The 48,294-nt window shown below is 69.8% G+C and carries 41 protein-coding genes and 2 pseudogenes; 24 read left to right on the top strand and 19 right to left on the bottom strand.

Translation table 11 applies throughout. From position 1 onward, the window contains the following. Window positions 1-312 precede the first annotated feature (312 nt). The gene (locus ABZ717_RS21300; RefSeq protein ID WP_358513277.1) at window positions 313-756 is read left to right on the top strand and encodes a hypothetical protein; all 444 of its coding nucleotides are present in this window, start codon (window positions 313-315) and stop codon (window positions 754-756) included. A 116-nt stretch (window positions 757-872) separates the two neighbouring features. Continuing rightward, window positions 873-1,769, top strand: a complete 897-nt coding sequence (locus ABZ717_RS21305; RefSeq protein ID WP_358513210.1) for a serine/threonine kinase — start codon at window positions 873-875, stop codon at window positions 1,767-1,769. Between the two features lie 145 nt (window positions 1,770-1,914). Here ABZ717_RS21305 and ABZ717_RS21310 read toward each other — a convergent pair whose 3' ends face one another. Then, entirely contained in the window at window positions 1,915-2,877 is a 963-nt protein-coding gene (locus tag ABZ717_RS21310) for a threonine/serine dehydratase (protein ID WP_358513212.1), read from the bottom strand. Between the two features lie 50 nt (window positions 2,878-2,927). On the opposite strand from ABZ717_RS21310, the gene ABZ717_RS21315 reads away from it, so the two are divergent. Further along, window positions 2,928-3,521: a flavin reductase family protein gene (locus ABZ717_RS21315; protein ID WP_067603267.1), complete on the top strand. Its 594-nt coding sequence runs from the start codon at window positions 2,928-2,930 to the stop codon at window positions 3,519-3,521. A 114-nt stretch (window positions 3,522-3,635) separates the two neighbouring features. Here the strand turns inward: ABZ717_RS21315 and ABZ717_RS21320 are convergent, their stop codons facing one another. From ABZ717_RS21320 to ABZ717_RS21330, 3 genes are all read right to left on the bottom strand, one after another. Continuing rightward, a complete protein-coding gene (locus ABZ717_RS21320; RefSeq protein WP_358513214.1) occupies window positions 3,636-4,718 on the bottom strand; it encodes a lytic polysaccharide monooxygenase in 1,083 nt (360 codons plus the stop codon). Between the two features lie 94 nt (window positions 4,719-4,812). Further along, a complete protein-coding gene (locus ABZ717_RS21325; RefSeq protein ID WP_358513216.1) occupies window positions 4,813-5,091 on the bottom strand; it encodes a hypothetical protein in 279 nt (92 codons plus the stop codon). A 394-nt stretch (window positions 5,092-5,485) separates the two neighbouring features. Further along, entirely contained in the window at window positions 5,486-6,169 is a 684-nt protein-coding gene (locus tag ABZ717_RS21330; protein ID WP_358513218.1) for a maleylpyruvate isomerase family mycothiol-dependent enzyme, read from the bottom strand. 191 nt (window positions 6,170-6,360) lie between these two features. Here ABZ717_RS21330 and ABZ717_RS21335 point away from each other — a divergent pair, with 191 nt between their 5' ends. The 4 genes from ABZ717_RS21335 (at window position 6,361) to ABZ717_RS21350 (ending at window position 9,139) form a co-directional block, all read left to right on the top strand. Further along, window positions 6,361-6,990, top strand: a complete 630-nt coding sequence (locus ABZ717_RS21335; protein ID WP_358513220.1) for a hypothetical protein — start codon at window positions 6,361-6,363, stop codon at window positions 6,988-6,990. Between the two features lies 1 nt (window position 6,991). Further along, window positions 6,992-7,432 (top strand): phage holin family protein, encoded by a 441-nt coding sequence (locus tag ABZ717_RS21340; protein ID WP_358513222.1) that lies wholly within the window; start codon window positions 6,992-6,994, stop codon window positions 7,430-7,432. Beyond that, complete coding sequence (locus ABZ717_RS21345; protein WP_358513224.1) at window positions 7,408-7,995, top strand: DUF3618 domain-containing protein; 588 nt, start codon at window positions 7,408-7,410, stop codon at window positions 7,993-7,995. Before ABZ717_RS21340 ends, ABZ717_RS21345 begins: the two co-directional genes overlap by 25 nt. A gap of 145 nt (window positions 7,996-8,140) precedes the next feature. After that, window positions 8,141-9,139, top strand: a complete 999-nt coding sequence (locus ABZ717_RS21350) for a YihY/virulence factor BrkB family protein (RefSeq protein WP_358513226.1) — start codon at window positions 8,141-8,143, stop codon at window positions 9,137-9,139. Window positions 9,140-9,209: 70 nt separating this feature from the next. Here ABZ717_RS21350 and ABZ717_RS21355 read toward each other — a convergent pair whose 3' ends face one another. Next, window positions 9,210-9,827, bottom strand: coding sequence for an FMN reductase (locus ABZ717_RS21355; protein ID WP_358513228.1), 618 nt, complete (start codon window positions 9,825-9,827; stop codon window positions 9,210-9,212). Continuing rightward, complete coding sequence (locus ABZ717_RS21360; protein WP_358513229.1) at window positions 9,824-10,927, bottom strand: LLM class flavin-dependent oxidoreductase; 1,104 nt, start codon at window positions 10,925-10,927, stop codon at window positions 9,824-9,826. Before ABZ717_RS21360 ends, ABZ717_RS21355 begins: the two co-directional genes overlap by 4 nt. A gap of 258 nt (window positions 10,928-11,185) precedes the next feature. Between ABZ717_RS21360 and ABZ717_RS21365 the strand changes: the two genes are divergently transcribed. Further along, window positions 11,186-11,392 (top strand): hypothetical protein, encoded by a 207-nt coding sequence (locus ABZ717_RS21365; protein WP_358513231.1) that lies wholly within the window; start codon window positions 11,186-11,188, stop codon window positions 11,390-11,392. A gap of 97 nt (window positions 11,393-11,489) precedes the next feature. Here the strand turns inward: ABZ717_RS21365 and ABZ717_RS21370 are convergent. Beyond that, window positions 11,490-11,841, bottom strand: a pseudogene (locus ABZ717_RS21370) (ADP-ribosylation/crystallin J1). Between the two features lie 807 nt (window positions 11,842-12,648). On the opposite strand from ABZ717_RS21370, the gene ABZ717_RS21375 reads away from it, so the two are divergent. The 10 genes and pseudogenes from ABZ717_RS21375 to ABZ717_RS21420 all read left to right on the top strand — a co-directional run bounded on the left by ABZ717_RS21375 (window position 12,649) and on the right by ABZ717_RS21420 (window position 23,923). After that, the gene (locus ABZ717_RS21375; RefSeq protein WP_358513279.1) at window positions 12,649-13,632 is read left to right on the top strand and encodes a LacI family DNA-binding transcriptional regulator; all 984 of its coding nucleotides are present in this window, start codon (window positions 12,649-12,651) and stop codon (window positions 13,630-13,632) included. Window positions 13,633-13,845: 213 nt separating this feature from the next. Beyond that, the gene (locus tag ABZ717_RS21380) at window positions 13,846-15,033 is read left to right on the top strand and encodes an MFS transporter (protein ID WP_358513233.1); all 1,188 of its coding nucleotides are present in this window, start codon (window positions 13,846-13,848) and stop codon (window positions 15,031-15,033) included. Between the two features lie 255 nt (window positions 15,034-15,288). After that, window positions 15,289-16,959, top strand: a complete 1,671-nt coding sequence (araB, locus tag ABZ717_RS21385) for a ribulokinase (RefSeq protein WP_358513281.1) — start codon at window positions 15,289-15,291, stop codon at window positions 16,957-16,959. Further along, window positions 16,956-17,651 (top strand): L-ribulose-5-phosphate 4-epimerase, encoded by a 696-nt coding sequence (locus tag ABZ717_RS21390; protein ID WP_358513235.1) that lies wholly within the window; start codon window positions 16,956-16,958, stop codon window positions 17,649-17,651. The genes araB and ABZ717_RS21390 overlap by 4 nt, the downstream gene beginning before the upstream one ends. A 9-nt stretch (window positions 17,652-17,660) precedes the next feature. Further along, window positions 17,661-19,097, top strand: a complete 1,437-nt coding sequence (locus tag ABZ717_RS21395) for an L-fucose/L-arabinose isomerase family protein (protein ID WP_358513237.1) — start codon at window positions 17,661-17,663, stop codon at window positions 19,095-19,097. A 68-nt stretch (window positions 19,098-19,165) separates the two neighbouring features. Then, a pseudogene (locus ABZ717_RS21400) lies at window positions 19,166-19,333 on the top strand (alpha-L-arabinofuranosidase C-terminal domain-containing protein); the annotation flags it as partial. Between the two features lie 49 nt (window positions 19,334-19,382). Beyond that, window positions 19,383-20,474, top strand: coding sequence for a multiple monosaccharide ABC transporter substrate-binding protein (gene chvE, locus ABZ717_RS21405; protein ID WP_358513239.1), 1,092 nt, complete (start codon window positions 19,383-19,385; stop codon window positions 20,472-20,474). Then, window positions 20,471-22,048: a sugar ABC transporter ATP-binding protein gene (locus tag ABZ717_RS21410; protein ID WP_358513241.1), complete on the top strand. Its 1,578-nt coding sequence runs from the start codon at window positions 20,471-20,473 to the stop codon at window positions 22,046-22,048. Before chvE ends, ABZ717_RS21410 begins: the two co-directional genes overlap by 4 nt. Window positions 22,049-22,083: 35 nt before the next feature. Continuing rightward, window positions 22,084-23,280, top strand: a complete 1,197-nt coding sequence (gene mmsB / locus ABZ717_RS21415; RefSeq protein ID WP_358513283.1) for a multiple monosaccharide ABC transporter permease — start codon at window positions 22,084-22,086, stop codon at window positions 23,278-23,280. 37 nt (window positions 23,281-23,317) lie between these two features. Continuing rightward, window positions 23,318-23,923, top strand: coding sequence for a response regulator transcription factor (locus ABZ717_RS21420; RefSeq protein ID WP_358513243.1), 606 nt, complete (start codon window positions 23,318-23,320; stop codon window positions 23,921-23,923). Between the two features lie 9 nt (window positions 23,924-23,932). Here the strand turns inward: ABZ717_RS21420 and ABZ717_RS21425 are convergent, their stop codons facing one another. Then, window positions 23,933-25,672 (bottom strand): histidine kinase, encoded by a 1,740-nt coding sequence (locus ABZ717_RS21425; protein ID WP_358513245.1) that lies wholly within the window; start codon window positions 25,670-25,672, stop codon window positions 23,933-23,935. A 267-nt stretch (window positions 25,673-25,939) separates the two neighbouring features. Between ABZ717_RS21425 and ABZ717_RS21430 the strand changes: the two genes are divergently transcribed. The 4 genes from ABZ717_RS21430 (at window position 25,940) to ABZ717_RS21445 (ending at window position 32,173) form a co-directional block, all read left to right on the top strand. Further along, window positions 25,940-26,701 carry an ABC transporter ATP-binding protein gene (locus ABZ717_RS21430; RefSeq protein WP_358513285.1) on the top strand — a complete coding sequence of 254 codons (762 nt, stop codon included), beginning with the start codon at window positions 25,940-25,942 and terminating at the stop codon, window positions 26,699-26,701. Then, window positions 26,701-28,968 (top strand): ABC transporter permease, encoded by a 2,268-nt coding sequence (locus ABZ717_RS21435; protein ID WP_358513247.1) that lies wholly within the window; start codon window positions 26,701-26,703, stop codon window positions 28,966-28,968. Before ABZ717_RS21430 ends, ABZ717_RS21435 begins: the two co-directional genes overlap by 1 nt. Window positions 28,969-29,122: 154 nt before the next feature. After that, window positions 29,123-30,076: a CPBP family glutamic-type intramembrane protease gene (locus tag ABZ717_RS21440; protein WP_358513249.1), complete on the top strand. Its 954-nt coding sequence runs from the start codon at window positions 29,123-29,125 to the stop codon at window positions 30,074-30,076. 123 nt (window positions 30,077-30,199) lie between these two features. Next, window positions 30,200-32,173 carry a serine hydrolase domain-containing protein gene (locus tag ABZ717_RS21445; RefSeq protein ID WP_358513251.1) on the top strand — a complete coding sequence of 658 codons (1,974 nt, stop codon included), beginning with the start codon at window positions 30,200-30,202 and terminating at the stop codon, window positions 32,171-32,173. Between the two features lie 70 nt (window positions 32,174-32,243). Here the strand turns inward: ABZ717_RS21445 and ABZ717_RS21450 are convergent, their stop codons facing one another. The 11 genes from ABZ717_RS21450 to ABZ717_RS21500 form a co-directional block, all read right to left on the bottom strand. Further along, the gene (locus tag ABZ717_RS21450) at window positions 32,244-34,298 is read right to left on the bottom strand and encodes a beta-galactosidase (protein ID WP_358513253.1); all 2,055 of its coding nucleotides are present in this window, start codon (window positions 34,296-34,298) and stop codon (window positions 32,244-32,246) included. 71 nt (window positions 34,299-34,369) lie between these two features. Further along, on the bottom strand, window positions 34,370-35,698 hold the full coding sequence (locus ABZ717_RS21455; RefSeq protein ID WP_358513255.1) for an extracellular solute-binding protein: 1,329 nt from the start codon (window positions 35,696-35,698) through the stop codon (window positions 34,370-34,372). Window positions 35,699-35,728: 30 nt separating this feature from the next. Further along, window positions 35,729-36,655: a carbohydrate ABC transporter permease gene (locus ABZ717_RS21460; RefSeq protein WP_358513257.1), complete on the bottom strand. Its 927-nt coding sequence runs from the start codon at window positions 36,653-36,655 to the stop codon at window positions 35,729-35,731. A gap of 3 nt (window positions 36,656-36,658) precedes the next feature. Next, window positions 36,659-37,582: a sugar ABC transporter permease gene (locus ABZ717_RS21465; RefSeq protein WP_358513259.1), complete on the bottom strand. Its 924-nt coding sequence runs from the start codon at window positions 37,580-37,582 to the stop codon at window positions 36,659-36,661. A 163-nt stretch (window positions 37,583-37,745) separates the two neighbouring features. After that, window positions 37,746-38,789, bottom strand: coding sequence for a LacI family DNA-binding transcriptional regulator (locus ABZ717_RS21470; RefSeq protein ID WP_358513261.1), 1,044 nt, complete (start codon window positions 38,787-38,789; stop codon window positions 37,746-37,748). Window positions 38,790-38,883: 94 nt separating this feature from the next. Beyond that, window positions 38,884-39,918 (bottom strand): LacI family DNA-binding transcriptional regulator, encoded by a 1,035-nt coding sequence (locus tag ABZ717_RS21475; RefSeq protein WP_358513263.1) that lies wholly within the window; start codon window positions 39,916-39,918, stop codon window positions 38,884-38,886. Between the two features lie 167 nt (window positions 39,919-40,085). Further along, window positions 40,086-40,403, bottom strand: coding sequence for an L-rhamnose mutarotase (locus ABZ717_RS21480; RefSeq protein WP_358513265.1), 318 nt, complete (start codon window positions 40,401-40,403; stop codon window positions 40,086-40,088). 16 nt (window positions 40,404-40,419) lie between these two features. Further along, complete coding sequence (rhaS, locus tag ABZ717_RS21485) at window positions 40,420-41,481, bottom strand: rhamnose ABC transporter substrate-binding protein (RefSeq protein WP_358513267.1); 1,062 nt, start codon at window positions 41,479-41,481, stop codon at window positions 40,420-40,422. Next, window positions 41,478-42,512, bottom strand: coding sequence for an ABC transporter permease (locus tag ABZ717_RS21490; RefSeq protein WP_358513269.1), 1,035 nt, complete (start codon window positions 42,510-42,512; stop codon window positions 41,478-41,480). Before ABZ717_RS21490 ends, rhaS begins: the two co-directional genes overlap by 4 nt. Then, entirely contained in the window at window positions 42,502-43,500 is a 999-nt protein-coding gene (locus ABZ717_RS21495) for an ABC transporter permease (RefSeq protein WP_358513287.1), read from the bottom strand. Before ABZ717_RS21495 ends, ABZ717_RS21490 begins: the two co-directional genes overlap by 11 nt. Before the next feature lie 26 nt (window positions 43,501-43,526). Further along, on the bottom strand, window positions 43,527-45,053 hold the full coding sequence (locus tag ABZ717_RS21500; RefSeq protein WP_358513271.1) for a sugar ABC transporter ATP-binding protein: 1,527 nt from the start codon (window positions 45,051-45,053) through the stop codon (window positions 43,527-43,529). Window positions 45,054-45,308: 255 nt separating this feature from the next. On the opposite strand from ABZ717_RS21500, the gene ABZ717_RS21505 reads away from it, so the two are divergent. Then, window positions 45,309-46,397, top strand: a complete 1,089-nt coding sequence (locus tag ABZ717_RS21505; protein ID WP_358513273.1) for a LacI family DNA-binding transcriptional regulator — start codon at window positions 45,309-45,311, stop codon at window positions 46,395-46,397. Between the two features lie 778 nt (window positions 46,398-47,175). Continuing rightward, the coding region (locus ABZ717_RS21510) for a DUF222 domain-containing protein (RefSeq protein ID WP_358513275.1) at window positions 47,176-48,294 on the top strand (1,119 nt) is incomplete at its 3' end.

Below are 48,294 nucleotides of genomic sequence, written 5' to 3' on the forward strand. Positions count from 1 at the left end.
GGCGCCCCCCCCCGGCGGCGCCCGCCCCCCCCCGCGGGGGGGGGGGGGGGGCGCCCCCGGGGGGGGGGGGGCGGGCCCCCCCCCCCCCCCCGGCCCCGGTCACCGACACTTGCCGGAGCCGCTCCCCGTCCTCTGCTTCCGGAGGCAGAGCCTCGACATCGGACCCCCTGTTCGACTGAGTGACGGGGGTGAGCGGAGGACGGACCGGTCGGGGAGGTCGACACGAGGAAGGGGAGGGCGATGAGTGGACGAACGAATCGAGTGGGACGTCGACCCTGGATGAAGGGGGCGCTCAGAGGCGTCGTCGGCGCGATGGCCATGAGCGGAATGCGACAGGCCGCGGTGGGTCTGGGAATGATCGAACGCACCCCTCCCGAGGCCATGCTGCGCGAGGGGGTGCCGACGTTGCTGCGCCAGGTGCCCGAACATCGGCGCACCGCGGCCATCGAACTGACGCACTGGAGCTACGGCGCGGCCGCGGGCGCGGCGTTCGGCCTCGTGCCTGGGCGACTGCGAGGCCACAGGCTGACCGGCCCGCTCTACGGGGTCCTCTCCTGGGGCCTGTTCGAGCTGGTCTTGGCACCGACGCTCGGCCTGGCCCACGCACGAAGGGATCGGCCACAGGAGCGGCTGGCCCTGCTGGTGGATCACGTGGCCTTCGGTCTCATCGTCGGGGGGCCGCCCGAAGCCGAGATCACCGGCCCCGACGCGAAGGACCCCGAGCAGGAGACGGACCGAGACCGGCGACGAATATGACGATTCCGCCCGTCTCATGACGTTTGTTTCGCTAATGTCGGGCCACCACCACGCCTTCGTGGCGCGGTGATCGGCGCTCGCTCCGCCGTCCCCCTCACCTTTGAGACGGAGCCGACATGCCCGCGCCCCCATCCCTGCCCCCGCCATCCCCTGGTTCCAAGAAACCGCACCCGTTGGCCACGATCGGTCTGGGCTGCGCCGGTTGCTCGGGCCTGGGCGCCCTCGGGTTGATCGGCCTGGTCGTGCTCGGCTCGCTGCCGCCCCCACAGGAGGACCCCGCCACCGTGGAGGTGGCCGAGTCGCCCTCACCCGAGGAGACCGAACCCGAGCTGGTGGGGTTGTACCTGCCGGAGGCCGAAGAACTGCTCGACGGGTCCGAACTGGAACTCGGCGAACTGCTGCTCGCCGCGAGCGGTGACGACGCGGAGTGGACCCGTTCGGCGCTGGTCGTGTGCGGGCAGGACGTGGTCGAGGAGACCGCCGACCTGACGCTGGCCCCCGAGGGCGTGGACTGCGGTGATGACGAATCCACCGAGGACTGGCCCGAACTGCCGGACTTCGCCGGGGACGACGCCGATGAGTCCCGCTCCTGGGTGGAGGACACGGGCCTGACAGTGGTGGCGCGGAGCGCGTTCGGCGATGTCGACGATCCCGAGGGCACCACCGACCACGAGGTGTGCGGACAACGGCCCGAACAGGCGAGGGCCCCGTTCGACGACGATCTCCGGGTGGAGTTGTTCGTGGTCTCCAACGGCCAGGACTGTCCTGAGCGGATCGGTGATCCCCGCCCGGCGCCCGAGCCGGCCCCCGAGCCCACGCCACAGCCGGAACCCGAGCCGGAGCCGGAACCCGAGCCCGAACCCGAGCCGCAGCCGGAACCCGCCCCGGTACCGGGCGTGCACCCCGGGGCGTTCTGTTCGCAGCACTGGCAGTTCGGCCACACGAACAAGGGGACGCTGATGCAGTGCACGACCACCGCCGAGGACGAACGTTTCCGCTGGCGCGCGGCCTGACCTGAAGGGGCCGGGGGTTCGCGGGCGCGCTCCGGTCATCGAGGATCCCGCTCAGGGTCCGGCGCTCCCATCCCGCTCATGGCGGGGTGGGAGCGCTCGTGGTACCAGACCGACCCCATCGCCTGTTGGAAGGCCCGGGCGGGACTCAGCCGGTGCCGACCAGGCGGGTGAACAGGGCCGGGTCGACGTTGCCACCGGAGACCACCGCCACCGTCGCCTCCGGCCGCCCCGGGACGGTGTCGATCCTGCCCGACAGCAGCGCCGCCGCGGCCAGCGCTCCGCTGGGTTCGGCCACCAGTCGGGAACCGTGCGCCAGCGCGCCCACCGCGTGGGCGATCTCGTCCTCGCCGACGGTGACGATCTCGTCCAGGAGCGACGACAGGTGCGCGAAGGTCAACTCCGACAGGCACACGCGTACCCCGTCGGCCATGGTGCGGCCGGTGCGTTCGGGTTCCCAGGTGACCATGCGGCCCTCGCGCAGGCTCTGGGCCGCGTCGGCCGCCAGTTCGGGTTCCACACCCACCACCCGCGTCCGGCGCGGGCTCACGGCCCGGGCCACGGTGGCCACCCCCGACGCCAGCCCTCCCCCGCCCACCGGCACGACCACGGTGGTGACCTCCGGGGAGTCCTCCAGGATCTCCAGGCCGACGGTGCCCTGACCGGCGATCACACGCGCGTCGTCGAAGGGCGGCACGAACGCCAGACGTTCGCGTTCGACCAGGTCCTCGGCGGTGGAGAGGCGTTCGGCCGGGGACACGGGCACCACGCGCGCGCCCATCGCCCGGATGCGCTCCACCTTGATCCGCGGGGCGCCCTCGGGCACCACCACGGTGCAGGTCACCCCCTGCCGGGCGGCGGCGTGGGCCAGGGCCATACCGTGGTTGCCGGAGGAGTGGGTGATGACCCCGCGTTCGCGCTGGGTGTCGTCGAGTCGTGCCACGGCGTTGGTGGCCCCGCGTAGCTTGAACGCGCCGGTGGGCTGCAGACTCTCGGGTTTGAGCAGAAAGGGCCGTTCGGTGCTCGGCCCCACGGTGAGGGGTGTGCGCACCACGTGTCCGTGGATTCTGGTGGCCGCGGCACGGACGTCCTCGACGGAGACCAATCGCATGCGGCGAGTATGCCCCCGTCCGGTCGCCGCACACGGAATACTCGGATGTGATGCGTACCGAATGGACCCCTGACGACCTTCCCGGCCGGGACTTCTACAAAATGCTCACGTCGGTGGTGGTCCCCCGCCCGATCGCGTGGGTCTCCACCACGTCCCCGGACGGCGTGGACAACCTGGCCCCGCACTCCTTCTTCACCCTCTCCTGTGTGGAGCCGCCGATCGTGCAGTTCACCTCGGTGGGTCGCAAGGACTCGCTGCGCAACGTGGAGCACACCCGCGAGTTCGTGATCAACCTGGCGGCGGAACCGCTACAGGACCAGGTGAACGCGAGTGGGACCCCCTACCCGGCGAACACCAGCGAGTTCGACGCGCTGGGGATCGAGCGGGAGGCGAGCGCGCAGGTGCGCCCGCCCCGGGTGGCCGCCTCACCCGTGGCCCTGGAGTGCGGGCTGCACTCCACCGTGGGGCTGGGCGACTCCACCGTGGTGTTCGGCCGGGTGCTGCGCGTCGCCGTGGCGCCGGAAGCCCTGGTGGACGGACACCCGGAGATCACCCTGCTGCGACCCCTGGCCCGGCTCGGACGCAACGAGTGGTCCACGTTGGGCGAGGTGCGGGCACTCGACCGCCTGCCCTACCACCCTTGAGGTCCTCGGCCTCGAAAACCGTGCCCTGTGGTGGGCGTCCGACCCGTGGAGGAGTGGGTGGGCCGGACGCCCGAAGGGGCCGGGGGCGCACCCCGTGCGCGCGCCCCCGGGGCTTTAGTGGTCGTGCTCGTGGTCGACGGGTTCCTGACAGGCCACCCTGGGTTCGATGTTGACGCCCTGGTGGGCTCCGGTGAACTCGAAGACGGTGCTCTCCCCCGGTTCCAGGGCGCTGTGCTCCTCGGTCCCGGTCGCCTCGAAGTGGGCGCCGTGGTTCACCCAGGTGGCGCCGGTCATGTCCAGGATCTCCTGGCGATTGGCGAACACCCAGTCGACCATCCAGCCGTCCACGCCCTCGGCTCCGGCGGTGACCTCGACCTCCACCTCGAACCGGTCGTCGGTCTGGTCGACGACCGTGTACTCGGCGGTGCAGTACTCCTCGGCCGGCGCCTCCGTGGGTTCGGGTTCGGTGGTGGGTCCGTCCGAGGGTTCGGTGGTGGGTCCGTCGGTGGGTGCCGGTTCCTCGTCGCCGAAGACCACGTCGGAGCAGTTGTAGAAGGCCTCCGGGCTGTCGGAGCGTTCCCACACCACGTAGACGATGTGGCGCCCCTCCTTGTCGGGCAGGGCGACGTCCCAGTGGTACTCGGCTCCGGCGTCGCCGCCGCTGCGCAGCGGCGGGTCGACCACCTCGTCGATGAGTTCCAGGTCGTCCCAGGTGAGCGGGGCCTCGGGGTCGAAGCCGTCCTCGGTCACGTAGGTGAAGAAGGTGCCCGGGTGCGGGGCCCAGGCGTTGTGCCGGAACTCGACCGTCTCGTCCGCCGGCAGGTGTGTGGTGGGCCAGTCGGTGCGGGGCGTGTTGAACGCGGCGAAGTCCTCGCCGGGACCGCACAGTTCCCCATCGGCCACGTACTCGCGGTGTCGTCCGTCGGAGTCGGGGACGAGGTTGCCGTACCAGTTCCAGAACGCGTAGTCCCCGCCCTCGGCCAGGGCGTCGGCGCAGGCCTCGTTGGTGGGGTCCAGCGCGCCTCCGCCGGTGCCGCCGGTAGCGTCGTCGAAACAGGCGTAGGTGCGACTGGCCGGGTAGGTGAACGCGCCGTGGGCCTCGGCGGTGTCGGGCAGGGCGACGAGCACCCCGGCGACGGCGATGCCTCCGACGGCCGCGGCGGTCGCGATCGTCCCGACGATGGTGGGTGTGCGCATGGTGTGTCCCTTCGGGGCGGGACCCGACCGCGTGCGGGGGGTGTTCACGCGGCCGGGCGTGGGGGATGGAAAGGGTCTCGGGGCCGGTGGAACGTCAGTCCTCGGCGCCCTCCTCTTCCGTGTCGTCCTCGTCGCCGAACGGCTCGCCGTGCGACGCCGGCGCCGTGACCACGTCGACCTGCGACCAGAAGCGGTGATGGGTGAACTCGGGGGCGGGCCCGCCGTCCGAATGGGTGGGGACCGGCTCGGCCGGTGAGGTGGCGGGGGTGTTCTGGGGGACGACCGTGAGGCCGTTCGTGGGAGGCGTCGTGCCCATGGCCGCGGAGAGGGCGGGGCGCCTTCCGTGTCGGCGCCCTGCTTTCTGATTGATCACATCATTCTCCTCGGGGATGACCCTTCGATGCCCTTGGTGGTTACCGCGGGTGGGCGCCCACCTCCGAACCGTGCGAAAGATCCGGGGGCGGGGGGCCGAAAGGTGTGCGGGTCTGAGGATGCGTGGTGGATCCGGATGCGGCAGCGGCGGGGCCTGGCGCGACCGTTCGGGCACGTGGAACGTGGTGTGGGCGTCGATGTGGTCCGCCGCCCATGGGAGGGCTCCCCCCGTTCGGGAGCGCTCCCATAAGCGGTGCCGAAAAGTTAACACCATTGATGTTGCCCGGCAATGGGTGTGACCGGAGAAAAATCGGAACACTCCCACGACCGGAACCTGGAAGTGACGTGGCGGATCCGTGGCACCGCCCGGCTCCACGGATCCGCCACGACCGTCCTCAGACCCTCAGGTCACCCTCCGGGGCGGGCAGGGTCGGCAGCAGGTGCGCCACCCCGGCGGGGTCGCCGTCCCAGTCCAGGGCGCGGATCTGGGCGAGGCTGCGCCGCCCGGTGATCGCCCTGGCCAGCTCGAAGGCGCTCGCGCTCAGGCCGAGGTCGGCCCCCTTCTCGGCGTCGCCCTCCCCCAGCCGCCACTCCTGGCCGGTGTCGGCGGCCTTCACGTGTACCGAGGGGCGGTCGGCGGGCCAGCCTCGGGCCAGGCCACCCAGTACGAAGGCGGCGAGCTGGTCGGCGCCCTCGGTCTGGGGTTCCATCCCCAGCGCGCCACGGATGTCGTTCTCGTGGTGCCAGGTGTCCAGCGCCGGTAGGGAGTAACGCAGCCGGGTCCGGGTGCGCATGAGTTCGAGCAGGGCGGGCGCGCCCTCGACCCATTCCGCGGTGAGTTCGTCGATGCGTTCGTCGGCACGGTCGGCGACCTGACGGGCGGTGACCTCGTCACTGGCCGGGGGCGTCACCAGGCCCTGCACGACCTCGACGCAGAGGCCGGCCATGTGGGCGTAGGTCTGGCGAACGTCCCAGGCGGGGCAGGCCGGGACGACGGTGGCGAGAGAGGCCTCGTCAAGGCCCGCGGCCAAGGCGACGAGACGGTCTTGGGCCTGCTGGTAGATGAGCGCGGAGTCCATCGTCCAACCCTACCTAACACTGTTAGGGGCAGGTCCGGTCCACCGTCTCCGGCAAGGCTTCCTCCGGGGAAAGGAAATGACAAAAGAAGTCCAGGAATACACATCCGCGGTCTTCTCATGCGTATCGATGCGAGCGCGAGGGTAGGCGCGCTCCCAACCGCATGACCAGCCGATCCGAGGAGGTTGTGGTGATGCACTCGCAGGATGGGTCCGGTGGACCCGACAGCGGCGGCGGCCAGAAGACCGAAGCGGCTCGCGCGGCCGCGGGCGAGGTCGCGTCCACCGCGAAGGAGCAGGCACGGTCCTTCGCCGGTGAGGCCCGCTCGGAGACAGGGCACGTCATGAACGACGTCCAGGGGCGCCTCCGGGAAGAGGCCGAGGATCAGACCAGGAAGGCTTCGGGAAACCTGCGCCAGTGGTCACAGGAACTGGAGTCCATGGCCGAACACGCGGACACGGACTCGCCCGTGGGCGACGTGGTGCGCCAGGTCGCGGAAGGCGGCCGCGGGACCGCGGACTTCCTGGACGAGCGGGGCGTGAACGGTCTGTTGGACGAGGCCCGCGACTTCGCCAGACGCAAGCCGATGGCCTTCCTCGTGGGAGCCGCGGTGGCCGGGTTCGCACTCGGACGCATCCTCAAGGTGTCCCCCGAGGGCTCCGAACAGGGAGGTTCCGAGGGATCGGGGCGGGGCTCCTCCTCGGTCCAAAGCCGGGAGCCCGCTTCGCTGCCCAGGCAGGGCAGCCCGTCCGCGGGCGAGACGATCCCTCCCGGCGTGGCCTCCGAGAGGCTGGGGCGGAATCCGGAAGGAGGGGGGATCTGACATGGCGACGGTTCCCAGGCCCACACCGGGCACACAGGACCGGATCCGGCGCGAGTGGGACCAGGACGACCGGTCCCTGTCCGAACTCGTCGGGGTGGTGACGACCGACCTCCAGACGCTGTTCCGCCAGGAGATCGCCTTGGCCAAGGCCGAGCTCCGTGAGGAGGGCGCCAAGGCGGGCAAGGCCGCGGGGCTGCTCGGTGGAGCCGGGTTCGCGGGCTACATGACGGTGATCCTGCTCAGCTTCGCCGCGGTGTTCGGCCTCGCCGAACTCATCGGGCTGGGCTGGTCCGCCCTGGTGGTGGCGGTGCTGTGGGCGATCGCGGGTGCGGTCATGTTCGTCATCGGACGTAAGCGGATGCGCGAGGTCTCACCCACACCCGAGCGCACCATCGAGACTCTGAAGGAGGACGCCCAATGGGTGAAACATCCGACCGGATAAGGCAGGACATCGAGCGCACGCGCGCGGAGCTGACCCAGGACACCGACCGGCTGGTGGACCGCGCCAACCCGCGTAAGGCGATCGACCGTCGCACCCACCGGATGCGCCGCAAGGCCGGGGAAGTGAAGGATCGCGTCATGGGATCGATTCCGTCTCAGGGGTCGGGTGGGAGCTCCACCGGGAGCTCGATCCGACAGAACGCCGAGCAGATGACCGACGCGGTCAGGTCGGCTCCCCAGCAGGCCGTCCGGCAGACCCGGGGCAACCCGCTCGCCGCAGGACTGATCGCCTTCGGCGCCGGTCTGCTGGCCGCCTCGCTCATCTCCGAGAGCAGGGCGGAGCGGCAGGCCGCCCGCCAGATCCAGGACCGTGCGGGCTCGATGATCGAGCCGGTCGAACAGGCGGTCTCCCAGTCCGTGAACCGGGTGAAGGAACAGGCCACCGATTCGGCCCGCGACGCCGGAGAGCACCTGAAGGAGAGCGCCTCGGAGAGGGCGCGCTCCACCGGTGAGCAGGCCCAACACCAGGCGAAGGGCGCGTCGGAGGAAATGCGCGGTTCCTGATCCGCGCGGAAGGCTCCGACCGCCGGTCGTGCCCGCGTCGTCTCCCCGCCCGGTTCGGCCGCGGTGGGCGAGGCGGCGGAGCGCGACCACGCCCTTCGTCGACGGCACCGGCGAGATGGCGAGGAGCGGAGAAGGGAAGTGACCGATGGTCCGGCAGAGCGATCAGACACGGGGCGGCGAGCGCGCTCCGAGGGGAGAGGCCACGGCTCCGACCCGCATGGCGAAGTCCTCGTGGTGGGGCGCCCTGCGTAGGACGTTCCGGGAATTCAGCGCGGACAACGTGAGCGACCTGGCCGCCGCGCTGACCTACTACGCGATCCTCTCGCTCTTTCCGGCACTGTTGGTACTGGTGTCACTGCTCGGTCTGGCCGGGCCGGACGCCACCCGGACACTGACCGAGAACGCCTCCGCGCTCCTGCCCCCGGATGTGGCCGGGCTGGTGAACACCGCCATCGAGAACCTCCAGGGCAGTCAGGGCGTCGCCGGCCTCGTCGGTATCGTCAGCCTGGCCGTGGCCCTGTGGTCGGCCTCGGGGTACATCGCCGCCTTCATGCGGGCGTCCAACGTCGTCTACGACGTACCGGAGGGGCGTCCCATATGGAAGACGCTGCCCATCCGCGTCGGCGTCACCCTGATGCTGGTCGTCCTGATCACCGTCACCGTGCTCGCTGTCGCGGTCTCGGGCGGGGTCGCCGAGCGCGTCGGACAGTTGGTCGGTCTGGGGCCCACCGCGGTGACGGTGTGGAACATCGCGAAGTGGCCGGTGCTGCTGCTCCTCATGGCCTTCATGATCGCTCTCCTGTACTGGGCCTCGCCCAACGCCAAGCGCGGCTTTCGCTGGGTCAGCCCGGGCAGTCTGCTCGCGGTGCTGATCTGGCTGGTCGCCTCGCTGGCGTTCGCCTTCTACGTCGCCAACTTCGCCTCCTACAGCAAGACCTACGGGAGCATGGCGACCGTGGTGATCTTCCTCGTGTGGCTCTGGATCAGCAACATCGCGATCCTGCTCGGTGAGGAGTTCAACGCCGAGATCGAGCGCGGGCGCGCGGAGGAGGCGGGGCAGCCCCCCGAGGAGGAGCCCTACGTGGAGATGCGCGACCGCCCGAAGGGGAAGAAGGGCGGGAAGCCTCGGCGAGAACACGGCTGAGGCGGACGGAGGGCACGTGTGGGCTCCTTGAGGAGCCCACACGTGTCGTGTTCTCGGGGACCGGCCCCGCTCAGGCGCCCAGACCGGACATCAGGTCCGCGAACGACGTGGGCTCCTCGTAGGGATCGGCCTTGTCCGAGGTGTGCTCGGTGGCCAGGATCGCCAGCTGTCGGGCGGCCCGCTCGACGCGCTCGGACAGCTCGCGTCCACCGCTGTCCCCCGCTCCCCAGTCCTCGGAGGCGGCGTAGACGCCCGTGGGCACCACCACCGAGCGGGTGTAGGAGAACATCGGCCGCAGCGCGTGCTCCAGCACCAGCGAGTGACGCGGGCTGCCGCCGGTGGCGGCGACCAACACCGGGGTGCCGTCCAGCGTGCCGGGTTCGATCACGTCGAAGAACGACTTGAACAGGCCGCTGTAGGAAGCGTTGAAGACCGGGGTCACCGCGATGATCCCGTCCGCGTCGGCGATGTCGGCCAGGACCCCGGGCAGCTCACCGGTGGGCACACGGGTGGTCATGGCGTTCATGATGTCGTGGGCCACCTCGCGCAGCTCCACGACGCGCACCTCGACCTTCTCGCCACGTTCGACCAGGGCCTCCTCGGCCGCGGCGGTCAGACGATCGGCCAGCAGACGGGTCGAGGAGGGGTTGCTCATCCCCGCCGTGACGGTCACCAGCTTCCGGGTCATCGGGTCTCCTCCGTCTTCGTGGCGGTCTGCTCCTTGGCGGCCAGGAGCGAGGCGTGGTCGGGCGCGTCGGGCACGTGGGCGGGCTTCATCGCGGCGAACTCCTTGCGCAGCACCGGGACGACCTCCTCGCCCAGGAGGTCCAGCTGCTCCAGGACCGTCTTGAGCGGCAGTCCGGCGTGGTCCATCAGGAAGAGCTGGCGCTGGTAGTCGCCGAACATCTCCCGGAAGCCCAGAGTACGGTCGATGACCTCCTGCGGGCTGCCCACGGTCAGCGGGGTCTCACGGGTGAAGTCCTCCAGGGAGGGGCCACCGCCGTAGACCGGCGCGTTGTCGAAGTAGGGACGGAACTCCTTGACCGCGTCCTGGGAGTTCTTGCGCATGAACACCTGACCGCCGAGTCCGACGATCGCCTGGTCCGCGCTCCCGTGGCCGTAGTGCTCGAAGCGGCGCCGGTAGAGCGAGATGAGCTTACGGGTGTGGGTGGCGGGCCAGAAGATGTTGTTGTGGAAGAAGCCGTCACCGTAGTAGGCGGCCTGCTCCGCGATCTCCGGGCTGCGGATGGAGCCGTGCCACACGAACGGCGGCACGTCGTCCAGCGGTCGCGGCGTGGAGGTGAAGCCCTGCAGCGGGGTGCGGAACTTGCCCTCCCAGTCGACGACGTCCTCGCGCCACAGGCGGTGCAGGAGGTTGTAGTTCTCCAGCGCCAGCGGGATGCCCTGTCTGATGTCCTTGCCGAACCAGGGGTAGACCGGGCCGGTGTTACCGCGACCCATCATCACGTCCACCCGACCGTCGGCCAGGTGCTGGAGCATGGAGAAGTCCTCGGCGATCTTCACCGGGTCGTTGGTGGTGATCAGCGTGGTGGAGGTGGACAGGATGAGCTTCTCGGTCCGCGCCGCCACGTAGCCGAGCATGGTCGTGGGCGAGGAGGCCACGAAGGGGCGATTGTGGTGCTCGCCGCTGGCGAAGACGTCCAAGCCCACCTCCTCGGCCTTGAGCGCGATGGCCACCATCGCCTTGATCCGCTCGTGCTCGGTCGGAGTGCGTCCCGTGGTGGGGTCGGTGGTGACGTCACTGACCGAGAAGATTCCGAACTGCATGGCGTTCCCCGATCCATCTAGCTTCCAAGGAAATTACTTACTATGAAACTATCATGTCGAACCAGCTCGTGGGGCCGGGTATTCCATCGATCTTCGAGGGCCCGCGTTCATCCACAGGCACGCTCCGTATCCACCAAATGTCACTATCGCGTGATACCCCTGGTGAGACAGGTGAAGACACCGTCACAGCGGGCCACAGACCGGCCCGACGAGTGCGGGAAAGGAGAAGGGCGCCTCCCCGAAGCGCCCGACACCCCCATGGCCACCACCCTCGACCCCCGACGGAAGCCCCATCACCCCACCACCTCACCGACCCCACACCGTGCCGTGCCCCGGCAGCGTCGCCCACTCCACCCCGGCGAGGAGACGACCGAGCGCACTCGCGAGCCGGTGGTGCTCGCCGACGCCCTGGGCGAGGTCCTGATCACCCTCAAGGAACGCGAGTCGACCGCCGAGCCACGCTGAGTTCCGCGCACACGAAGGGCCCGGCATCCGAGCCGGGCCCAGTGTTCGTACCTGACAATCCTCCGAACGCGGGCCGCAAGGCCTCGGGCGGGAAGGATCACACCGGTTCGGTCGTTCCATGGATGTGCGCTTGAACCAGGCCGATTCCGCCGCCGACACCCACAACCCCGGGACCGTGCGTGCGCCCGCCGCACCGGGTGGCGGGACAGGAACGAGGGCTCCACACGAAATCGGGTGACGCGGCCCTCACCAGCGCGTGGCGGGTTCCACTCCCGGGCGATCCGAACGGCGTGGTCCTCGTTCAGGACGGGGTGGAAGATGGGCTGCCCGGGCAGCCTTGGGGCCCACTCGCGCCGACCGGGATCCCTGACCAGAGCGAGTTCCACGGGCCCGGTGGGGCGCCACGGGGTGGTCGGCCCAACAGGTGGGTCGAAGGTCGCCGCGACCATCGTCGACCATCGTCCCCCTCTTCCCCGACCGAAATCTCGAAGAGTATGGACAACCCGTGCCCCACAATGCACACGGTTTTTACCGACGACCCCGTAAATTCGTTCGTACAGGCGGGAACACTCCACCTGTACGAAGCGTTATCACAGGTGAAGCACCCCAGACCGAACCCCGACCCCGAAAATCCCACCAGCGTCTGTGAGAAGCTTCGACATCACCTTCAGACCATGCGCGGATGCACGCGCTCGTGTCGGCAATGGGGGTTTCCGACACGAAACCATCGCTGCATCCGCCTTCCCAGCGGCCAGACCGCACTCCGTGCGTAGGCCGCGCCGGTCGGGTCTCACGTTGGGGGACGTGGGACCCGGCCCAGACCAAGCGAATACGAGTGCTCGTGTCGTAAATGGGGGTTTCCGACACGAAACCATCACCGTATTCGCCTCCCAGCGGCCCCACCGTTCTCGGTGGCGGACCGCGAGGTCGGCCCCCACGTTGGGGGACGTGGGGCCGACCAGACCCGGTGGGGGCGCGCCGCACGGCGCGCCCCCGCTTTTTCGTGTCCGGCCGGGACGTCCCACTCCCGATCGGCCGTACTCACTCGCCCGCCCATCGGTGCGTGAACCGTGACCCGGCCCCTCTCGGAGAAGGCCTCGTAGACGACGCCCGTCCCGCGCCGATCCGCACCGACCCACACCCGGTTCAGGGCATCGGTTCGCCTTGTGCGGCGGGTGTTCGTGGACGGCGGTACGATGCGCCTGCACGGGAGGAGACCGAAGGTGACGGGGAACGATAGCGGCGGTCGGCCGACGATGGCCGACGTGGCCGCGCATCTGGGCGTTTCCCGGCAGCTGGTCTCCCTGGTGCTGGGCGATCGGCCCGGACCCAGCGCCCGGACCCGGGAGCGGGTACTGCGCGCGGCCGAGGAGTTGGGCTACCGCGTCGACACCGCCGCGCAGTTGCTACGCCGGGCCCGCAGCCGCCAACTGGGGGTGCTGTTCACGATGGCGCACCCGATGGAGACCGACCTGGTGGGCGCGCTGTACGCGGCGGCCGCCCTGCAGGAGTACAGCGTGGTGCTGAGCGCCCTGATGGCCACGCGCACCGAACGCCGGGCCATCGACGACCTCGTGGGGTTGCGCTGTGAGGCGCTGGTGCTGATCGGTCTGTCGGCCCAGGCCCCCGAGGATCTGGCTCGGGTGGCGTCCCGGGTACCGGTGGTGGAGATCGGGCAGCGCAGCGGAGCGGTCGACACCGACAGCATCCGAACCGACGACGCGGCCGGGACCCGGCTGGCCGTGGATCACCTGGTCTCGTTGGGACACCGGGACATCGTGCACGTGGACGGCGGCGAATCGCCCGGGGCGCCCGAGCGCCGTGACGGTTACCTGACGGCCATGCGCGACCACGGTCTGGGCGAGTGGGCCGAGGTACTGCCCGGTGTCTATGGTGAGGCCGCCGGGGCCCGGGCCGCGAACACCCTTTTGGCCCGAAACCGGTTGCCCACCGCCGTGGTCGCCTGCAACGACCAGTGCGCGCGCGGGTTGATGGCCACGCTGGTGCGAGCCGGACACTCCGTTCCCGGTGAGGTGTCGGTGGTGGGCTACGACGACAGTCGTGTCGCGGGGTTGCCGTTCCTGGGTCTGACCTCGGTCCGCCAGGACGTGGAACGGATGGCGGAACTGGCGGTGGACGCGGCGGTCGCGCGGTTGGACGAGGGGCGTACCGACAGCGCCCATGTGGTGTTGGCGCCCACGCTGACCATGCGGGAGAGCACCGCTCCCCCATGCCGTTGAGTCCACGCGGTCCCGGCGCGAGACAGATCACGTGCCGCACGGTTGATGTGGGCCCCTCAGACCTGACACCCTGGATTTAGCACGTGCCAAACCCGTGTCGCCCCGACCCTGGCGGCAGGCACGTTCTCTCGGCCGCCACAGGCCTTCGTGCCCCTCGGCGCACACTCCACGACCCGTCGCTCGACCACCTCTGAGCAAGAGGGAGGCACTGTCATGCCTTTGGCCCTGCTCGCCCTGGCCCTCGGGGCCTTCGCCATCGGAACCACCGAGTTCGTCATCATGGGCCTGCTGCCCGAGGTCGCCGCCGACCTCGGTGTGCCCATCCCCACCGCGGGGCACCTCATCTCCGCCTACGCCTTGGGCGTGGTGGTGGGCGCGCCGCTGCTCACCGCGTTGAGCACGCGGCTGCCGCGCAAGACCGCGCTGCTGTTGTTCATGGGCGTGTTCCTGCTGGGCAACCTGCTCACCGTGTTCGCGCCCTCGCACGAGACCGTGTTGGTCTCCCGCTTCCTGGCCGGCGTTCCGCACGGTGCCTACCTGGGTGTGGCCGCGCTGGTGGCGGCTCACCTGGCCGGTCCCGGCCGGCAGGCCACCGCGGTCGCGCGAGTGATGCTCGGACTGACCATCGCCAACATCGTCGGGGTGCCCGCCGGCACCCTGCTGGGACAGCTCACCGGCTGGCGCACCGCCTTCCTCGTGGTGGCGGTCATCGCCGGCCTGACCGTTCTCGGTGTGGCCCGCTGGGTGCCGCACGTGCCGATCGGCCGCAGCGGTGGCCTGCGCGGGGAGTTCTCCGCCCTGGCCCGGCCACAGGTGGTCCTCGGCCTGCTCACCGCGGTGTTCGGGTTCGCCGGGGTCTTCGCGGTCTACAGCTACATCTCCCCGATGATGACCGAGTTGGCGGGCATGCCCACCTCCGGTGTGCCGATCGTGCTGGCCCTGTTCGGGGTGGGCATGACCTTGGGTTCGCTCCTGGTGGGCCCATTGGCCGACCGCTGGCTGCGCCCCACCATCTACGGTTCCCTCGCGAGCCTGGCGGCCGTGTTGGCGTTGTTCACCGTGGCCGTGCACAACCCCTGGACCGCCGCGATCGGCGTGGTCGTCCTGGGGGCCGTCGGCTTCGGGGTGACCGCCCCGTTGCAGGTTCTGGTGATGAGTCGGGCGGGCACCGCGCCCAGTCTGGCCTCGGCCTCCAACCACTCCGCGTTCAACCTGGCCAACGCCGGTGGCGCCTGGGTCGGGGGCGTGGGCATCGCGATGGGTCTGGGCTACGCCTCCCCCGCGGCGATCGGCGCGGTGCTGGCCGTGGCCGGCCTGGGCATCGCGGTGACGGCGGGGTTGTTGGACCGCTCCTCCGAGCCCGAGCAGGAGGCCGTCGGCGAACCCGCCCTCGGCCACTGACACCCCCGGCGCAAGCGCCCGTGTCCCGCTTCGGGGCGCGGGCGCTTCGCTGTCGGTAACCGGTTTCCCCGAGGGGTTGACTTCCTCCTTTGTTAACGCCAACAATGTTGGCCAGGTCACAGCAGCCCCCTCATGGCCTCGTCCCTCACGTGGCGTAAGGGGTTCATTCAGTGAGCGCAGCCGAGAAGGGACCTCTCCTTGGCCACGAATGTTAACGCCAACAATCCGGGTTCCGCCGAACCTCCCCCCGACCCCGTGGTGGTCGGTATCGACTTCGGGACCCTCTCCGGACGCGCAGTCGTGGTCCGGGTCCGCGACGGCGCGGAACTCGGCACCGCCGAACGCGCCTACCTCCACGGGGTCATCTCCGACCGGCTGCCCGGCCACGAGGAGCCCCTCGAACCGGAGACCGCCCTGCAACACCCCGAGGACTACCGAAGGGTCCTGAGCGAAGCCGTTCCCGCCGCTCTGCACGCGTCCGGGATCACCCCGGATCGGGTCATCGGTGTCGGTGTCGACTTCACCTCCTGCACGGTCCTGCCCACCACCGCCGACGGAACCCCCCTGTGCGAGGCCCCCGACCTCGCCGGGCGCCCCCACGCCTGGCCCAAGCTGTGGCGCCACCACTCGGCCCAACCCGAGGCCGACGAGATCAACGCCTTGGCCGCCGAACGCGGCGAACCCTGGCTGGGCCGCTACGGCGGGCGGATCTCCTCCGAATGGCAGTTCGCCAAGGCCCTTCAGGTACTGCGCGACGACCCCGAGGTCTACCGGCGCGCCGACCGCTGGATCGAGGCGACCGACTGGATCGTGTGGCGACTGTGCGGACACGAGACCCGCAACGTGGCCACAGCCGGGTACAAGGGGATCCACCAGGACGGCGCCTGGCCCACCAAGGACTTCCTGGCCGCGTTGGACCCCCGCTTCGCCGACTTCGCCGCCGAAAAGCTCGACCACCCGTTGTCCCAGCTGGGCGAACGGGCCGGTGGCCTCACCGCCGAGGCCGCCGCCTGGACCGGCCTGTTCGAGGGCACCCCCGTGGCCGTCGGCAACATCGACGCCCACGTCACCGCGGCCGCCGCGCAGACCACGGCGCCCGGTCGGATGCTCGCCATCATGGGTACCAGCACCTGCCACGTGATGAACTCCGAGGTCCTGGCCGAGGTGCCGGGGATGTGCGGCATGGCCCTGGGCGGCATCACCCCGGGCATGTGGGGCTACGAAGCCGGGCAGAGCGGCGTGGGCGACATCTTCGGTTGGTTCGTCGACACCCACGTGCCCCCGGCCTACCACCAGGAGGCCGCCGAACGCGGGGTGTCCGTCCACGACCTGTTGTCGGCCAAGGCGGCCGACGCCCCGGTGGGCGCGCACGGTCTGGTGGCCCTGGACTGGCACAGCGGCAACCGGTCGGTCCTGGTCGATCACTCCCTGACCGGCGTGCTGGTGGGCATGACACTGGCCACCCGCCCCGAGGAGGTGTACCGGGCCCTGGTGGAGGCCACCGCCTTCGGCACCCGCACCATCATCGAGGCCTTCACCACCGCGGGGGTGCCGGTCCACGACCTCACCATCGGCGGCGGCATGGTCCGCAACCCCTTCGTCCTTCAGGTCTACGCCGACGTGCTGAACCGGCCCCTGCGGGTGGTGGACACCGAGCACAGCTGCGCCGTGGGGTCGGCCATCCACGCCGCCGTCGCCGCCGGGGCCCACCCCGACGTCCACACCGCCTCCGCCGCCATGGGCCGGGTCCGCCCCGACACCGTCGACCCCGATCCGCGCCGGGCCGCGGCCTACGACGCCCTGTTCGAGGTCTACACCGAACTGCACGACCACTTCGGGCGCGGCGGCACCGACAGCCTGCACCGGTTGCGGGCCCTGCGACAGGACGCGCTCACCTCCGACGACGCCACCCAGGGAGTGCGATGACCTCCATCGACGACATCCAAGGCCTGCTGACGCGCCACCGCGCCGAGGTGGAACACGTGCGTGAACACGTGTGCGGGCTGCACGCCGAACTGACCCGGTGGGACCTGGTCACCTGGACCAGCGGCAACATCTCGGCCCGGGTGCCCCACACCGACCTGATGGTGATCAAACCCAGCGGGGTGTCCTACGACGACCTCACCCCCCAGGACATGGTCGTGTGCGACCTGCACGGCGCCCTGGTCGAGGGCCGGCACAAACCCTCCAGCGACACCGACGCCCACGCCCACGTCTACCGGGCCCGCCCCGACGTCGGCGGGGTCGTGCACACCCACAGCCCCTACGCCACGGCCTGGGCCGCCCGCGGGGAGCCCGTGCCCTGCGCCATCACCGCGATGGCCGACGAGTTCGGCGGCGACATCCCGGTAGGCCCCTTCGCGCGCATCGGTGACGACTCCATCGGACGCGGCGTCGTCCGCACCCTGGAGGGTCACCGTTCCCCCGCCGTCCTCATGCGCGGCCACGGGGTCTTCACCATCGGCGCCACCGCCAACGCCGCCGTCAAGGCCGCGGTGATGTGCGAGGACGTGGCGCGCACCGTCCACCTCGCCCGCCAGGGCGGCCCCGTCGAACGCCTACCCCAAGAGGACGTCGACGCCCTCTACCACCGCTACCAGAACGCCTACGGACAGTGAGGAAGCGACGTGCCCCTACCCACACCCCCCGCGACCGACAACCCGGCGGTGCGCGCCCACCGGCCCCGTGTCGGGTTGCTCGGCATCATGCAGCCGCTCTACGACGACATGATCCCGGGGATCACCGAGCACCAGGCCGCCTACGCCGGCCGGGTCGCCGATCGCCTGTCCGACGTCGCCGAGTGGACGGTCGCTCCACCCGTCCGTGGTCGTGAGGACGCCGAACGCGCCCTGCGTTCCTTCGAGGCCGAGGGGCTCGACGGCGTCCTGGTCGTCATGCTCACCTACGGCCCCTCGCTGCGCGTCACCCGGGCCCTGTCCGGGTTGCGGCTGCCGGTCGCCCTGGCCAACATCCAGCCCGACCCCGCCGTCAGCGCCGCCTGGGACATGGACGACATGACCTACAACCAGGGCATCCACGGGGCACAGGACACCGCCAACGCGATGGTCCGGGCCGGGGTCGACTTCGAGGTCATCACCGGTGAGTGGCAGAGCCCGGACTTCGCGGAGCGGGTGGACCGCTGGGCTCGGGCGGCCCACACCGTCAGCGCGCTGCGCCGGTTGCGGGTGGGCGTGTTCGGCTACCCCATGAACGGCATGGGCGACGCCCGCGTGGACGAGTCCGCGCTGTTGCGCAAGCTCGGACCGGAGGTGCACGTGATCGCGCCCGGCGCCCTGCACCGCGCCATGGCCGACCTGCCCGAACAGGCGGTGCGCGACCTCATCTCCTGGGAGGACGGGGTGTTCGACGTGGACACCCGGTTGTCCAAGGAGGAACGCGAGGACCACGTCCGTATGCAGTTGGGCATCGAACGACTCCTGGAGGAGTCGGAGTGCGGCGCCTACTCCACCCACTTCGACGCCATCGGTGAGGACGGGCGTTTCGCCCGGCTGCCCATGGCCGCCGCCTCCACCCTGATGGCCCAGGGGTACGGCTTCGCCGGAGAGGGGGACGTCCTGGCGGCCTCGATCGTCTACGCCGGGCACCGGCTCGCCGGGGACGGTCACTTCACCGAGATGTACGCGATGGACTTTCCCAGCGACTCCATCCTGATGAGCCACATGGGCGAGGGCAACTGGCGGCTGGCCCGCGAGGACGAACCGGTACGGCTGATCAAACGCCCGCTGGGCATCGGAGGTCTGGACGACCCGCCCACCCTGGTGTTCCGCTACCGCCCGGGGCCGGCGACACTGGCGTCCCTGGTCTCCCTGGGCGGGGAACGGTTCCGTCTGGTGGTGGCCGAGGGCGAGGTCCTGGACTCCCCCGAACTGCCCGCCCTGGAGATGCCCTACGGGCAGTTCCGTCCCGCCTCGGGCGTGCGGAGCTGCATGGACGCCTGGCTGCGCGCCGGTGGCACCCACCACATGGTCATGAACTCCGGTCACATCGCCCAGGACTGGCGTGTCCTGTGCGAGCTGGCCGGTATCGAGTACGTCCCGGTCTGAGCGGCCGGCCAGGCGCCCCCCGGCGCCCGCACCCCCTGGGGAGGGCTCCCACCGGGAGCCCTCCCACCCCCGGCGCGATCACCGACGCCAGAACCCTGGCCGACGAGGACCCCTACGCCGCCAACACCATGCACGCCCCCGACCGGGTCGTCCCTCGACCGGCCGAGGACGTGCACCTGTCCGAGGGCACGCTCACCGCGGTCCTGCCGCCCGTGTCCTGGTCCGTCATCACCCTGCCCCCGGTCAGGGTCGACCCACCCCAACCGAGTACGGAAGAAGGCCCCGATGCCCCGACCATCACTCCTGTCCGTCGCCGCCTCCCTCTCCGGCGTCGCACTGCTACTGACCGCCTGCAACGGTGTGGGCGACGCCGCCCGCCCCGACGGTGAGAACGGCGTCATCGGCATCGCCATGCCCACCCAATCCTCCGAACGCTGGATCGACGACGGCGACAACATGGTCGCCGAGTTCGAGGACCGCGGCTACGGAACCGACCTGCAGTACGCCGAGGACATCGTCGAGGACCAGGTCGCCCAGATCGAGAACATGATCACCCGAGGCGTGGACGCCCTGGTCATCGCCTCCATCGATGGTGAGGCCCTGGGCGACGTCCTCGACATGGCCGCCGACGGCGACATCCCGGTGATCGCCTACGACCGGCTCATCATGGGCAGCGAGCACGTCGACTACTACGCCACCTTCGACAACTTCGAGGTCGGCGTCCTCCAGGGGCAGTACATCGTCGACACCCTGGACCTGGAGAACGAGGACGGCCCGTTCAACATCGAGCTGTTCGGCGGCTCCCCCGACGACAACAACGCCTACTTCTTCAACGACGGCGCGATGTCGGTCCTGCAACCCCACATCGACGACGGCACGCTGGAGGTCCTGAGCGGCCAGACCTCCATGGAGCAGATCGCCACCACCCGCTGGGACGGTTCCATCGCCCAGTCCCGCATGGACAACCTGCTCAGCGCCAACTACTCCGACGAGGAGGTGCACGCGGTCCTGTCGCCCTTCGACGGCATCAGCCTGGGGGTGATCGAGTCCCTGCGCGCGGTGGGCTACGGCACCGAGGAGCAACCGCTTCCCGTCATCACGGGTCAGGACGCCGACCTGTCGTCGGTGCGCTCCATCGTCGCCGGGGAGCAGACCCAGACGGTCTTCAAGGACACCCGCGCCCTGGCCTCCCAGACCGTGGACATGACCGAGGCCCTTCTCAACGACGAGGAGGTGCCGGTCAACGACACCGAGTCCTACGACAACGGGGTCCAGGTCGTTCCGTCCTTCCTGCTGGAACCGGTCTCGGTGGACCTGGACAACTACCACGAGGTCCTGGTCGAGGGCGGCTACTACGAGGAGTCCGAGCTCGAATGAGCACCGCTTACACCATTCCCGACTCCCCGGGGCCCCTGCTGCGGATGAGCGACATCCGCAAGGAGTTCCCCGGGGTACGGGCCCTGGACGGGGTCTCCCTGGAGGTGGCCCCCGGCAGCGTCCACGCGCTGATGGGTGAGAACGGGGCGGGCAAGTCCACGTTGATGAAGGTGCTCAGCGGGGTGCACCCGGCCGGTTCCTACACCGGGTCGGTGGAGATCGACGGCGAGCAGCGGGCGTTCTCCGACGTGGTCGCCGCCGAACGCGCCGGGATCGCCATCATCCATCAGGAACTGGCGCTGATCCCCCAACTCTCCATCAGCGAGAACGTCCTGTTGGGCCATGAGGAGACCCGGTTCGGCGTCATCGACTGGGGCGCCACCCACGCCCGCGCCCGTGAACTGCTGTTGCGCGTGGGCCTGGACGAGAACCCCGCCCTGCCCGTCTCCGCGCTGAGCATCGGTGCCCAACAGTTGGTGGAGATCGCCAAGGCCCTGGCCAAACGGGTGCGGCTGCTGGTGCTGGACGAGCCGACCTCCGCGCTCAACGAGGCCGAGAGCGACCGCCTGCTGGAGCTGCTGTCGGACCTGCGCGAGCAGGGCGTGGCCTGCGTGCTGATCTCGCACAAGCTCGGTGAGGTGATGCGGGTCAGCGACGAGGTCACCATCCTGCGCGATGGCCGCACCGTGGAGACCCTGACGGTGGAACGCGACGCCCAGGGGCGGCCATCGGTCGACGAGGACCGTGTCATCCGCGGCATGGTCGGCCGCGACCTGGACCAGCGCTACCCACCGGCTGAGGGCGCCGTCGGCCCGGTCCGCTTCGAGGTGCGCGACTGGACCGTGGACCACCCCACCCAGGCCGGACGGCGCATCGTGGACGGGGCGGACCTCGACATCGGGACCGGTGAGGTCGTGGGACTGGCCGGACTGATGGGAGCCGGGCGCACCGAGTTCGCCATGAACCTGTTCGGGCGCTCCTATGGCCGCTACGTCCGAGGTTCCCTGCTGCGGGACGGCGAGGAACTGCGCATGGGCGACGTCGCCGACGCGATCGCCGCGGGGGTCGCCTACGTGCCCGAGGACCGCAAGTCCCTGGGTCTGGTCCTGGACGACGACATCCGGCACAACACCACCATGGCCGCGCTCGGGCGGATCTCCCACCGGGGCGTCATCGACCCGGGCCTGGAGACGGTGGAGGCCCAACGGATGAGCGAACGCATGCGGGTGCGCAGCCGCGGGGTCGACCAGACGGTGCGCACCCTCAGCGGCGGCAACCAGCAAAAGGTCGTGCTGGGCAAGTGGATGTTCACCCGACCTGAACTGCTGATCCTCGACGAGCCCACCCGCGGCATCGACGTCGGGGCCAAGTACGAGATCTACCTGATCGTGCGCCGCCTGGCGGCCGAGGGGGCCTGTGTGCTGCTCATCTCCTCGGAGCTGCCGGAGCTCCTCGGCATGTGCGACCGCGTCTACGCCATGTGCGAGGGGCGTATCACCGGCGAGGTGCCCGGGGCCGACGCCGACCAGGAGACCCTGATGAGACTCATGACCCGAACCGGGGAAACGAAGTGAACCGACCGACCTCCTCACTCCCCCGCCTGCGGGAGATGCTGCGGGGACGCACCCGCCAGTACGGGATGGCCATCGCCCTGGTGGCCATCATCATCCTGTTCCAGATCCTCACCGGTGGGCTGCTGCTCACCCCGCTCAACGTCACCAACCTGATCATGCAGAACTCCTACATCCTGATCCTGGCGATCGGGATGATGCTGGTGATCATCACCGGACACATCGACCTGTCGGTCGGCTCGGTGGTGGCCTTCACCGGGGCGATGGCCGCGATCATGCTCAACTCGTGGGGTCTGCCGACCGTCGTGGTGGTACCGGCCGCGCTGCTGCTCGGCGCGCTCATCGGCGCCTGGCAGGGCTTTTGGATCGCCTACGTGGGGGTTCCGGCGTTCATCGTCACCCTGGCAGGGATGCTGGTGTTCCGCGGCGCCACGCTCGCGGTGCTGGGCGGAGAGTCCATCGCCCCGTTGCCGCAATCGCTGCGGGTGATCGCCAGCGGTTTCCTGCCCGGGCGGAGCGACGGACCACACCTTCCCACCCTCCTCCTCGGGTTGGCCGGGGCCGCCGTGATCGTGTGGATCCAGTGGCGCTCGCGGGCCCGTTCACGCGCCCGGGAGCTGCCGGTCGCTCCGGTCGCGGTCACCGCCACCGGGTCGGTGCTGGTGGTCGCCGCCATCATGGCGTTCACCTACGTGGTGGCCGAGCACAACGGGCTTCCGCTGGTGGGCGTACTGCTGATCGCGCTCATCGTGGGCTACGCGTTCGTGATGCGCTCCACCACCATGGGTCGGCGCGTGTACGCCGTGGGCGGCAGCGAGCGGGCCGCCGCGCTCTCCGGGATCCGCACCAAACGGACCACGTTCTGGGTGTTCGTGAACATGGGGGTGCTCTCGGCGCTGGCCGGGCTGGTCTTCACCGGACGTCTGAACGCCGCGACCCCCGGCGCGGGCACCATGTTCGAGCTGGACGCCATCGCGGCGGCCTTCATCGGCGGTGCCTCCGCGGCCGGTGGGGTGGGCAGCGTCGTCGGCGCGGTGATCGGTGCCCTGGTCATGGGCGTGCTCAACAACGGGATGTCGCTGATCGGGCTGGGCGTGGACTGGCAGCAGCTCATCAAGGGCCTGGTGTTGTTGCTGGCCGTGGCCTTCGACATCTACAACAAGCGCCGCGTCGGAGGCGCGGCGCCGATCATGCCGAAGTTGCGGTCGCACCGCAAACCTCCACGGGACCCATAGCATGTCGGGGTTCGTGAGCGAGGTGTGAGGAAGTGGCATGATCAGAGTTCTCCTGGCCGAGGACATGCACATGATCCGGGGGGCGTTGCGGGCGCTGATCGGCATGGAGCCCGACATCGAGGTGGTCGCGGACGTGTGCGCGGGCGGCGACGTGCTGCCCGCGGCGCTCGAACACCGTCCCGACGTCGCCGTCCTGGACGTGCAGATGCCGGGGATCGACGGGGTCGACGCGGCCGCACGCCTCCTGGACCGACTGCCCGGCTGCCGGACCCTGATCCTCACCCAGCTCGCACGCCCCGAGGTCCTACGCCGGGCTCTGGCGGCCGGAGCCTCGGGGTTCATGCTCAAGGACGCGCCTTCGGCCGATCTGGCCCAGGCGATCCGGCGGGTGGCGGCCGGGGAACGGGTCGTGGACCCCGACCTCGCGGTGGCGGCCATCGGGGCCCGGGAAAGTCCCCTGACGGAGCGTGAGGTGGAGGTCCTGCGCCTGGCCGGGGAGGGGGACGAGCTCAAGGAGATCGCCGCCCGGCTCCACCTGGCCCGGGGGACCGTGCGCAACTACCTCGGGGCGATCGTCACCAAGCTCGACGCCCGCAACCGCTTGGACGCGGTGCGCATCGCGACCGAGGCGGGCTGGCTCTGAGCTCTCGGGTCACGACCGGGCCGAGGCCGGCTCGTCCTCGGTGCGCGTCCTCTGACGCAGGGGATGGGTCACGGTGAGTCGGTAGCGGCCGCCCTCGACGGCTCCGACGTCGAGGGCGCCGCCGGCCACGGTCACCCGCGCCGTGAGGTTGGTGACGCCGCTCCCCCCGAACGACGCGACCCGCGGGCCGCCGCGGGCACCGCCGGTGTCGGGTGGGACTCCATCGTTGACCACGCTCAGACACACCTGGTCCTGGGTGGTGGTCGCCCGGATGGAGACCCGGTGGGCCTTGCTGTGCCGCAGCACGTTGGTGATGGCCTCGCGGAGCACGGTGGCCAGCAGGGTGTCGACGTGGTCGTCCAGCAGTTCGGTGTCGATGTCGAGTTCCACGTCGACGTCCGCGGCGATGAGCGTCTCACGGGCCGAGGCGGCCTCGGTGTGCAGTGAGATCTCGGGGTCCTCGTAGGGGATGGCCCGAAGGTCGGTGAGGGCGTTCCGGGCCATCCTCTCGATGTCCCGGAACTCGGTGTCGGCCCGTTCGGGGTCGCGGGCGGCGAGTTCGGCCTTGACCGTGATGGCGGCCAGACCGTAGCCGAGCAGGTCGTGGACGTCGGCCGTGATGCGCCGACGTTCCTTGGTCGCGGCGATCGCCGCGAGCGCCCGCCGTGTCTCGTGCACCTGGGCGACGAGTTTGGTGAGCAACGCCAGGCCGTAGAACATCACCGCGACGGAGACGGTGGCGACCGAGGAGACCGCGATGACGCCGACGGGATCGGGTTTGACCAACACGAGTACGAGGAACTCGGTCAGGACGATGGCGGCGCCCAGGACCCACTGACTCACCCTGTGGACCACGGTGATCAGTGCCGAGGCCACCACAAGGCTGACCAGACTGTGGACCAGGTCGAACTCTTCGTGGATCAGGGGCAGGAGCGCCAGCCCCATCTGTAGGGGCAGGGTCAAGGCCAGGAACCGGGGGCGCCCTCCCCCCTTTCGCGGCAGCAGGTGATGGACGTACAGGCCCACGACGGCCAACGCGATGGCGCAGCCGATGATGGTGTCCGGGGCGGGGTCGACCACCGTGAAGGCCACGGCTCCGGCCATCCAGATGGCCAGTCCGCTGAGGATGATCGGCAGGGCGAGCCTGGGCGTCATGTCGGCGCGGGGCACGTCCCGCGGTGAGGTCGTGGGGATGCGTCGGACCTGTTCGCCCGCCCGACGGGTCACGTCGAGGATCTCCCGGGGGTTTCTCCGCGCGACCAGGCCGACCACCTTCGACAAGGCCGTGCCGAGGACGGTGTCCAGGTCACGGGAGATCCGTTCGCGTTCGGCCGCCACCGACTCCGCGGCCAGTTCCCTGCGAGCCGCGTGCAACTCGACGTACAGGTCGTTGAGTCGGGTCAGGCCGAAGATGATCAACCCCAGGATCAGGGTGTTCCCGGCGGCGCTCACACCCACGTAGAAGTCGGTGTACGAGAGCGCTCCCGCCGCGACGGCCACGGCCCCGAAGAGGAACCAGCGCACGCGCCCCGGGACGAGCAGCAACACGGAGGCGGCCAGGAAGGCCTTCGGCTCGCTCCAGGGGAACAACACCGCCTGGGCCGCGAGGGTCCACAGACCGCGCATCCGTTTGGTCTGCGGCAGGCAGTGCACGAACTGGAGCGCGAGCGTCAGCAGGGTCGCCACGGTCGGCTGGCCGAGGAAGGAGGGCAGGGCCAGGCCCAGGAGCGTGATGCTGAGGATCGCCACGGAGGGTCACTTTATCGCCCTGGGCCAACGTTGCCCCATTTCGCACTATTGCTCCCATTCGTGCAATACGCATGCTCGATCGGTGCGCCTGACACTGGGCACCACTCCGCGAAAACGGAATTCTCTTCACCGCGCCACGGAGACCCGCTTTTCCGGTCGATTCCGGCATACCGAGCGAACCCGTGCGCGCGTCCATGAACGAGAGAGCGGGGTTTTCGGGTGAGTACGGAACAGGTGCCGAACGTCGGCGCTTCGGAGCACGGCCGCATCGGTCCTCCCGGGGCGGAACCGGCCGGAAAGCCCCCATGGGCCGTACGCCTGTCCGGGGTGAGCAAGGTCCACGGCCAGGGCACCGGCGCCGTGCACGCCCTGCGCGACGTCTCGATCGACCTGCCCGTCGGTGGGTTCACCGCCGTGATGGGCCCCTCCGGCTCGGGCAAGAGCACCTTCCTGCACTGCGCGGCCGGGCTCGACACCCCCAGCTCCGGAACCGTCCACCTCGGGGACGTGGAACTGTCCGGCCTGTCCGAGGACAAGCTCGCCGAACTGCGCCGCGAGCGCGCCGGCTTCGTGTTCCAGGCCTTCAACCTCCTGTCCTCCCTGGACGTCCTGGGCAACATCACCCTGCCGCTGCGCCTGGCCGGCAAACGCGCCGACGCCGACTGGCTGCGCGAGGTGGTCGATCGGGTGGGCCTGACCGACCGGGTCGACCACCGCCCCGCCCAGCTGTCCGGCGGCCAACAGCAACGCGTCGCGCTCGCCCGGGCGCTGGTGGCCCGACCCGAGGTCGTGTTCGCCGACGAACCGACCGGGGCACTGGACAGCCGTACCGCCACGGACGTGCTGACCCTGCTGCGCCGCGTGGTCGACCAGACGCACCAGACCGTCGTCATGGTCACCCACGACCCGGTGGCCGCCTCCTACGCCGACGTCGTCCTGTTCCTGGTCGACGGACGAATCGTGGACATCCTTCCCCACCCGACCGTCGACACCATCACCCGACGCATGGCGTCGGCCGAGGAGAGCTGATGTTCGGGCTCGCACTCGCCACGCTGCGCGGCCGCGTCGTCGGCTTCGCCGCCTCCTTCCTCATCCTCTTCGCCGCCTCGGCCCTGGCGACCGCCTGCGGCATCCTGTTGGAGACCGGCGTCCGCGGCGACCAGGAACCCGAGCGCTACGCCGCGGCCCCGGTCGTGGTGGCCGGCGCCGACGCGCTGCGCCCCTCCGGGGCCGAGGACGCCTTCGAACTGTCCGAGCGGGCCCGGGTCGACGACGAGACCGTGGAGCGGGTCCAAGCCCTGCCGGGCGTCTCGGACGTCGAATGGCTGGACTCGGGTATCGCGCTCGGGGTGCACGGCGACGCAGACCCCGAGGAACTGGGCGAGCGGGTCGCCGAGGTTCTGCCCCCGAACACGCTGCGCGCCTACACCGGGGACGACCGCGCCATCGCGGAGTTCCCCGAGCAGGAGCAGGCCCGCAACATGGTCCTGGCCCTGGCCGGCAGCGCCGGCGGCACCGCCCAGCTCATCTCGATCTTCGTGGTGGCGAGCACCTTCGGTCTCCTGATCCAGCAACGGCACCGGGAGTTGGCGCTCCTGCGGGCCGTCGGCGCCACACCCCGGCAGGTACGCTCTCTGCTCCTCGGCGAGATCCTGGTGGCCGCCACCATCGCCGGCGCCCTCGGGGTGGCCCCCGGCGTCGCCCTCGCGCACCGGCTGCACGATCAACTCACCGCGAACGGCTTCCTTCCGCCCGGCTTCTCCCTGACGGTGGGCCCGATCCCGATGGTCGCGGCCGTCCTCCTCGGGGTCGGCGTCGCCCTGCTCGCGAGCTGGACGGCCTCCCGTCGGGCGACCCTCATTCGGCCGGTCGAGGCACTGGGCGAGGCCGCCGTGGAACGTCCCGAGCTCGGACGCGGACGCATCATCGCCGGAACGCTCGTGGCCGGCTTCGGCCTGGTCCCCCTGGTCATGATCGGCCAGATGGGCGGGCAGGCCGCCGCCTCGGCGCCCGCGGCCTCCTCGCTGATCCTGGTGATCGCGGCCGCGCTGTTCGGTCCCCTCATCGTCCGGTGGGCCTACCGGTCGGTCGGCTGGATCCCGGCCCGGATATCCCCCGTATCCGGGTACCTGGCCGCCGCGGCCACCCGAACGAACACCCGACGTCGCGCCGGCGCGGTCGCGCCGCTGATGCTGTTGGTGACCTTCGCCGGCACCACGATCCTCGTGGAGACCACGCAGTCGCACGCGGCGGAGGAACAGGTGAGCGCGGGCACCCTCGCCGAACACGTGCTGCTCCCCCCGGAAGGGGACGCCGGGTTGGACCCCGCCGTCGCCGAGCAGGCTCGGGGCCTTTCGGGCGACCCCGCGGTGACCGAGGTCGTGCGCACCCAGGTGCTGTCCAACGCCTCCTCACCGATGCCCTCGGGGGTCTCGGACTCCCCGATGGTGCCGGCGGAGATGGCCGCGGAGATCCCGGAGTCGCCGATGGTGCTGCTTCCTCTCCCCGCGCAGGGCGTCACCGTCGAAGGGCTGGACCGCAATCTCGATCTCGGTGTGCGCTCCGGGTCCCTGGCGGACCTGAGCGGGGACACCGTGGCGTTGAGCGAACTCACCGCCGACTCCGGAGACCTGGGTGTCGGCGACATGATGCCCCTGTGGATGGGCGACGGCACCGAGGTGGAGCTGGAGGTGGTGGCCACCTACGACCGTGGCCTGGGCTTCGGCGAGGTGATGTTGCCGTTCGACCTGGCCCGTGAGCACACCACGGGGCAGATGGCGCACCAGGTGCTCCTCAGCGGGCCCGAGACGGCGTCGGTGCGGGACCTGGCCGACTCCTCGGCCGGTGCGGTCGTCAGTGACCGGCAGGAGAGTCTGACCGCCCAGCGGTCGGAACGCGAGCTCAACGCCTGGGTCAACTACCTGCTGCTCGGTGTGATCAGCGCCTACATTGCGATCGCGGTGGTCAACACCCTGGTCATGGCGACAGGTGAGCGTCTCCGCGAGTTCGCGCTGCTGCGGGTGGTGGGCACCACCCGACGCCAACTGCTCGCCATGCTGCGGTGGGAAGCGCTCTTCATCGGTGGCCTGGCCCTCGTGGTGGGCGGTATCGGCGTGCTGATCGCGATCGTGCCGTTCAGCGCGATCATGGCCGGAACCCTGATCCCTCACGTACCGCCGCTCGTGGGCCTGGGGATCATGGCGTTCACGCTCCTGGTGACCTTGGCCGCCATGCTCGTTCCGGCGCGCATCGCGCTGCGCACACCGCCGACCGAGGCCCTCACCGGGCCCAGGTGAGCCCGCCGCGCGCGACCTCTCCGTGCTCCCCCTCACCCTCCGGTCCATGACCGGACCCGATACCAGGGGCGCCCCGCCCCACTTTCCGTCCCGGGGCGCCCCGCCCCTCATCCCCCGATGACGGAACCCTTCCATCCATGTCACAGGAGAGACCATGACCGCACCACAACCCCCCGAGCGGTTGCCCGCCTGGCGGGCCTTCATCAAGCGCCGTCCGCTGCTGAGCTTCTTCACCCTGTGCATCACCCTGAGCTGGGTCGCCTGGGTCCCCTACATCGTCGGCAACCACGGGCTGGGGATCGAGGACATCGGGGGCACCGACATGATGACGGGCCAGCTTCTGTTGATGCTGCCCGGCGCCTACCTCGGGCCGATCTTCTCCGCCTTCCTCGTCACAGCCGTGGCCGATGGACGGGAGGGGGTCCGCAAGTGGGTGGGCCGTCTGTTCAGGTGGCGGGTCGGTCTGCGCTGGTACGCGCTGGCCCTGCTCGGCGTCCCGGCCGCACTGATCGTGTGCAGCCTCGTGTTCTCCGGCGGAAGCATCCAGGCGCCGCCGAGCATGCTGTTCGTCATGTTCCTGCCCGGCCTGATCCTGCAGTTCCTGACGACCGGTATCGCCGAGGAGCCGGGCTGGCGTGACTTCGCCCTGCCCCGTATGCAGCCCATGTTCGGTCCACTGCCGGGCACCGTCATCCTCGGTCTGATCTGGGGTGTGTGGCACCTTCCGCTGTTCCTCACCCAGTGGGCCGGCTACCCGGAGGAGGTCACCTGGCTCTCCCCATTGGAGTTCACGGTCTCCTGCGTGGCCATCAGCATCGTGATGACCTGGGTGTTCAACCGCACCGGCGAGAGCCTGCCGGTCGCCATCCTGCTGCACGCCGGCGTCAACAACTTCATGTCGATGGCCTACGGCCCCATGTTCCCCTCGATCGACGCCCGCGACACGGCCGCCCACGTCATGCTCCTGGCCTTCGGTGTGGCCTCCATCGTTCTTCTCATCACCACCAAGGGCAGGCTCGGGTACGTGCCCGCGGTCCAGGACCCGGCTCCGCATGATCCGGCCTCGTCCCAGGGCGACCGGAAGCCCGGGGAGAATGTCCAGGCCTGACGACCTCGATCCCGAAAGAACCCGAGTAGGACCTCTTTGATCTTCAGCGACACGGCCTCCCGCCCCGCCCCCGGATGTTCACGGGCGGGGCGGTCGCCCTTTCTCCTCCCGTCCATCGCCGGCGTGGTCATCGCCCTCACCACCGGTTGCGGCGCCACCATGCCCGCGACCGCCCCCGCTCCCCCGGTCACCGGTCCCGCCGCCGACGGTGAACCGACCGAGGCGGACGTCAACGCCTGGCTCGACGGGCTCGTGCCCGCCGCGTTGGAGACGGAGGGCATCGCCGGCGCCGCCGTGAGCGTGGTGCACGACGGCGAGATCCTCACCAGCCGCGGTTATGGCAACTCCGACACCGGGGTGGGCTACGAGTACGAGGAGACGGCGGCCGGCGACATCGTGACCACGCCGGTCGACCCCGACCTGGACCTCTTCCGGGCGGGATCGGTCACCAAACCCTTCACCGCCACCGCGGTGATGCGGCTGGTCGAGGCCGGTGAGCTCGACCTGGACACCGACGTGAACGAGTACGTCGACTTCACCCTGAACACCTCCTTCGACGAGCCCGTCACCCTGCGCCACCTGCTCACGCACACGGCCGGGTACGAGGAGGTCATCGCGGCCCTGGTCCTGCCCGACGGGACCGAACCGGACCTGCGCGCCGCCGTCGCCGACGCTCCTCCCGAACAGGTCTACGAGCCCGGGACCGTCCCCGCCTACTCCAACTACGGGTACGCCCTGGCCGGATACGTGGTCGAACGGACCAGCGGTGTGTCCTACGAGGAGTACGTCGACGAGAACGTGCTCGCCCCACTGGGAATGGACTCCTCCACCACCAGGCAACCGCTCCCCGACGACCCGTCGTTATCGCTCTCCCACGGCTACGCGACCGACGACGGCAGACCCCAGGACTTCGAGATCGTGGCGGGTGCGCCCGCCGGCTCGCTGTCCACCACGGCCACCGACATGGCCCGCTTCATGCTCGCCCACCTGGACGCGGGCGGCGAGGACGGGCCCTCCGTGCTGTCACCGGAGACCCTCGACCTCATGCACGCCCCGGCCCTGGACGAGGACACGTTGGGAGGCCTGGCCGAGGGTCCCCGGATGACGCTGGGCTTCTTCGAGGAGGATCGAAACGGGCACCGGATCATCGGCCATGGTGGGGACACGTCCTTCTTCCACACCCACATGCAGATCTACCCGGAGGACGACACCGGGATCTTCATCAGCCTCAACAGCGGCGGGCACGAGAAGACCTCCACTCTGCAACTGCGCGAGGCCGTCATGTTCGGCTTCGCCGACCGCTACTTCCCCGAGCAGGAACAGGAGGAGCCTCTACCGGCCGGCGGCGAGGTCTCCGAGGGCCCGGAGAGGCGCGCCCACGCGGTGGCGGGTTCCTACAACGGTTCGCGGTCGACGCCCAGCACCTTCCTGAAGGCCCTCGACGTGTTCCGGGAGACCGAGGTGACGGTTCGCATGGACCTGAGCATCCTCGTCTCCCCCGGCCCCGAGACCGGGCGTCCCACCGCCTACGAGGAGATCGAACCCTGGGTATGGCGCGAGGTCGAAGGACAGCGGATCCTGACCGCCCGGGTGGCACAGGGCGAGGTCGAGGCCCTCGGCCACGGCCCGGCCGGCGCTCTGCTGCCCGTCGAACCGCAGCGGTCGGCGACGATAGCCCTGCCGGTGTTGTTCCTCTCCGTGGGAGTACTGGTCCTGGCCCTGCTGTCCTGGTCGATCGGCGCGCTGACACGGTGGCACCTGTCCCTGCCCGGGCGGGACCGAACCGGACGCCTGGCGCGTGCGGCCACACGGGTCGCGGTGGGTGCGACGATGGCCGCCTGCGCCGGCTGGGTCCTGGCCATCATGACGATCATGGACCTGCGGGACGTCTCCCCGCTGACGTTGAGGGCGATCCAGGTCGCTCAAGCGGTGGGCGTGCTCGGCGTCGTCCCCGCCGCGATGGTGGTCCTGGCCGATGTGCGTCGCCGGGCCGGGTGGCTCCGGTGCGCGGGCGGGGTGCTGGTCCTGGCCGCGCTGGCGGGCTGTGCCTGGTTCGCCGTGTCCTTCAACCTGCTCGTCCCCGACATCTCCTACTGAGTCCGCCACCTTGAAGCGCTGTCCACGGGAGCCTCTCCCGTGGACAGCGCTTTCTCAGGACAGCGCTTTCTCAGGCCGTGGGCAGGCGCCACGCGGTGATGCCGCGCGGTGCCAGGACGTGGGTCCCCGCGCCGGACGTGGTGACCCCCGTCAACGGGGCGCCCGACAGGCCGCGGAGTTCGACGGGTTCGTCGGTGCGATTGGTCAGGAAGCGGTACTCGGCGTCATCGTCGGCACGCACGGTCAGCTCCACCCGGCCGCGCAACCCCTCGGGGAGTTCGCCGTCGATCCCGGCGTCGGCCAACAGGCGGCCGAGCAGGGCGACTCGGTGGGCCTCGTCCAAACGGGTCGAGACGTAGGCGGCGCCACCACCGCCGGGCAGCGCGCGACGGGTCAACGCCGCTCCTCCCGCCAGGGGACCGTCGGCGTAACGGGCCAGGACCTCGGTCTCGGCCGAGGTGACGGTGATCCGGTCCGACCACACCGTTCCCGAGGAACCGTCGTCCAGGCCCACGCTCGCGCCCTCGGGCAGGGGCGCGAACTCCTCGATCCGAAGACCCAGCAGGTCGCGCAACGGCCCCGGATAGCCGCCCAGGTGGACGTGATCGTTCTCGTCGACGATCCCGGAGAAGTAGGTGGTGACCAGGTGCCTACCGCCCAAGGCGTACTCCTTCAGGCGTTCGGCGGTGGCCTCGGGCAGCACGTGCAGCAGGGGCGCGACCACCAGGTCGTAGGCCTCCCAGTCGGCGTCGGTGGGCAGCACGTCCACACGCACGCCCACCTCAAGGAAAGCGGTGTACCAGTCCAGGGCCTCGCGGTGCACGTCCAACAGCGAACTGGGCAGCGAGTCGCGGCTCACCGCCCACCTGGACTCCCAGTCGAAGACGATGGCGGCCCGAGCTGGCAGCCGCCGCGATCCGGCGACCTCGGCCAGGTCCTCGGCCAACACCCGCCCCAGTTCGGTCACGTCCCGAAAGACCCGGCTCTCGGCACCGGTGTGCGGCACCATCGCCGAGTGGTACTTCTCCGCACCGGCCGCCGACTGTCGCCACTGGAAGAAACACACGGCGTCGGCGCCGTGCGCCACGTGCAGCAGGGAGTCGCGTGCCATCTCACCCGGGGCCTTGGGCGGGTTGACCGAGCGCCAGTTGACCGCGCTGGTGGAGTGCTCCATCAAGTACCAGGGGCGCCCACGTGCCAGGCCGCCGGTGAGGTTGGCGCAGAAGGAGAGTTCGTCGGCGCCGCCGGGTTCGGGGCGCACGTAGTGGTCGTTGGAGACGAAGTCGACCTCGTGCGCCCAGTCGGCGTAGTTCATCTCCGAGACGTGGCCCATGACCATGAAGTTGGTGGTGATGGGGATGTCGGGAGTGATACGACGCAGGATAGCGCTTTCCGCCCGTAGGTGATCGAGCAGCGCGTCGGAGGAGAAACGCGCGAAGTCGAGCTGTTGGGTGGGGTTGACGTGCGAGGCGGCCAGCCGGGGCGGTAGGACCTGACCCCAGTCGGTGTAGCGCTGGGACCAGAAGTCGGTGGCCCAGGCGTGGTTGAGCCCGTCGACCGTGGTGTAACGCTCCCGCAGCCAGGCCCGGAAGGCGGTCGCGGCGTCCTCGGAGTAATCGTGGACGTTGTGGCAGCCCAGTTCGTTGGACACGTGCCAGGCGGCCAGGGCGGGGTGGTGACCGTAGCGTTCGGCCAGGGCGGTGGTCACCTCCAGCGCGTGGCGGCGGAACACCGGTGACGTGGGGCGCCAATGCTGGCGGGCACCGGGCCAGACGGTCTCACCGGTGCGGGTGACCGGCAGGATCTCGGGGTGAGCGGTGGCCAACCAGGCGGGCGGCGAGGCGGTGGCGGTGGCCAGATCGACGGCGACGCCGTTCTCGTGCAACCGGTCCATGATCTCGTCCAGCCAGCCGAAGTCCCAGGTGTGGGGGTCCGGTCGCAGCCGCGACCAGGAGAACACCCCGAGGGTGACGATGTTGACCCCGGCGCGGCGCATCAGACGCAGGTCCTCCTCCCACACCCGGCGGGGCCACTGTTCGGGGTTGTAGTCGGCGCCGTAGCCGAATCGGGGGCGGGCGGGCCGGTCGGGCCAACGCGGCCAGTCACGCGAACCGGCGTCGGTCATGGTGTTTCCCTTCGAAGAACATGGGTGTGGTGGGGACGGCCGGGGCCGCCCCCACCGGGGTCGTGCCCCGGTCAGTCACCGGTGTCGACGGTGAATCCCTGGTCCTCGCCGTAACGGGCCGAGACGTCCTGCCAGTCGGCCAGCCCCTCGGCGAGGGTGGTGTCGGAGACGTAGGCCTGGCCCACGGTGTCGTTGAACAGCGAGTTGGCGTGGGCCTGGTAGGGCAGGTAGGCCCAGCCCTCGCGCACATTGGCCGCGGAGTCAGCGTAGACCTGGTTGACCTGCTGGCCACCGAAGTACTCGGACTCGATCGCCAGGAACTCCTCCGATTCCAGGTCGGCGACGGTCGCCGGGAAGGCGCCCTGGTCGATTCGGGCCTGGATCCCCTCACCGGCGTTGGCGTACTCGATGAAGGCGTAGGCGAGCGCCTGGTTCTCCGCGCCCACCGGCACCGCCAGGGCGCTGCCGCCGCTCTCGGCGCTGGAGGTCTCACCCTCTTCCCAGGCGGGCGGCGGGGCCACCCTCCAGGAACCGGCCCCGTCGGGGACCCCGGACTCCAGGTTCAGCCCCATCCACGCGCCGGTGACCAGGGTGGCGACACTGCCGTCGCCCAACGCCTGGTACCACTCGTCGCTCCAGGAGGTCACCGGTAGCAACAGGTCCTCGTCGATGAGCTGCTGCCAGGTGTCCGCGTAGCGGGCGGTGCCCTCGTCGGTGAAGTCGATGGTGACCTCCTCGCCCTCCACCGAGTAGGGCTGTCCACCCGCGTGCCAGATCCCGGTGGTGGTGCTGCCGGCGTCACCGTTGTCGGCGGCGATGCGCACGTCGGGGTCGGCCTCGGTGAGTTCCCGGGCCGCTTCGACGTACTCCTCCCAGGTGGTGGGGACCTCCACGTCGAGTTCGTCGAAGACGTCCTGGTTGTAGAACAGGGCGATCGGCCCGGAGTCCATGGGCAGGGCGTGGATAGCGCCTTCCTCGCCCTGGACCGCGCCCCACGGTCCGGCCGTGTAGGACCCCTCCAGTTCCTCGGCCCCCAACGGGGCCAGGTCCACCAGGTGTCCGGCGATGGTGAACTGGCCCAGCGCGAAGTACTCGATGTGGGCGACGTCGGGCAGCCCCGACCCGGCGGACAACGCGTTCTGCAACGCGGTGTACTGCTCGTCGCCGGTACCGACGTTCTCCACGTTGACGGTGACGCCGGGGTGGGCCTCCTCGAAGTCCTCGGCGACCCGCTCCAGGGTGGGTTCCCAAGCCCAGACGGTGATCTCACCGCCCTCCTCCAAGGCGGTCGCGACGTCCTCGGCGGTGATGTCGGGGGCGGTGTCGTCACCGGAGCCACAGGCGCTCAGCGCCAGGCACAGTGCGCCGACCGCGGCGGCACGGGGTGCTCTGCTGTTCATCGGGGGGTCTCCTCGGTCGTGGTGGTGTGTTCAGCCCTTGAGGCTTCCGGCGGTCAGACCGGAACGCCAGTAGCGCTGCAGCATCAGGAAGGCGGCGATCAGCGGCACGATGGTCAACAGCGATCCGGTGATGACCAGGTGGAAGACGGGTTCGCCCCCGATGGTGGCGGCCTGGTCGTTCCAGGCGTCGAGCCCGAGCGTGAGCGGGAACCAGTCGGGGTCGCGGATCATGATCAGCGGCAGGAAGTAGTTGTTCCAGGTCGTCACCATGGTGAACAGCAGAACCGTGGCGGTTCCGGGAGCCAGCAGCGGCAACGCCACCGTGAAGAAGGTGCGGAGTTCCCCCGAGCCGTCGATGCGCGCCGCCTCCATCAGCTCCGTGGGCACCGCCTGGGCCGCGAAGACCCACATCAGGTACAGGCCGAAGGGCGAGATCAAGGAGGGGACGATGACCGACCAGGGGGTGTTGGTCAGGCCCATCTGGCTGAACATCAAGAACGTGGGCACGGCCAGGGCGGTGCCGGGCACCGCTGCCGCGCCCAGGACCACGGCGAAGACGGCGCGCCGCCCGGGGAAGTCGAACTTGGCCAGGGCGTAGCCGCCGAGCATCGCCAACAGGGTGGCTCCTCCCGCGCCCAGCACCACGTAGAGCACGGTGTTGAGCAGCCAACGCACGAACACCCCGTCGTCGTAGGTGAGCGTGGCGGCGATGTTGTCCAGCAGCGCGAAGTCGGAGCCGAACCACAGTCCGAAGCTGTCCAGCAGTGACTCCTGGCCCTTGGTGGCGTTGATGAGCAACCAGATCAGGGGCACCACGGAGTACAGCAGGGCCAGTCCGGTGATCAGGGTCAGGACGACGCTGGGGCGCCGGCGGGGCGATCCCTGCGGGCCGGGCGCGGAGCGGCGACGGGGCCGGGGCCGGGGCCGGGGTGAGCGGAGCGGGGTGGGGGTGCCCATGGTTCACGCGGCCTTTCGCATGCCGAACAGCTGGACCGCGTAGGCGATGACCATGGTCAACAGCCCCATGATGATCGCCACCGCCGCGGCGTAGTTCTGCTGTTGGCCGGAGAAGGCCAACGAGTAGGTGTAGAGGTTGGGCGTGTAGCCGGAGGTGATGGCGTTGGGCGCCAGACTCTGCAGGATGCTGGGTTCGTTGAACAGTTGGAAGCTGCCGATGATGGAGAAGATCGCCGCGATCACCAGGGCCCCGCGCAGGGCGGGGAGCTTGATCGCGGCGATCACCCGCAGCTGGCCGGCCCCGTCGACCTCGGCCGCCTCGTACAGGTTGTGCGGCACCGTGCGCAGCGCCGAGTACAGGATGAGCATGTTGTATCCGACGAACTGCCAGGTGACGATGTTGCCGATCGAGGCGAGGATAACGCCGGGGGCGAGCGGGTCGGGCAGGGTCACGCCCAGCAGGTCGTTGGCGTTGCCGACGAGCCCGAACCGGGTGCCGTACATGAAGCCCCACATCAGGGTGGCCACCACGGCGGGGACCGCGTAGGGCAGGAAGATCGAGATGCGGAAGAGGTCGCGCCCGTAGAGTCGACCGCTGTCCAGGGCCAGGGCCAGGAGCAGCGCCAGGAACAGCATGATCGGCACCTGGACGGCGAGGAAGAGCGTCACCCTGGACACCGAGTCCCAGAACACCGGATCGGTGAGGGCTCCGCGGTAGTTCTCCAGGCCCACGAACGAGGTGCCGCCGACCAATTGGTCGCGGTACACGCTCAGATAGAGCGAGTACAGGATCGGTGCCACGAAGACCAACGCGAAGACGGTCATGAACGGGGCGAGGAAACCCCACCCGGTCCAGCGTCTTCGGGGTCGGCTCCGCGCCGGTGGCCCGTCCGGTGAGGGTGCGGTGGGTGCGGTCGTCGGCGTCATGGGGGGTCCCTCGTCGTGCACTCCGTGTCGACCACGGCCAGGCCCCGGTGCTGGGGGCGGGGGGTGGGCACCAAGCGATGTTTACGCAAACATTTCGGTGTCGGGAGTGTTGCACCGGGGTCGCCCGGAGGTCAAGGGGTCGGGCGCGGGAAACCTTCGCGGTTCACACCGAGGGCGGCGCGGTGCTGGCGCGTACCACCAGCTCGGTGGGCACCAGCGAGGCCCCGGGGCCGTCCGCCTCCCCGCGCAGCCGACGCAGCGCCCCGGCCACGAGTCGGCGCCCCACCTCATGGAAGTCCTGCCGGACGGTCGTCAGCGGCGGCAGGAACGACGCCGCCTCCGCGATGTCGTCGAACCCCACCACGCTCACGTCCTCGGGAACCGACCGGCCCCGCTCGTGCATCGCCCGCAGCACACCCAACGCCATCTGGTCGTTGGCCACGAACACCGCCGTGCACTCGGGATCGGCTGCCAGATCCAGCCCCGCCCGGTAGCCGCCTTCGGCCGACCAATCGCCGTGGATCGGCTCGGGGATCGGGCACCCGCTCTCCCCCAGTCGCTCCCGCCAGGCGCGGGCCCGGTGTTCCGCGCAGAAGGACTCCCTCGGGCCGGCCAGATGATGCACCGTCCGATGTCCCAGGTCGAGCAGGTGCGAGACCGCCGAACGTGTTCCGCCCCTTTGGTCGGTGTCGACCATGCCGTACCGATCGTCGGCTTCGGAGTCGGCCACGACCACGTGCAACCCCTGCGGCAACCGGACGTCGGCGGCGTCCAACAGGTGGACCTCCATGATGACGATGACGGCGTCCACCGCCAGCTCGCCCAGCCGGGTGAAGGCACCCAGCACCCCGTCCTGGGTGGGCACCGCCACCGGGATGAGCGTGATCGCGTACCCCTCCTGGGCGGCGGAACCCGCGATCGCCTCCAGCGTGCGCAACGTGCCCGTGGTCGACAGGGTGAACACGATGACCCCGAGCGTGCGGAACTCGCCGCGTTTGAGGGCGCGCGCGGCGCTGTTGGGCCGGTAACCGAGCTCCTCCATGGCGGCCAGCACCCGTTCTCGGGTCTCGGGCACCACGCTGGGGCTGCCGTTGGAGACCCGGGAGACGGTCTGCGAGGAGACCCCGGCCAGTCGGGCCACGTCGGCCATGGAGACCCGGGCTCCGCGACGGCGTGCCCCCGCCACGGTCTCAGCGCCCTCTCCCATCCCCACGCCTCCGTGCCCCCTGGCGGCGTCTTCCCCGGCCGCCTCCTGCGTTCGACGGCGCTCAGTTTAGCCGGCACGGGGCGGAGCACCGGCCCTAGGCGGTCGGCGGCGCCGCCACGCTGTCGCGTTCGACCAGGGTGGGGGTGATGACGCTTCGCGTGGAACCGGTCCGTTCACCCGAGACCCGGGACAACAACACGCTCAGCGCCTCGGTGGCCACGGTGTCGAAATCGGGCCGCACCGTGGTCAACGGTGGAATGAAGTAGGCGGCCTCGGGCACGTCGTCGAAGCCCACCACGCTGACGTCGCCGGGCACCGAACGGCCGCGTTCGTGCATCGCCCGCAGGATCCCCAGGGCCAAATGGTCGTTGGCCGCGAACACCGCCGTGACCTCTGGCATTCGGGCCAACATCAGCCCCGCCCGGTAGCCCGATGCGGCGCTCCAGTCGGCCTGGCTGACCGGAGGAACCTCCGCGCCGGCCTCCTCCAAGGTCCGCTGCCAGCCGCGCAGTCGACCGGCGGCGTCGAACCAGTCCGCCGGGCCCGACACGTGCCAGACCGTCTCGTGTCCGGCCTCCAGCAGACACCGCGTGGCCAGTCGCGCCCCGGCCTCCTGGTCCACGGTCACCAGGGTGCCCTCACGTTCGGGGTCGCCGTCCACCGTCACCACGGGAACGTCGGTGGGCACCTCGGCCAGGGCCTCGTCCGCCGCGCCGGTGGGGGCTATCACCACGATCCCGGCGGCCCGCTGTTCGCGGTGGTGTTCCACCGCGGCGGCGATGGAACCGTGGTCCAGGACCCGGACCCGGCGCACGCTGACCACGAACCCCCGCGCGGTGGCGGCCAGTTCGAAGGCGGCCAGCAGCGACGAGGGGCCGAAGAGCGTGGAGTTCTGCGCCACCACGCCCAGGAGCTGGGACTTCCCGGTCGCCAGGGTGCGGGCGGCCCGGTTGGGGCGGTAACCGAGCTGTTCGATGGCGGCGCGCACACGCAACCGGGTCTGCTCACGGACGTTGGGGTGTCCGTTGAGCACACGGGACACCGTCTGGTGGGAGACACCGGCGAGCCGAGCGACGTCCGTCATCGCGGGGTCACGGTTCACCCGGACGGGCGGGGAAGTGTGGTCCACCCAAAAACTCCTTGCCGGGGTTGGTGGGCGTTAACATACTGCACTGCCATTCCCGGGGCAATGGTCGGGAAGGTCGGGAAGTAGGGGTTCTCCACCCGGCTTGTTAGCGCTCACGCCACCGGCACGGGAAAACCCCGGTCGAGTAACCGACCGGGGCGTACGGATTCCTAGGGAAGGTGGAAGACCTCGGTCAGCGGAAGCATCCCCTCATCGGGGCGACCGTCCAGGTCCTCGAAGAGAGGCGCCATCTCCGCCTGCCAGCGGGCGTTGACCTCGGTCTTCGCCATGGCGGCACGGGCCGCGTCGAAGTCCTCGGTCTCCAGGTAGCCGATCACCATGCCCCGCTCGTCGGCGAACAGCGAGTAGTTGTGCCAACCGCTCTCCGACAGGGCCCGACGCATCTCGGGCCATACCTGGGCATGGCGCTCACGGTATTCCGCCAACCGATCCTCGCGCACCTTCAGCACGAAACACACTCGTCGCATGCGTCCCCTTCCCGGGTCAGAAGTCGAAGTCGTCCACGTTGTCGGCGTCGAAGACCAGCGGCGGGCCCAGCACGACCTCGCCGTCGGTCTCGAACGTGAACTCGCCCAGGTCTCCGGCGGTGAAGGTCTCCCCCTGCGCGCCGGTGATCTGTCCTGCCTTGAGCGCGGCGCCGGTGTACCCGGCCAGGTAGCCCAGCTCGTGCGGGTTCCACAGCGCGAACCCATCGACCGTGCCGTCGTGCACGAACTCGCGCATCTGGTTGGGCGTGCCCAGGCCCGTCACCACCAGTTCGCCCTGGTACTCGGAATCGCTGACGTAGCGGGCCGCGGCGGCCAGGCCGACCGTGGTGGGCGAGACGACCGCGTCCAGGTCCGGGTGGGACTGCATCAGCCCCTGCATCTCCTGGAACGACTCCAGGTCGTCGTCGTTGCCGTAGACGGTGTCCACCAACTCCAGGTCGGCGTACTCGTCCTCCTGCAGGATCTGCTCCATCTCCTCGATCCACGCGTTCTGATTGGTGGCGTTGGGAGTGGCCGACAGGACCGCGAAGGTGCCCTCGCCGCCGAGCTGTTCCTCGACCATGTCCACCAGGGTCTGCCCGATGAGCCGGTTACTGGACTGGTTGACGAACACGTCGGTGCAGTTGGCGTTGGAGTCATAACCCACGATGACCGCGCCGTTGTCGCGCGCCTCGTTCAGGGACGGGCACACGGCGTCGGGGTCGTTGGCGGCGATGACGATGACGTCGCTGCCGGCCTGACTGGCGGCGTTGATGTACTCCACCTGGGAGTCGGCGGTGGCCTCGGTACCGCCCCGTTCGGTGGCCACGCCGCCCACTTCCTCCACCGCCTCCTGTCCCCCTGCGTCGACCAGGTCGAAGAACGGGTTGTTGAGCTGCTTGGGCAGGAAGTCGATGGCCAGGCCCTCGGGGATCTCCGCGTCCGGGTCGGCGGTTCCCGTGGGCCCCTGGGCGTCCTCGTCCTGGGCGTCGTCGATGGTGGTGCCGCCACAAGCGGTGGCCAGCAGCATCACCGCCGCGGTCGCGGTGAGGAACGAATAGCGTCGGGGGTCGATCATGGTGTGTCTCCCTCGGGGGTACGGGATGCGAGTGGGCGTGCGCGCCGGGAGCGGACCCGGGCCACGAGGTTGGGTGTGACGACGGAGGCGATGAGGATCGCGCCGGTGACGATGAGCAGGACGTCGCTGCTGACGCCGAACAGCTGCAGGGCGTTGCGCAGGACACCGAGCAACAACACGCCGCTCATCACGCCCAGGATCGAACCGACACCACCGAAGATGGACACCCCGCCGAGCAGGACGGCGGCCACGACCTGCAGTTCCAGGCCGAAGGCGGTGTCGGCGCGAGAGGTGCCGTACTGCAGGGTCCAAAAGAGCCCGGCCGAGGAGGCGACCACTCCGCTGAGCGTGAAAAGCCAGAACTTCGTCCACTTCACCGACACCCCGGAGAAGCGGGCGGCCTCGTCGTTGTTACCGATGTCGAACAGGGAACGTCCGGCGCCGGTGGCGTGCAGGAACACGGCGAAAAGCAGGGCGAGCACGAGGATCGCCACCGCGACCCAGGGCAGGCCCTCCACCCCGGGGAAGGGTGCGCGGGCCCCGCTCACCCAGTTCTGCGGGTAACTGGCCACGGCCCGATCCCCGAGCAGCACGTAGGCCAGGCCCCGGTACAGGGCCATGGTGCCGATGGTGACCGCCAGGGAGGGCAACCCCATCACGGTGACCAGCACCCCGTTGAGGGCGCCGAGCAGGGCACCGATCACCAGGCAGATCACCAGGGCCGTTTCGATCGGGACACCGGATTCCCACAGCACGCCCAGGGTGGCGCTGGTCAGGGCCAGGGTGGAGGCCACCGACAGGTCGATCTCCCCGGTGATGACGATGAGGGTCATCGGCAGGGCCATGAGGGCGATGGCGGCCACGCTCAACAACAGGAAGCTCGTGTTGCGACCGGTGGCGAACACGTCGACGAACATCGACGCGCACAACAACGCCACCACCAACGCGCCGACCACGGGGGCCTCGCGGGCCGACAGCAGGGTTCGGAACCTTCCAGGGGTGGGGGAAGGGGCGATGGTGTCAGGAGCCACGGGGACCTCCTCGGAGCCTGCGCGCCGAGCGCAGCGCCAGCAGCCGGTCCAGGCCGATGGCGGCCAGGATGAGCGCGCCGACGACGGCCTGGTGCCAGAACTGGTCGATCCGCCAGATGGGCAGGGCGGCGGTGATGGTGGTGAGCAGGATGGCACCCAGGGCAGCGCCGTAGACGGTGCCCACTCCCCCGGCGATGGCCACGCCGCCCACGACGGCGGCGGCCACGACCTGCAACTCCATGCCGAAGCCGACGGTGGAGTCGACGGTGCCGTAGCGGGCGGCGAAGAGGACCCCGGCCAGACCGGCCAGCGCGCCGTTGGCGACGAAGGCGGCCAGGACCCGGCGCCCCACGGAGATGCCGGACAGGCGGGCCGCCTCGACGTTGGAGCCGATGGCGTACAGCTCACGGCCCGAGCGGTAGTGGGACAGGAACAGGCCCACACCGACGACCACGACGATGGCGACGGCGGCGGGCAATGGTACGCCCAGGACACTCGACCGACCCAGGTCCAGGAAAGCGGAGGGCATGTCGTGGGCGTTGACCTGGCCACCGTCGGCCCACCAGTGGCCGAGCCCGCGGAAGGCGTAGAGCGTGCCCAGGGTGACGACCAGCGCGGGCACCTGGGCGAAGGTGACCAGGAAACCGTTCACCAAACCGCACAGGGCACCGACCACCACACCGGCGATGAGCACCACGGGGACGGGGAGCCCGGGGAAGGCCACGAAGAGGGTGCCGGTTCCGAAGGCCGACAGTCCCATCACCGAACCGACCGACAGATCGACGTTCTTGGTGATCAGGACCAGTGCCTGGCCCACGGCCAGAACGGACAGTACGGTCGCGCCGAGGAAGAGGTCGCGCACGCCCTGGCTGGAGAGGAACCCGGGATTGTTCAGCCACGTGGCCGCGATGAGCAGGACCACCGCCAGGAGCACACCGAGTTCACGCACCCGACGGGTGCGCCGGACGCGTCCGGTCGTGCTGGACACGACCGGGGTCTGGGTGTCGGTCACCGTCACGTCGCCCCCTTCCCCACGGTCGTTCCGGTGGCCGCGTACATGACGGACTCCTCGGTGGCCTCGGATCGGTCGAGTTCGGCGGTGAGTCGCCCCTCGTGCATCACCAGGACACGGTCGGCCATGCCCAGGACCTCGGGGAGTTCGCTGGAGACCATCACCACGGCCACCCCTTCCCCCGCCAGGGTGGTGAGCAGACGGTGGACCTCGGCCTTGGTGCCCACGTCGATCCCACGGGTGGGTTCGTCGACGAACAGGATCCGCGGTTCGGTGGACAGCCACTTGGCCAGTACGACCTTCTGCTGGTTGCCGCCGGACAGGGTGGAGACCGTGTCGGCCAGATCGCCGAACTTCAGGCGCAGACGCTCCCCCCAGTGGTGGGCCGCCTCGTTCTCCGCGCGCGAGGTCAGCAGGCCCGCGCGGCTGAGCGGACGGCGACGGGTGGCGGTGGCGTTGCGGGCGATGGAGGACTCCATGACCAGCCCCTGCTGGCGGCGGTCCTCTGGGACCAAGGCCATGTGGGCGGCCATCGCGGCCTTGGGCCGACCGGCGGGGAGCGGTCGACCGTGTACCCGAACCGCGCCGAGGTCGTAACGGTCCACCCCGAACACGGCGCGTACGACCTCGCTGCGTCCGGCGCCCACCAGCCCGGCCAGCGCGACGATTTCCCCGGCCCGCACCGTGAAGGAGACATCGGCGAAGACCCCTTGCCTGGTGAGCCCCTCCACCTCCAGGACGGTCTCACCGATGACGGCCTCCTGTTTGGGATAGAGGTCGTCGACGTCGCGGCCGACCATGCGGCGCACCACTGTGTCCACCTCCAGGTCGCCGGTGGGGTCACAGGAGACGAAGGATCCATCGCGCACGACCGTGACCCGGTCGCTGAGGGCGAACACCTCGTCGAAGCGGTGGGAGATGAACAGCAGCGCCGCTCCGGCGTCGCGCAAGGAGCGGGCGACCCGGAACAGGCGTTCGGCCTCCACCCCGGACAGCGCGGCGGTGGGTTCGTCCATGATCAGGACCCGGGCGTCGCGGGTGATGGCCTTGGCGATCTCCACGAGCTGCTGGTCGGCGATGGACAGTCCGCGCGCGGGACGTTCGGGATCGACCTCCACACCCAGACGGGTGAACGCCTCCCTGGTCAGGCGACGCATGCGGGCCTTGTCGATGGTGCCCCAACGGGTGCGGGGCTGGCGACCGACGAAGATGTTCTCGGTGACCGACAGGTCCGGGAAGAGGGTGGGTTCCTGGTAGATGACCGCGACCCCGGCCCGTTGGGCGTCGGCGGGGGCGGTGAACTCCACGCGTGCGCCGTCGACCAGCACACGGCCGTGGTCGGGGCGGTGCACTCCGGCCAGGGTCTTGACCAGGGTGGACTTGCCGGCCCCGTTCTCCCCTACCAGGGCGTGGATCTCGCCCGGGTGGAGTTCCAGGGACATGTTCCGAAGGGCGCGGACGTTGCCGAAGGCCTTGCTCACGTCGGCGAGGGAGAGGACGGGCGGACCCGTGGGGCCTCGAACCGCCATGCTGTCCTCCTTCCGTTGAGGACTCGCGTCGAGGTCGATACGCGGAGGGATCGGTGCGTGGGTCGGATCAGCAGACAAAACGTTTTAATATGAGGGTGATGTTAATTAGGCCACAGGCAGCCGTCAAGACATCCGGGAAACATCCTGATAAAGGGCCAGGACCGCCCACAACACCGCCCGGATCGGCGAGGGACGCCCCTCGCCCCTGAGTCACTTGTACGATTGACATTGACACGTTTCAATCACGGTGTGACCATGAGCGCACCTTCCAGGCTGGGAGTACCGCACGTGCCCGAGAACCCGAACCCCACCGCGGCCCGGCGCTCCGTCGGCATCACCCAGGTCGCGAAGCACGCGGGGGTCTCGCCCGGGACCGTGTCCAACGTCCTCAACCGCCCCGAACGAGTGGCCACGGAGACCAGGGAACGCGTCGAGGCCGCCATCCGCGAACTCGACTACGTGCGCAACTCCTCCGGCAGCAACCTGCGGTCCGGCCGCAGCGACTGCGTGGGACTACTGGTCCTGGACGTGACCAACCCCTACTTCACGGAGGTCGCGCGCGGAGTCGAGGACGAGGCGGTGGAGTCCGGCCTGGCGGTGCTGCTGCTCAACTCCGCCGAGGACCACACCCGACAGGAGCGCAACCTACGCCTGCTCGCCGGACAGCGCGCCGCCGGCGCGGTCGTCATGCCCATCGACGACGACCTGTCCGACCTACGCTGGTTGAGCAAACAAGGGATCCCCTGGGTCGCGCTGGACCGCGGCGACGTGCCCATCGAGGAAGGCTGCAGCGTCAGCGTCGACAACGAGGCCGGCGGACTGGCCGCCGGGCGCCACCTCATCGGGCTCGGCCACGAACGGATCGCTTTCCTGACCGGCCCCTTCTCCATCGACCAGGTCCACCGCCGCCACCAGGGTCTACTCCAAGCCGTCACCGAGGCGGGCCTGGACCCGGAGACCGCCCTCGACCTGGTGCACGTGCCCCAACTCAACCCCGAACAGGGCGAGAAGGCCGTGGACACCATCCTGGCCGGTGGGCCCCGCCAGCGTTCCACCGCGGTGTTCTGCGCCAACGATCAGCTCGCCCTGGGCTTCCTCAAGGGGCTTGGGCGACGTGGCCTACGCGCCCCCGACGACATCTCGGTGATGGGCTACGACGACATCGACGTCGCCGCCCTCGTGCATCCCGGGCTCACCACGGTCGCCCAGCCCAAGTACAAGCTGGGACGCACGGCGATGAGCCTGCTCCGGGAGCACTTCGACGACTCCGGCCACAGACACGAGCGCCGGCTCTTCACCCCGGAGATCGTGCTGCGCGGCTCGACGGCCGCACATCGGGCCTGAGTTGAGTTGACTGAGTTGGTTGAGCTGGCTGAGCTGAGCTGGCTGAGCTGAAGCTCGGGCGCGTCCGAGCGTTCGCGTGCATGCCCATGCTGATCTTGATTCAGTGCGAGTTTAAAACGATTCATCTTGGTGGGTGCGTGGGGCGCCTGGGCTAGATAACCCTGGGGTGGTTGGGCGGGGTGGGGGTGGGTTCTCCCTCCTTCCCCGCCGCGTGATTGTTGCCGCCCGCACCGCACGCGTCAAGGCAATGTCGTGTGCTCTGGCAGCGGGGCTGGTGGCCTTGACCCGTACGGCGCGGGCGGCGGTTTGGCGGCTATCGGGGAAGGGGGGAGAGTGGTTGAGGTCCCAACGGCCCTGCGGGCCTGCGGCCCACTCCGGCCGTGGCCGGCCGGATCCCTTCCCTTCCCTCTGGTGTCCTCGTTGAGCGCGTCGCCACTACGTGACGGGTCAGGCAACGAAGGACCCGCTACAGGTGGGGTTCGGGGCGGGGCGCGTCCCCGCGGTAGCCGGCTCTGGTCTTCACAGCGATGATCTTGCTCCTAGCGCCCATTTGGGCGCCCAACATGGCGCTACGGACAAGATCATTTCTCTTCAGAGCCCCTTCCCTCGAATTCGCCAGGAGTGTCTCCGCGATAGACGAATCCGACCATAGCGAAAAGAGGTTGCGGGCAACCCGAAACAGAGGCTCTCGCATAGCAGGAATGCCGGCCCCAGAATTCGGTTAATAAACTCGCGGGTAGGCCTGCCATTGTTGGGGGTGTTCGCATATAATCAGAGTATGAGCTTTCCTCCCCACGCACCGCGCCCGACCGGGAACACCCCGGTCGATAAGGCGATGGCGGGTGCGCGGGAGATCGCAGTGGAATTCTCCGGCCGGGATATCCCGTTCGGGTGCGAAGCCGATGCGCTCGCACAGTTCGGCCGCCTCAACCAGGAAACAGACCGCATCCGCTACGGGATGCTGCCCGCCCTAGCCCGTATGGAGGCCACCGGCGCCCTGCTGGAAGAGGGCGGACAGCGCAGCATCCAGACGTGGATCACCCACCAGTGGGGCACCACCCCGGCCGAGGCCAAGAGCCTCGCCACCCTCGCCCGCGCCCTACACCGGCAGCAGCTGCCCTTGGTGGAAGAAGCGTTCGGGAAGCAGACTCTGTCTTTGGGTGAGGCGTGCGCCATCGCGACCTCCACCGAAAAAGCGACTACCGAGTGGGCGAAGGTCCTGGAAACTGCGGATGAGGAATTCCGTGCCCAGTGTCCTTCGGTGGAGGGGTTTCGGGCCCGGTTGGAATACGGGCTCATCGCCTATAAACAGGAATGCCCGCAGGCTTCGGTGCGCCAGTTGCGGGACGCGGCGAAATGGTTCGTGGCCCGCCTGGATCCGGATAAGGTCGACCGGGACTACGATGAAACGTTCGAGAACCGGGGCGCGCAGTTCTCGCCCACCTTCGAGGGTGGGTTCCTGCTACGGATGTGGGGGCCGGGGGCCGATAACGAGCTGATCCAGGCCGCCTTGGAGGCTTACACGCAGCCGTATGGGCCGGAGAACGCCGCCGTGGCGAAGCATCAGCGCATCTATGACGCGATGAGGCGGATCTTCGAGACCGCTCTGACTCACCGGGGTTGCTCCAGTCTGAGCCGCCAACCGTTGGCGACCCTGAACATCACCGTGCCGCTGAAGCGGTTCCTGGGTGATGGGTCGGCCGAGCCCGCCACTACCGAGGATGGTGTGGTGTTGCCTGATCAGATGGTGGCCCGTTTGACCCCCGAGAGTTGGTTGCGCCGGTTCGTGACCGATGCCCAGGGTCGGACTCTGTTGGATGTGGGGCGTAAGCAGCGGTGCGCTCCGGATCCGGTCCGTCAAGCGGCGGGGTTCAAGAAGCCCTACTGCGAGTGGCAC

It is taken from the genome of Nocardiopsis sp. NPDC006832 (assembly GCF_040635885.1).
GTDB lineage: Bacteria > Actinomycetota > Actinomycetes > Streptosporangiales > Streptosporangiaceae > Nocardiopsis.

What these genes read in the sequence shown, in the direction of transcription:
- ABZ717_RS21300 (WP_358513277.1), top strand. Translation starts at nt 313, where the DNA reads ATGGCCATGAGCGGAATGCGACAGGCCGCGGTGGGTCTGGGAATGATC.
- ABZ717_RS21305 (WP_358513210.1), top strand. Translation starts at nt 873, where the DNA reads ATGCCCGCGCCCCCATCCCTGCCCCCGCCATCCCCTGGTTCCAAGAAA.
- ABZ717_RS21310 (WP_358513212.1), bottom strand. Translation starts at nt 2,877, where the DNA reads ATGCGATTGGTCTCCGTCGAGGACGTCCGTGCCGCGGCCACCAGAATC.
- ABZ717_RS21315 (WP_067603267.1), top strand. Translation starts at nt 2,928, where the DNA reads ATGCGTACCGAATGGACCCCTGACGACCTTCCCGGCCGGGACTTCTAC.
- ABZ717_RS21320 (WP_358513214.1), bottom strand. Translation starts at nt 4,718, where the DNA reads ATGCGCACACCCACCATCGTCGGGACGATCGCGACCGCCGCGGCCGTC.
- ABZ717_RS21330 (WP_358513218.1), bottom strand. Translation starts at nt 6,169, where the DNA reads ATGGACTCCGCGCTCATCTACCAGCAGGCCCAAGACCGTCTCGTCGCC.
- ABZ717_RS21335 (WP_358513220.1), top strand. Translation starts at nt 6,361, where the DNA reads ATGCACTCGCAGGATGGGTCCGGTGGACCCGACAGCGGCGGCGGCCAG.
- ABZ717_RS21340 (WP_358513222.1), top strand. Translation starts at nt 6,992, where the DNA reads ATGGCGACGGTTCCCAGGCCCACACCGGGCACACAGGACCGGATCCGG.
- ABZ717_RS21345 (WP_358513224.1), top strand. Translation starts at nt 7,408, where the DNA reads ATGGGTGAAACATCCGACCGGATAAGGCAGGACATCGAGCGCACGCGC.
- ABZ717_RS21350 (WP_358513226.1), top strand. Translation starts at nt 8,141, where the DNA reads ATGGTCCGGCAGAGCGATCAGACACGGGGCGGCGAGCGCGCTCCGAGG.
- ABZ717_RS21355 (WP_358513228.1), bottom strand. Translation starts at nt 9,827, where the DNA reads ATGACCCGGAAGCTGGTGACCGTCACGGCGGGGATGAGCAACCCCTCC.
- ABZ717_RS21360 (WP_358513229.1), bottom strand. Translation starts at nt 10,927, where the DNA reads ATGCAGTTCGGAATCTTCTCGGTCAGTGACGTCACCACCGACCCCACC.
- ABZ717_RS21365 (WP_358513231.1), top strand. Translation starts at nt 11,186, where the DNA reads ATGGCCACCACCCTCGACCCCCGACGGAAGCCCCATCACCCCACCACC.
- ABZ717_RS21375 (WP_358513279.1), top strand. Translation starts at nt 12,649, where the DNA reads ATGGCCGACGTGGCCGCGCATCTGGGCGTTTCCCGGCAGCTGGTCTCC.
- ABZ717_RS21380 (WP_358513233.1), top strand. Translation starts at nt 13,846, where the DNA reads ATGCCTTTGGCCCTGCTCGCCCTGGCCCTCGGGGCCTTCGCCATCGGA.
- ABZ717_RS21390 (WP_358513235.1), top strand. Translation starts at nt 16,956, where the DNA reads ATGACCTCCATCGACGACATCCAAGGCCTGCTGACGCGCCACCGCGCC.
- chvE (WP_358513239.1), top strand. Translation starts at nt 19,383, where the DNA reads ATGCCCCGACCATCACTCCTGTCCGTCGCCGCCTCCCTCTCCGGCGTC.
- ABZ717_RS21410 (WP_358513241.1), top strand. Translation starts at nt 20,471, where the DNA reads ATGAGCACCGCTTACACCATTCCCGACTCCCCGGGGCCCCTGCTGCGG.
- mmsB (WP_358513283.1), top strand. Translation starts at nt 22,084, where the DNA reads ATGCTGCGGGGACGCACCCGCCAGTACGGGATGGCCATCGCCCTGGTG.
- ABZ717_RS21420 (WP_358513243.1), top strand. Translation starts at nt 23,318, where the DNA reads ATGATCAGAGTTCTCCTGGCCGAGGACATGCACATGATCCGGGGGGCG.
- ABZ717_RS21435 (WP_358513247.1), top strand. Translation starts at nt 26,701, where the DNA reads ATGTTCGGGCTCGCACTCGCCACGCTGCGCGGCCGCGTCGTCGGCTTC.
- ABZ717_RS21440 (WP_358513249.1), top strand. Translation starts at nt 29,123, where the DNA reads ATGACCGCACCACAACCCCCCGAGCGGTTGCCCGCCTGGCGGGCCTTC.
- ABZ717_RS21450 (WP_358513253.1), bottom strand. Translation starts at nt 34,298, where the DNA reads ATGACCGACGCCGGTTCGCGTGACTGGCCGCGTTGGCCCGACCGGCCC.
- ABZ717_RS21455 (WP_358513255.1), bottom strand. Translation starts at nt 35,698, where the DNA reads ATGAACAGCAGAGCACCCCGTGCCGCCGCGGTCGGCGCACTGTGCCTG.
- ABZ717_RS21460 (WP_358513257.1), bottom strand. Translation starts at nt 36,655, where the DNA reads ATGGGCACCCCCACCCCGCTCCGCTCACCCCGGCCCCGGCCCCGGCCC.
- ABZ717_RS21465 (WP_358513259.1), bottom strand. Translation starts at nt 37,582, where the DNA reads ATGACGCCGACGACCGCACCCACCGCACCCTCACCGGACGGGCCACCG.
- ABZ717_RS21470 (WP_358513261.1), bottom strand. Translation starts at nt 38,789, where the DNA reads ATGGGAGAGGGCGCTGAGACCGTGGCGGGGGCACGCCGTCGCGGAGCC.
- ABZ717_RS21480 (WP_358513265.1), bottom strand. Translation starts at nt 40,403, where the DNA reads ATGCGACGAGTGTGTTTCGTGCTGAAGGTGCGCGAGGATCGGTTGGCG.
- rhaS (WP_358513267.1), bottom strand. Translation starts at nt 41,481, where the DNA reads ATGATCGACCCCCGACGCTATTCGTTCCTCACCGCGACCGCGGCGGTG.
- ABZ717_RS21500 (WP_358513271.1), bottom strand. Translation starts at nt 45,053, where the DNA reads ATGGCGGTTCGAGGCCCCACGGGTCCGCCCGTCCTCTCCCTCGCCGAC.
- ABZ717_RS21505 (WP_358513273.1), top strand. Translation starts at nt 45,309, where the DNA reads ATGAGCGCACCTTCCAGGCTGGGAGTACCGCACGTGCCCGAGAACCCG.